This window comes from Solimonas variicoloris DSM 15731, from assembly GCF_000382285.1.
Lineage (GTDB): Bacteria > Pseudomonadota > Gammaproteobacteria > Nevskiales > Nevskiaceae > Solimonas > Solimonas variicoloris.
This window is the reverse complement of record NZ_KB907927.1, coordinates 56823-113949: the sequence shown is the minus strand read 5'-3', so window position 1 is coordinate 113949 and position 57127 is coordinate 56823. Positions and strand designations below refer to the sequence as shown.

Sequence of the window (57127 nt, the reverse complement as noted above, 5' to 3'; positions counted from 1 at the left end):
TCTCTATACCGTCGAAGCCGATTCGGGGGCACGCCAGCCGGACGGCAGCCCCTGGAACGCCACGGCGCTGCGCTCGCTGCAGGACTGGGTGATCAGACCGCAGTTGCTGCAGGTGCCGGGCGTCACCGAAGTCAACAGCATCGGGGGCTACGCCAAGCAGTTCCACGTGCGTCCGGCGCCGGCGCGCCTGCTCGCATATGGCCTGACATTCGAGGAGGTCGCCGACGCGATCGCGCGCAACAACGCCAACCAGGGCGCCGGCTATCTGGAACGCAACGGCGCGCAACTGCTGGTCCGCATCCCCGGCCGGCTCGCCGGTCTCGACGAACTGCGCCGGCTGGTCGTGGCAACGCGTGACGGCCTGCCCATCACTGTCGGCGACATCGCCGAGGTTGCACTGGGCAAAGAGCTGCGCACCGGCGCGGCGACACGCGACGGCCACGAAACCGTACTCGGCACCGCCGTGATGCTGGTCGGCGCCAACAGCCGCAGCGTTGCACACCGCGTCGCCCGGCAGCTCGAAAAAATAAACGGCAGCCTTCCGGACGGTGTGCGGGCGGTCCCCGCTTACGACCGGACGGTACTGGTCGACCGCGCGATCGCTACCGTGCAGAAGAACCTCATCGAAGGCGCGCTGCTGGTGATCGCGGTGCTGTTCGCGCTGCTCGGCAATCTGCGCGCAGCGCTGTTGACGGCCATGGTCATTCCGCTGGCCATGCTGCTGACGATCACCGGAATGGTGCAGACGCGGGTATCGGCGAACCTGATGAGCCTCGGGGCGCTCGATTTCGGGCTCATCGTCGACGGCGCAGTGATCATCGTCGAGAACTGCCTGCGCCGTCTGTCGGAGCGAAGCGACGCCGCACGGCGCAGTCTGGCGGAGCGCCTGGAGACCGTCTACGCGGCGACCGCAGAGGTCGTGCGTCCGAGTCTGTTCGGCGTATTCATCATCACTGCCGTCTACCTGCCGATCTTCGCGCTCGACGGCGTCGAGGGAAAGATGTTTCATCCGATGGCGCAGACCGTGGTTATGGCCCTGCTCGCGGCACTGGCGCTTTCGGTGACGTTCGTGCCGGCCGGCATCGCCCTGCTGTTCCGCGGCCCCATCCGCGAGAAACACAATCCGGTGATCGGCGCCGCGCTGCGCGGCTACGCGCCGCTGCTGCGTCTCGCGCTGCGGGCCCGTGTCGCCTTGCTCACCGGCGCCGTGGTGCTGGTCGTCGCCTGCGGCTGGCTCGCGTCGCGCATGGGCAGCGAGTTCATTCCCAGCCTCAATGAAGGCGACGTCGCTATCCAGGCGCTGCGCATTCCGGCCACAGGGCTTTCCCAGTCCGTGGCCTTCCAGCAGAAGATCGAGCAGCGCCTGCTGCAGTTTCCGGAAGTCACGACTGCATTCGCACGCACCGGCACCGCCGAGGTCGCGACAGATCCGATGCCGCAGAACATTTCCGACGGCTACGTGATGCTCAAGCCGCAGTCGCAATGGCCCGATCCGCGAAAATCGAAAGCGACGCTGGTCGCCGAACTGCAGGCGGCGATCGAGGCGCTGCCGGGCAGCGCCTACGAAGTGAGCCAGCCGATCCAGCTGCGCTTCAACGAGCTGATTTCCGGGGTTCGCTCGGATTTCGCCGTCAAACTCTATGGCGACGACCTGCCGACCCTGCTGCGCCACGGCAACGCGCTGGCGGAAGCACTGCAGGCGGTGCCCGGCGCTGCCGACGTGAAGGTAGAGCAGGTCAGCGGTCTGCCGGTGCTGTCGGTCCTGCCGAGAAGGGAGGCGCTGGCGCGCTACGGCGTCGCCATTGCCGACGTGCAGAATCTGGTCGCCACGGCACTCGGCGGACGCCGCAGCGGTGAGATCTTCGAAGGCGATGCGCGCTACGACATTGTCGTGCGCCTCGGCGACGAGCAACGCAACGACCCGCGCGCGCTCGAACGCCTGCCGGTACCGCTGCCGGGCGGCGGCCACGTGCCGCTAGCCGAACTCGCCGAGCTGCAGATCGCCCCGGGGCCGAACCAGATCAGCCGTGAGGATGGCAAACGCCGCCTCGTCGTCACCGCCAACGTGCGTGGCCGCGATCTCGGCCGCTTCGTCGCCGACGCCCAGGCGGCGATCGCCGGCGTTGCGCTGACCCCCGGCTACTGGCTGGACTACGGCGGCACTTTCGAGCAACTGCAGTCGGCGAGCCGGCGGCTGGCCGTCGTCGTGCCCGCAACACTGCTGCTGATCGTCGGCCTTCTGATTCTCGCCTTCGGCTCGCTGAAGGATGCGCTGCTGATTTTCTCCGGCGTGCCGCTGGCTCTGACCGGCGGCGTTCTGGCGCTGTGGCTGCGCGGCATTCCACTGTCGATCAGCGCCGGGGTCGGCTTCATCGCGCTGTCCGGCGTCGCCGTGCTCAACGGACTGGTCATGGTCAGCTTCATCCGCAGCCTGCGCGCGGACGGTGCGTCGCTCGACGACGCCATCGTCGAAGGTGCGCTGACGCGCCTGCGTCCCGTGCTGATGACGGCACTGGTCGCCAGCCTCGGTTTCGTGCCGATGGCATTCAATACCGGCATCGGCGCCGAGGTGCAGCGCCCGCTGGCGACGGTCGTGATCGGCGGCATCGTCTCGTCGACGATCCTGACGCTGCTGGTATTGCCCGGCCTGTACCGCCTCGCCCACGGCCGCGAGAAGCTCTCATCATGAGCCGCCGGCCAGCCCTTCCACTTCCGCCACTCACCTTATGCCTCCGGAGCTTCGCATGAACGAATCGCCTTCCCCAGCGCCGATCGCGGCGCGCGGCACGGTGCGCCTGCGCATCGCCGGAATGGACTGCGCCGCCGAAGAGTCCGAAATCCGCCGCGCTCTCGAAACCATCGGCGGCATCCGTTCGCTGGGCTTCCAACTCGGCGCGCAGAGCCTGACGATCGATGCCCCACCGGAGGCGATCGACGCGGCGATCGCGGCGATCCGCGCTGCCGGCTTCCGCGCCGAACCGCTGCGCGACGAACCGTCCGCGGAGCCGGCGCCGCGGCGCTTCGGCGGCATCGTGCGCCTGCTGCTGGCACTGGCCCTCGCCGTGCTCGCCGAGCTGATCGCGCTGCTCTTGCCCACTGCCGATGGCGGGCGCTGGGCGGAGATGGCGATTGCCGCGGCCGCGATCGCGCTGTCCGGCTTCGACACCTATCGCAGGGGCCTGAGCGCGCTGCGCCACGGCAAGCTCAACATCACGGCGCTGATGAGCGTCGCCGTCACCGGCGCCTTCCTGATCGGCCAGTGGCCGGAAGCGGCGATGGTGATGGCGCTGTATGCCATCGCCGAGCTGATCGAGGCACGCGCGCTCGATCGCGCGCGCAACGCGATCCGCAGCCTGATGGCACTCGCGCCGAAGGAGGCGCTGGTGCGTCAAGCCGACGGCAGCTGGACGACGATGGCGGTCGACACGGTGCCCTTGCAGGCGCTCGTGCGCATCCGCCCCGGCGCGCGCGTGCCGCTCGACGGCATCGTCACCGCCGGCACGAGCGCCGTCGACCAGGCGCCGATTACCGGCGAGAGTCTTCCGGTAGACAAGAGCGTCGGCGATCCGCTGCTCGCCGGAACCATCAACCAGGAGGGCGAGCTGGAAGCGCGCGTGACCGCAACGGCCGGCGACACGACGCTGGCGCGCATCATCCACGCCGTCGAGCAGGCGCAAGGGGCCCGTGCGCCGACGCAGCGCTTCGTCGATCGCTTCGCTGCCGTCTATACCCCGACCGTCTTCGTGATCGCGCTGCTGGTGGCGGTGGTGACGCCGGTTCTGCTCGGCTGGACCTGGGAACAGGCGCTCTACAAATCGCTGGTCCTGCTGGTGATCGCCTGCCCTTGCGCCTTGGTGATCTCGACCCCGGTGACCGTCGTCAGCGCGCTGACACGCGCCGCCCAGCGCGGAGTCCTGATCAAGGGCGGGACCTATCTTGAGGACGCGCGCCGCCTGCGCGCGATCGCGCTCGACAAGACCGGCACGATCACCGAGGGCAAGCCACGGCTCGTTGATCACACTGCGCTCGCGGAAGCGTCGATGACGTCGCCACTCGAGATCGCCGCCGGGCTCGCGGCGCGATCCGACCATCCTGTCTCGCGCGCGATCGCCGCCGGCCTCGGCGCGGGCGCGACCCCGATCAGCGATTTCCAGGCCCTCGCCGGCCGCGGCGTGCAGGGGCGCGTCGCCGACCGCGTCCACGTGCTCGGCAACCATCGCCTCATCCACGAGCGCGGCCAATGCAGCGCCGAACTCGAGGCCAGCATCGAGCAGCAGCAACAGCTTGGCCGTACCGTCACACTGCTGGCATCCGACGACGCCGTGCAGGCCCTGTTCGCGGTCGCCGACACCACCAAGGACAGCTCCCGCGCGGCGATCGCCGAGCTGCGCGCGCTCGGCGTCACACCGGTGATGCTGACCGGCGACAACGCCGCCACCGGCCGCGTGATCGCCGCACAGGCCGGCATCGACGAGGTGCACGGCGATCTGCTGCCCGAGAACAAGCTGCGCGCCGTCGAGGACCTGCGCGCGCGCTACGGGCCGACGGCGATGGTCGGCGACGGCATCAACGATGCCCCGGCACTGGCCCGCGCCGACATCGGCATCGCGATGGGCGCTGCCGGCACCGACACCGCCGTGGAAACCGCCGACGTCGTCATCATGAACGACGACCTGCGCAGCATCCCGTTCGTGATCCGCCTGTCGCGACGGACCCACGACGTCATGTGGCAGAACATCAGCATCGCGCTCGGGATCAAAGCCGTCTTCCTCATCCTGGCCGTGCTCGGCAAGGCCACGATGTGGATGGCTGTGTTTGCGGACATGGGCGCCAGCCTGCTGGTCGTCGCCAATGGCCTGCGGCTGCTCCGTGCGCCCTAGCCAAGCTGCGCATCGCCTGCGCACGGTGGCCGCAGCGCGGAGCGGAACGGGGGCCCCGTCGTGTTCGCCCGGGGACCGGCAGGCGACTGACGGCACGCCGGAGTTGACCGGCGTCACGGCGCGGCAGTCGGCAAACGCGCCATGGTTCAGATGCGACACGGCCCTGTTCCAGCGGGCAGGTGCGTGGCGATGACGTATGGGGATACGTTCTTCGTCGCGGTTCGGATGCCGGTCTGTGAGGGGGGACACTCATGAGAGACGCCTGGGCTGATCGGGCGAGCGCGGCGGCAATGCCTCCCGCGCATCGCTACGCGTTCTGGGGCGGCTGCGTGCGCCGGGTGCTGCGCTGCTCGTGGGACGAGGCGAATCCCGCCATTCGCGCCGCGCTGCGCTCGCCGGCCGATGTCGCGCGACTGATCCGCGCCTACTGGAAAGACACGCGCGAGGCCGCCACGGTCGGCGAATTCGCGATGATCGACCTCGACGGCGACCAGCAGCTCGAACTGGTCGCGACCGTCGATCGCCGCGGCCGCGGCCTTTGCTCGACGCTGATGGTGATCGCGCGCGCCGGCGACCGTCTCTACCGGACCGAGCTGTCGAGCAACGGTCCGCATCTCGAAGGTCTGCGCCAGCGCATCCTCGTCGACGAAGGCAAGGGCGCCGTGACGCTGAACCTCGCGTGGCGCCTGCCCGGCTGCGGCAGCAACGAGCCGGCCTCGGTCATCACCGTCAGCTACCGCTACGACCATGGCGCGCTGATCCCGCTGCGCGTCAGTTCCGGGCCGCCGCCGGAGCAGGCTTAGGGGCGCTCGACACGCCCCTTGCCACGGCGCCGGGGCCATCGCCCGCAGCGCGGATGCGTGCGCGCTGCGGGCGGCGACGCTATAGTCCGGCCGACCCGTGATTCGCCTGCCGCGCCGAACGCAGCCGCCGTTCGCGAGCGGTCCCGCGCGCCGCCGCCGAAGCCAGACGCCCGCACACCCGATGTCGCCGCTGCCGAGCCCGACCCCGCCGATCCGCACGGTGCAGCGCGCGGTCCGGCCGCGTGCGGCGCGACGATCGCGCACGATCGCCATCCGCCTGCTGATGCTGGCGAGCCTGCTGCTGTGCACCGGCACCGGCCGCGCACTCGATCCGCAGCGCTCGCTGCGCGAGCTTTATCACACCGCCTGGACCGACCGCGACGGAGCCCCCGGCGAAATCTTCACGATGGCGCAGTCCGCCGACGGCTATCTGTGGCTCGGTACGCCGACCGGCCTGTTCCGCTTCGACGGCGTGCAGTTCGAAGCACTGCCGGCGATCACCGCCGCGGCGCTGGCGTCGAACGACATCTACAGTCTGCTGGCGACGCCGGACGGCGGGCTCTGGATCGGGCTCGGCCGCCATGGCGTGGCCCGTCTGAGCGACGGCCGGCTCGACGCCTACGGCGAGGATCAGGGCGTTCCGGACAGCCCGGTCCATGCGATGGCGCGCAGCGCCGACGGCGCCGTCTGGGCCGCCACGGCCCGTGCGCTGTTGCATTTCGACGGCAAGACCTGGACCCGCGTGGCCGGGCTGCCGGCCGGCGGCGTGCAGTCGGTCTATGCCGATCGCAGCGGCCGCGTCTGGACCGCGAGCCAGGATCGCATCTTCATGCGCGTGCCCGGCGCCGAAGGCTTCACGGACACCGGCATCGAGGTCGGCAGCGTCGCACAGTTCGCCGAAGCCGGCGACGGTGCGATCTGGATCGCGGAGACCAGCAACGCGGTGCGGCCGGTCTGGGTGCCGGGCGCCGATCAGCGGCCGCCGCCGACGCAGATTCGCGTCGGCTCCAACGCGCTGGCCTTCGACCGCGATGGCGCGCTGTGGGTGACGACGCTCGGCGACGGCCTGCGCCGCAGCGGCGATCCGGCCGCGATCCGCGGCCGCCGTGTCGCGCAGTTCGGCCGTGAGGTCGAAGCCTACGGCGAGAAGGACGGCCTGAGCGCCGACTTCGCGTATTCGATCGTCGAGGACCGCGAGGGCAATGTCTGGGTCGGCAGCAGTCGCGGCCTCGACCGCTTCCGCGCCGGCGCGATCGTGCCGGTCGCGCTGCCGTCCGGCTATCACGCGCTGCAGCTGGTCGCCGGCGAACGCGCCGGCGTCTGGATCGGCAGCGCCAGCCGGCCGCTGGCGCAGGTCGACGCGCACGGCGCATTCCGCGACACCGGCCAGCCGGTCGGCCTCAACGCCGGCTATCGCGACGCCGACGGCGGTTACTGGTGGAGCGCCGAACCCGACATCGTGCATGTCGACGCACGGGGCGAGACGCGCCTGCGCCTGCCCGAGGCCGCCGCCGCCAGCCGTTTGCAGTGGCTCGCCCGCGACGGTGCCGGCCGGCTCTGGATCGGCACCGCGCGCGCCGGCGTGTTCGTGCGCGAGCACGAGGCCTGGCGCGCGGTCGGCGCCGCCGAGGGCCTGCCGGCGGACAGCGTGCCGGTCGCCTATGCCGACCGCGACGGCCGCGTCTGGCTCGGCTACGGCCGCGACCGCGTCAGCGTCTTCACCGACGCGCGCGGCCGCGCCTACGGTCCGCACGACGGGCTGGCGGTCGGCGACCTGCGCGTGATCGGCGGCGGGCGCCGGATCTGGGTCGGCGGCAGCACGGGCGTCGCGCAATGGACGCCGCAAGGCTTTCGCATGCTGCGCATCGCGCACGGCGCTCCGCGCAATGTCGCCGGGCTGGTCGAAGCCGACGACGGCGCACTGTGGATCGCCGATGCGGACGGCATCGCGCGCGCGGCGGCGGCCGATCTCGAACGCGCCGCGCGCGAGCCGGCCTACGCCGTACCGCTGCGCCGCTTCGATCATCTCGACGGTCTACCCGGCGCGATCCAGCAGGCTTCGATCCACCCGGCCGCGCTGCGCGCCGACGACGGCCGCCTGTGGTTCGCGACGCTCAACGGCCTGGCCTGGCTCGACCCGCGCAACATGCCGCGCAACCCGCTGGCGCCGCAGGTCCTGATCCGCAGGCTGCGCGGCGGCGCGATCGAACACGCGCCGGACGAAGGCTTGCGCCTCGACGCCGGCACGCGCGAACTGCGCATCGACTACACCGCGACCAGCCTCGGCATGCCGGAGCGCGTGCGCTTCCGCTACCGTCTCGACGGCGTCGACGCCGGCTGGCAGGACGCCGGCACGCGCCGCCAGGCCTTCTACACCAACCTCGCGCCCGGTTCGTACCGCTTCCACGTCATCGCCGCCAACGCCGACGGCGTCTGGAGTCCGGCCGGCGCGGCGCTGTCGTTCTCGATCGCGCCGGCGTTCTACCAGACCGCCGGTTTCTATGTGCTCTGCGCGCTGCTCGCCGCGCTCGCGCTGTGGAGCCTGCACCGCCTGCGCCTGCGCCAGATCACCGGCCGCCTCGAACAGCTGCACCAGGAACGGCTGATCGAGCGCGAACGCATCGCCCGCGAGCTGCACGACACGCTGCTGCAGAGCGTGCAGGGCCTGATCCTGCGCTTCCACGCCGCCGTCTCGCGCCTGCCGGCGCAGGACGCGGCGCGCGGCGCGCTGATCGACACGCTGGAACGCGCCAACGACACGCTCGAAGAAGGCCGCGATCAGATACTCAAGCTGCGCGACAGCGGAGAGGCGCAGGACCTCGCCGCGGCGCTCACGGAACTGGCGCACGGTCTGGCGCTGGAAGCGCCGCCGACGGCGGTGCCGCATTTCGAACTGCAGGCCGGCGGCACGCCGCGCGCGCTGCAGCCGCTGGTCTACGAGGAGCTGTTCCGCATCGGCGGCGAGGCGCTGCGCAACGCCTTCCGTCATGCCGGCGCCACGCGCATCGAGCTGCAGCTCGACTACGGCCGCCGCGAGTTGCGCCTCTGCATCCACGACGACGGCTGCGGCATCGATACCGCGGTGCTGCGCGCCGGCCGGCGCGACGGTCATTGGGGTCTGGTCGGCATGCGCGAACGCGCAGCCCGGCTCAAGGCGCGCTGGAAGCTCGAATCCACGGCCGGCGCCGGAACCTGCGTCGAAATCACGCTGCCGGCGTCGCGCGCCTACCGGCGCGGCTGAAGCTTCAGCGCCGCCGTGCGCGCGTCCGCGCGGCGTTCGGGGCCTCGCCGGTCCAGCGCTTGAAGGCGCGGCGGAACTCGCGGCCGTCGCTGAAGCCCAGGGTTTCGCCGATGCGCGCGACCGGCAGCGCCGGATCGCCGAGCAGCGCGGCCGCGTGCTGGGCGCGCAGACGGTTGTGCAGGCTGCGGAAACTCCAGCCGGCGTCGGCCAGACGGCGGCGCAGCGTGCGCTCGGAGACGTTGAGCGCGCGCGCCGCGTCGGCGATGCGCACGCCGCTGCCGAGCCGTTCGCGCAGCCAGAATTCGAGGGCGGTGACGTGATCGTCGGCGTGGCCGCCCTGCCCGCTGCTCTGCTGCGAGCAGAGGCTGAGCGCCGAGGCATGCACGGCGGCATTGGCGGTCGCCGGCCGCGTGTGCAGCGACGCGGCATCGAAGACCGCGCGATTGGCCTTGCAGCCGAAGCGGACCGGACAGTCGAAAGCTTCTTCGTACAGCGCCGCGTAGGCGGGCCGCGGATAGGTGAACTCCATGCGCAGCGGCCGGTAGCCGGTACCGATCAGGCCCTTGGCGACCTGCTGGCAGCAGAGGAACAGTTCCTCGCAGAAGAACGGCAGCAGATCGGGTTCCGGGAAGCGCTCGCTGGCGACCAGCGCGACCTGCGATTCGGCGCCTTCGACGCGCAGGTCCAGGAAGCTGCCGGTGACCGGGTGGTAGCGGGCGGCGACGGCGAGGACTTCGCCCAGCGTCGGCGCCGACATCAAGGCGAGGCCGAGCACGCCGCAGGAGCTGAGCGTCTCGCGCAGGCCGACCTGCAGGCCCAGCGTCGGCTCGCCGGTCGCCGCCAGCGCCCGGCGGATCACGGTCGCGCCCTGGCGGAACGATACGCGCGCGTCCGGCTCGTAGCACTGCTGCGGCTCGATGCCGAGACCGGCGAACCACGGCGCCGGGTCCCAGCGCCGCTGCCGCGCGAGATCGATCATGAACGTCAGAACGTAGGTCGGGATGACCGGCGCCGAATAGCGCGGATCCTGGATGTGCGGGCGTGGCAGCTTGGTCATGGCGCGATTGGCCGGAATGCCCCCCAAGTTTGCCGACTGGAGACCTTTTGCCGCAAGCCGCTTGACAGCGACCATGGCGCATCGGCCGGACGCACCCGGCGCGCGGATTGCCGGCGCGCCGGCCGGCCATCACGCTGCCCCTTGCCGCCAGGAAAACCGCCGTGTCCGATCCGTCGTCGTCCCCCGCCTCTGTCAGCGATCGCAGCGATCGCATCTGCATCATCGGCGCCGGTCCGGCCGGCCTGTCGATCGCCCGCGCGCTCAAGCGCCTCGGCCTGCCGTACGACCAGTACGAACGCCATTCCGACCTCGGCGGCCTCTGGGACCCGAGCAATCCGGGCACGCCGGTGTACCGCAACGCGCACTTCATTTCCTCGCGCAACACCTCCGGCTACTACGACTATCCGATGCCGAAGGAATTTCCGGACTATCCGCACAACCGCGACATCCTCGCGTACACGCAGATGTTCGCGCGCAGCTTCGGCCTGCGCGACGCGATCCGCTTCAACACGCCGGTCGCCAAGGTCGAACAGGACGGCGCGCTGTGGCGCGTGCAGCTCGGCGACGGCCAGGTGCTGCGCTACCGCGCCGTGGTCTGCTGCTCCGGCACCAACTGGGACCCGAACCTGCCGCGCCATCCGGGTGAATTCAGCGGCGAGATCCGTCACTCGGTGACGTACAAGGACCCGGCCGAATTCCGCGGCAAGCGCGTGCTGGTCGTCGGCGCCGGCAACTCGGGCGCCGACATCGCCTGCGATGCGGCCGCCAACGCCGAGCGCGCGTTCATCAGCATGCGCCGCGGCTATCACATCATTCCGAAGCACCTGTTCGGCATGCCGGTCGACGAATTCGCCGAGAAGGGCCCGGCGCTGCCGATGTGGCTGGAGCGCCCGGTGTTCGGTCTGCTGCTGCGCTGGTTCGTCGGCGACACCTCGCGCTGGGGCCTGCCGAAGCCGGACCACAAGCTGTTCGAATCGCACCCGCTGCTCAACACCCAGCTGCTGCACTATCTGCAGCACGGCGACATTCGTGTGAAGGGCGATATCGAACGCTTCGACGGCCAGGACGTGGTCTTCAAGGACGGCTCGCGCGAACCGATCGACCTCGTGCTCTACGCGACCGGCTACAACATGAGCATGCCGTATCTCGCCGCCGACTACTTCGAGTGGCACGGCGGCCGGCCCGAGCTGTACCTGCGCACCTTCAACCGCAAGCACCACAACCTGTTCGCGCTCGGCCTGCTCGAAACCAACAGCAGCGCGTACACCCTGTTCGACCGCATCTCGCACCTGCTCGCCCACTACCTGCTCGACGAAGTCCGCAACCCGCAGCGCGCGGCCGCGTTCGAGCAGCTGATCCGCGACGACCACACCGATCTCGGCGGCGGCCTGAAGTTCGTCAACAGCAACCGCCATCAGGGCTACATCGAGATTCACGCCTTCCGCAAGCATCTCGAAAAAGTGCGCAAGCAGATCGGCTGGGAACCGCTCGCACCGGGCTACTTCAAGCCGATCGAAGTCGCGCCCGCGCAGCTCGCGCCGCCGGCGGTGACGCCATGAGCGCGCGCCTGGACGGCAAGGTCGCGGTCGTCACCGGCGCCGCCGGCGCGATCGGCCGCGAAGTCGCGCTGCGCCTCGACGCACTCGGCGCGACGCTGCTGCTCGTCGACCTGCGCGAGGAGCCGCTGCGCGCGTTCGCGGCGACGCTGCAGCGGCCGGCGCTGTGCGTCGCCGCCGACCTCAGCGCCGCCGACGCGCCGGCGCGCATCGTCGCAGCGCTGCAGGCCGCGCACGGCCGCTGCGACCTGCTCGTCAACAACGCCGGCATCGTCGTGCCCGAGCCGTTCGAGAGCGCGCCCGCCGAGCGCTTCGAGCGCGAGGTGCGCATCAACCTGTTCGGGCCGATGTTCCTGACCCACGCGCTGTATCCGCTGCTGCAGCAGACGCGCGGCCAGGTCATCAGCGTGGTCTCGCTCGGCGGCCAGCTGCCGCTGAAGGAATGCCCCGGCTACTGCGCGTCGAAGTTCGGCCTGCGCGGCCTGATGCTGGCGCTGGCGCTGCGCGAGAAGACCACCGGCGTGGCGATCAGCATCGTCAATCCGTCCGGCGTCGACACGCCGATGATCGAGCACGAGGCGCTGCACGGCGGTTCGGCGCTGAACTTCCTGAGCCCGCCGCTGGCGCCCGGGCTGATCGGCGACGCGGTGATCCGGCAGATCGAGCAGCGCCGCATCGAAACCGACGTGCCGCGCGGCGACGGCTGGCTGATCCGCTTCGTGATGCTGTTCCCGGGGCTTTACGCGCGCGTGCTGCCCTGGCTCGAGGCCTCGGGCGAGAAAGGCCGGCGCCGCTATCTGCGCGCCAAGGGCCTGAGCCTGCCCGACGGCGGCGGTCCGCGGTCGCACTAGCACATCGCCCGGCGCCGCCGCTGCCGATGGAAGATTTCGATGGCGCCGGCGACGGCCCGATGCCGACCGATCAGGCCGGCGGCTGGGTCGGCGCGAGCGAGGCAGCGATCACGGCCGGTCTGAGCGACGGCCGTGTCTCGATCGGCCGCGTCGCCGCCGAACTCGGCCTTTCGGAACGCACGCTGCAGCGCCGCCTCGGACACAGCGAACGCCGCTACACGGACATGCTCGACGCGCTGCGCCAGGCCCAGGCCGAGCAGCTGCTGCGCGATCCGCGGCTGTCGCTGGTCGAGATCGCACTGAGCCTCGGCTACAGCGAGCACTCGGCGTTCACGCGCGCATTCAAGCGCTGGACGGCGTTGACGCCGCAGGCCTATCGCCACCGTCTGCGCGGCTTCGGACCGGCCGCGGCCGCAGGCGACTGAAGGCCCGGCCGGGGCGCGGCCGGCGGCCCTTGATGAGTGTCAACGCGCGCGCCGCGCGGCCATGGCCCAATATCGGCCATCGCCCGCGCCGAAGTCCCGCCAGGACCCTCATGGATCGCAAGACCCAGCTCAACCTCGCCTACCTGCTCATCGCCGTGTTCGGCGTGCTCATGCTGCAGTCGCTGTTCTCGACGATGACGCGGGTCGAAGCGGTGCCGTACAGCGAGTTCCAGCAGCGGCTCAAGAACGGCGAGATCAGCGAAGTCGAAATCTCCGAGGACGCCGTCAAGGGCACGCTGAAGAATCCGCAGCCGGGCAAGACCCAGTACCTGCTGGCCAATCGCGTCGCGCCGGAGCTGATCGCCGAACTCGACGCTGCCGGCGTCAAGTATTACCAGGTGCACGAGAGCGGCCTGCTGCGCACGCTGGCGTCCTGGGTGATCCCGCTGCTGCTGTTCTACGCGGTGTGGATGTTCGCGTTCCGCAAGATGGCCGACAAACAGGGCATGGGCGGACTGCTGTCGATCGGCAAGAGCCGCGCCAAGGTCTTCGTCGAGACGGACACCAAGGTCACCTTCGCCGACGTCGCCGGCGTCGACGAGGCCAAGGCCGAGCTGCAGGAGATCGTCAATTTCCTCAAGGACCCGCAGGGCTACGGCCGCCTCGGCGCGCGCTTGCCGAAGGGCATCCTGCTGGTCGGTCCGCCGGGCACCGGCAAGACCCTGCTGGCGCGCGCCGTCGCCGGCGAGGCCGGCGTGCCGTTCTTCTCGATCAGCGGCTCGGAGTTCGTCGAGATGTTCGTCGGCGTCGGCGCCGCGCGGGTCCGCGACCTGTTCGAGCACGCGCGCGAAAAGGCACCGGCGATCATCTTCATCGACGAGCTCGACGCGCTCGGCCGCGCGCGCGGCGCCACGCCCTGGGGCGGCCACGACGAAAAGGAACAGACGCTCAACCAGCTGCTCTCGGAAATGGACGGCTTCGATCCGCGCCAGGGCCTGGTCCTGCTCGCCGCCACCAACCGCCCCGAGATCCTCGACCCGGCGCTGCTGCGCGCCGGCCGCTTCGACCGCCAGGTGCTGGTCGACCGCCCCGACAAGCGCGGCCGCCTGCAGATCCTGAAGGTGCATATCGGCAAGGTGAAGCTCGCCGAAGGCGTCGATCTCGGCGAGATCGCGGCAATGACGCCCGGCTTCTCCGGCGCCGATCTCGCCAACCTCGTCAACGAGGCCGCGCTGCTGGCGACGCGGCGCGGCGCCGACACCGTGACGACGCAGGATTTCGGCAACGCCGTCGAACGCATCGTCGCCGGCCTCGAAAAGAAGAACCGCCTGCTCAATCCGAAGGAACGCCGCGTCGTCGCCTATCACGAGCTCGGCCACGCCTTCGTCGCCATGAGCCTGTCGGGGACCGATCCGGTGCACAAGGTCTCGATCATCCCGCGCGGCATCGGCGCGCTCGGCTACACGATCCAGCGTCCGACCGACGACCGTTATCTGATGTCGCGCGTCGAGCTGGAAAACAAGATGGCGGTGCTGCTCGGCGGCCGCGCGTCGGAGGCCTGCGTGTTCGGCGAGATTTCGACCGGCGCCGCCGACGATCTGGTCAAGGCCACCGACATCGCGCGCAGCATGGTGACCCGCTACGGCATGACCCCGGAACTCGGCCAGGTCGCCTACGAGAACGGCAACCATCCGTTTCTCGATACGCCGGAAATGCGCGATCCGGAGCGCCGCTACAGCGAGGACACGGCGCGCAAGATCGACCAGGCCGTGCAGGCGCTGGTCGACGGCGCCTACCAGCGCGCGCTGACGCTGTTGCGCAGCGAGCGTGCGGCGCTCGACCGCGCCGCCGAGGCGCTGCTCGCCAAGGAAACGCTGCTCGAAGCCGAACTGGCCACCTATCTGCACGGCGGCGACGCGGCGGCGCCGAGCAGCGCGGCCGCGCCGGCGCCGGCTTCGCCGCCGGCCGGAGCTTGAGCCGGCCGGCGCTCGGCGTCCGGCCGCTCGCGATTCGGCGCCTCAGGCCTCGCCGCGGCCGCTGCGGCGGGTGCCCTGCTCCATCACGTTCTGCACTTCGAGTTCCAGCCACAGCATCGTGTGTGCCCGCGCCCGGCTGATCTCGGCGTGGAACGACTCCGCCGGCGGATACAGCAGCTCGCGCCGCTGCTGCGCCGCGCTGGCCGTACGGCCGGGCTGGCGATTCGGTCTTCCGCGCATCTTCGTCCCCTTCAGCCCGCCGCGCCGAGCGGCGCGAGTTCGGCATGGCACGCTTCGGTGGCACGCGACGGCAGCGCCGCGCGGCGGCTGAACGCGGCCAGCGTCGCCAGCGCGTCGCGCGCCGTGCGCAGATAGAACGACTGCAGGTGGAAGACGTGCCAGCGCGCCTCGTGGATTTCGAGCGTGCAGCGCACGCCGCACTGCGCCGCGCGCGCGGCCAGACGCAGCGAATCGGACAGCAGGATCTCCTGACTGCCGGCCTGCACCAGCATCGGCGGCAGGCCGGCGAGATCCTGCTCCAGCAGCGTGCTGCCGGCGCCGGCCGGCGCGCGATACCAGTACAGGCCCTGCTGCAGCCAGCCGAGACGGATCATCGGATCGTCGCCGCGACGGGTACGCAGCGTCTCGCCGCCGAGCCGTGCGTCGGTGACCGGCGAGATCAGCGCCAGCGCGGCCGGCTTCTGGCCGGCGCGAACCAGACGCAGCGCCAGTTCGAGCGCCAGCGCGCCGCCGGCCGAATCGCCGGCGATGACGATCTGGTCGGCGCGCAGGCCCTGCGCGAGCATCGCCCGGAAGCAGGACTGCGCGTCGTCGAGCGCGGCCGGATAGCGATGCTCCGGCGCGAGCCGGTAATCGGGCACCCACACCGGCAGACCGGCGCCGGCGGCCAGATGCGTGGTGACGCCGCGATGCGTGGCCGGACTGCCCAAGCAGAACGCGCCGCCGTGCAGATAGAGGATCGCCGCGCCGCCGCGACTCTGCGCCGGCTCGACGATCTCGACGTCGCGGCCGGCGACCGCGGTGCGGCGCGTGCGCACGCCGCCGCGGCCCGGCATCAGCCGCGCCAGCGTCGCGACCACCGCGCGCTCGAAGCCGGCCGGAAACGGCGGGCCGATCAGCGGCCGGAACATGCCGCGCAGGATCGCCCGCATCAGCACCGCGCTGGCGCGCTCGACGCGATCGGCCGGCGCCGCGATGCGCTCGATGCGCGTGCCCTCGCCGTCCTGCTCGACGCGGCTGAAGCGATAGGCCTGCAGGCTGCTGAAGCGGGTCAGCGCGCGATAGCTGAGCGTGAAGCCGGGCCAGTTGGTGCTGTTGTGGCCGTTGGCGTCGACGTACCAGCTCTTGCAGCCGTTCCAGACCGTGCCGCCGAGGCGCTGCTGCACCTGCGTGTTGAAGGCGCGGTAGCGGTCCGCCTTGACCTCGATCGCGGCGGCGCCGCTGCGCCGCAGCTGCGTCAGGCAACGCATGACGTGCGCGATCTGGCTCTCCAGCATGTAGACGATCGAGTTGTGGCCGAGATTGGTGTTCGGCCCGTAGAGCATGAAGAAGTTCGGGAAGCCCGGCACCGTCATGCCCAGATAGGCGGCGGCGCCCTGCGCCCAGGCGTCGTTGAGGTCGCGGCCGTCGCGGCCGGTGATGCGCATCGGCGACAGGAACTCGGTCGCCGCGAAGCCGGTGCCGTAGACGATCGCGTCGACCTCGTGCACGCGGCCGTCGGCAGTCTCGATGCCCTCGGGCACGACGCGGCGGATCGCGTCGGTGACCAGCTCGACATTCGGCCGCGCGATCGCGGCGAGGTATTCGCTGCTCAGCAGCACGCGCTTGCAGCCGACCGGATAATCCGGCACCAGTTTGGCGCGCAGCGCCGGATCGGCCACCTGCTGCGCCAGCAGCTTGCGGAACGGGCGCTCGACCGCCGGCTTCATCAGCCACTTGAAGCGCGTGAACGCCAGCGCGCGCGCTTCGTACTGCAGATAAATGCGCAGGCGATGCAGTCGCGCGCGCAGCGGCCAGCGCGAGAAGGCCTGCTGCTCGGATGCCCGGTACGGGCGATCCGGACGCGCCATCATCCACGCCGGCGAACGCTGGAACACCGACAGGCGCTGCACTTTCGGCGCGATCGCCGGCACGAACTGGATCGCCGAGGCGCCGGTGCCGATCACCGCGACGCGCTGGCCTTCGAGCGCATACGAAGCGTCCCACTGCGCCGAATGGAAGCTGCGGCCGCGGAAATCGGCGAGGCCCGGCAGCTTCGGCAGCGCCGGGCGGCTGAGCTGGCCGACGCCGCTGACCAGCAGCCGCGCCTGCAGCGTCGCGCCGCCGCGCAGCATCACCGTCCACAGCGCATGCACCTCGTCGTAGCGCGCGCCCTCGACCTCGCTGCCGAAGCGGATGTGCGGCAGCAGCTGGTACTGGCGCGCGCAGTGCTGCAGATAGGCGGCGATCTCGGGCTGGCGTGCGAACACGTGCGACCAGCGCGGATTCGGTTCGAACGAGAACGAGTACAGGTGCGAGGGCACGTCGCAGGCGGCGCCCGGATAATGGTTGTCGCGCCAGACGCCGCCGACGTCTCCGGCCTTCTCGAGGATCACGAAGTCCTCGACCCCGGCGCGACGCAGCGCCACGCCCATGCCGATGCCGGCGAAGCCGGCACCGATCACGATCGCGCTCAGCGGCGCGGCGCAACCCGGGTTGCGGCCGGCGTCAGCCATGGAGCGCTCCGGCATGTCGGCAAAAGTCTGCGGCGCGCGCACAGGTGGCCGGCGCAAGGGTCTGGCAAAGATACGGCATGGCTCCTCCGGCGGGCCCGTGGAGCCCGCGATGTTGTGCCGGAAGTGTGCGCGGCCCGCGCCGCGCCCGGCCATGCCGGGACGGGACAACTATTTTATGATTCGGGCCAAATGATGGCCCGCCAACCCTAATCGGAAGCCTCTGCCGAGAACCGCTCGATGAGCGTCTGGGACTTCAAGCGCAGTACCGCCAGCGTGCAGCTGCTCGTCGCGTTCGGCCGCGAGCGCGGCCACGCCGAGGCCGAGCTGCTGCGCGGCAGCGGCCTGTCGCCGGCCCAGCTCGCCGACCCGAACGTCGAGATCGCCGCGGTGCGCGAGTTGCGCGTGATTGCCAACCTGCTGCGCCTCAGCGGCGACGCCCCCGGCCTCGGTCTCAGCGCCGGCCTGCGCTATCACTTCACCGCCTACGGCTTCTGGGGCTACGGCCTGGTCAGCAGCGCCACCGCCGCCGATGCGCTGCGTTTGGCGCTGCGCTTCCTCCCGCTGACCTATGCGTTCACGCAGATCTCGTTCCACGAGCAGCAGGGCCTGGGCATCCTGCGCTTCGACGCGCCGGACTGCGCCGAGAATCTCAAGCGCTTCGTCGTCGAGCGCGACGTCGCCGCCGCGGCGACGCTGCTGCACGAGCTGGCCGGCCCGTCGTTCACGCTGCGCCGCATGGCCTTGCGCGAGGCGCCGCCGCGCGCGGGCACGGCACGCGAAGCGTCGATGCGTCTGTTCGGGATCGAGCCGGTCTACGGCGCCGCCAGCAATCATCTCGCCTTCGACCGCGCCGACCTGGCGCGGCCGCTGCCCGGCGCCAATCCGGTCACCGCGGCGATGTGCGAGCAGCTGTGCAGCGAGCTCGTGCAGCGGCGCCGCGCCGCGATCAGCACCGCCGAAGCGGTGCGCCTGTATCTGCAGGCACCGGCCACGCGTCTGCCCGACCTCGACGGCATGGCGCGCCAGCTCAACGTCAGCACGCGGACGCTCAAGCGGCGCCTGCACAGCGAGGGCACGTCGTTCCGCCTGCTGCTGGAGGATTGCCGGCGCGCACTCGCCGACGAGTTGCTGCGCGATCGCCGGCTGCGTCTCGGCGCCGTCGCCGAACGGCTCGGCTTCGCCGATCTGTCGAGCTTCTCGCAGGCCTACAAGCGCTGGCATGGCGTGCCGCCGTCGACGCGGCGCGCGACCGCAGCGGCGCGGCGCCCCGCGCGCTGATACCAGGGCTCGTTGAGGCGAATCGCGTCAACAGGCCCTAGTCCGGGCGCGGGGCAGCGCCCAATACCTGCAGCAGCGCATCGAGCAGCGGCCGCTGGCTCGCCAGCAGTTTGCGTCGTGCCGCGTCCAGACCGAACCAGCCGGCACGGTCGACTTCCGGAAAGCGGCGGCGCTGCCCGGAACGCGGCGGCCATTCCAGCTCGAAGTGATTGCTGACGATCGCGCCGGCGTCGACCCCGGCTTCGACCGCCCAGGCCAGCACGCGCTTGCCGCCGGCCTGCCGCAGCGGCGGCAGCGCGCGGAACTCGCCGTCGATCGCCTGCCCGGTCTCCTCGACAAATTCGCGTCGCGCCGCATCGAGCGCGATTTCATCCGGGCCGGCTTCGCCCTTGCAGATCGACCAGGCACCGTCGTCGCGCCGCGCCCAGAACGGGCCGCCCGGATGGACGAGGAAGACCTCCAGCCCGGCCTCGCCATGCCGATACGGCAGCAGACCGGCGCTGAACGGCGCCGGCCGCCGCGCCGCCGCACGCTCGTTCAGGAGGCCGCCTTGATCGGGATCTTCTTCTCGCGCTTGGCTTCGGCCGATTTCGGCAGATTGAGCGTCAGCACCCCGTTCTTGAAGCGGGCTTCGATCTTGTCGGCATCGACGCCGTCGGGCAGCCGGAACGCGCGCTCGAAATAGCCGTAGCGGCGCTCGGAGACATGGAGCCGCTTCTTGGTGTTCTCGCTCTCTTCCTTCTTCTCGCCGGTGATCGTCAGCAGGCCGTTGGCGACCTGGACGTCGACATTCTTCTCATCCATGCCCGGCAGCTCGACGGTGATCTCGTAGTTGCCGTCGTGCTCGACGATCTCCGAGGCCGGCGTCGCCGCCGTCAGCCAGTCGCGGCGCCAGAACGGCTCGGACTCGAAGGCGTTGCGACGGAACGGCGAATGGCGGTCGAAGTCGTCGAACAGGCGATCGACCTCGCGGCGCAGGCTTTCGAACGGATGCCAGTCGCGCGGCTTCTCGGCCGTCGCCATCGCCTGCTGCTTCTGCGGCGCCGCGGCCGGCGCCGTGGAACGCTGATCAGCCATGGAAATTCTCCTGCTCGGGTCGGGGGCTTTCGACGCTATGCCGCCGCTGCCCGACCCGCCTTGACCTGCATCAAAGCCCGGCGGGGCTGCCCGCATCAGCCGCAGACGCGATTGCGGCCGAGCGACTTGGCTTCGTAGAGGCGCCAGTCGGCTTTCTCGACGAGCGCCTCGATCGTGTCGCGCTCGCCGGGGACCAGGGTCGCCACGCCGAGGCTGACCGTCAGCACCTGCGCCGGCGTGTGCGGATGGGCGATCGCCGCCGCCTCGACTTCGCGGCGCAGGTACTCGGCGGTGCGCAGCGCCTCGTCGCGGGCAGTGCCCGGCAGCAGGCACGCGAACTCCTCGCCGCCGTAGCGCGCCAGCAGATCCTGCGGCCGGCGCAGCGCAGCGCCCAGCGCGGCGGCAACCGCGCGCAGGCAATGATCGCCATAGGTGTGCCCATGCAGATCGTTGCACGACTTGAAGCGATCGATATCGATCAGCACCAGACTCAGTGGCTGGCACGTGCGCCGTGCGACGCGACCTTCGAAATGCAGCAGCTGATCGAAATAGCGGCGGTTGAGGACGCCGGTCAGCGCATCTTCATAGGCCATCGCGCGCAGGCGATCCGCCTGCGCCTTGAGCTGCAAGTGTCGGGCGACGCGCGCGCGCACCGCTTCGTAACGGATCGGCTTGCGGATGAAGTCGATCGCCCCCGCCGCCAGGCCGGCCGCCTCGGATGCCGGCGAGTCGTGGCTGGTCACGAAGATCACCGGAATCGACGCGGTTGCCGGATTGGCCTTCAGGCGGCGACAGGTCTGCAGGCCATCCAGGCCCGGCATCTCGATGTCGAGCAGCAGCAGATCCGGCGCCTCGCGCAGGCACAGCTCGAGGGCCTGCTCGCCGTCGCCGGCCAGCAGTATTTCGTACTCGTCGCCGAGCATCTGTTCGAGAAGATGACGGTTCGCCGGATCGTCATCGACGATCAGCACGCGCGGACGCAAGGTCATGGCACTACCGATCCGGCGCGGCCGGCAGCAGGAAGTGGAAGCGGCTGCCTTGCCCCTCGTTGGCGTCGACCCAGATCCGTCCGCCGTGCTGTTCGACGATGCGCTTGCACAGCGCCAGCCCCAGCCCGGTGCCGGGATAGCGGTCCTGCGGATGCAGCCGCGCGAACAGCTCGAAGATCTTCTCGCGCCTATTCTCCGGAATGCCGATGCCGTTGTCGCTGATCGCGAAGTGCCAGTGCGCGCCTTCGCGCTGCGCCGCGACCCGCACTTCGGGCGCGACGCCCGTGGCGTGGAACTTCAGGCCGTTGCAGACGATGTTCTGGAACAGCTGCAGCAGTTCGGCGCGGTTGCCGCGGACGCGCGGCAACGCGGTGTCGACACGGACCTGCGCGGCGCCGGCCGCCAGCATCGTGTCGAGGGCCTGCACGAGTTCGGCGGTGTCGACGGCGGCGTCGCGCGGCACGTCGGCGCCGGCCTTGGCCAGCGCCAGCAGCTCGACGATGAGCTGGCGCATGCGCACGCTGCAGTCCTCGATGAAGGACAGCGACTTCAGCGCTTCCGGCGTCACCGCCTCGCCGAGCTGACGGCGCAGCAGCTGCGAGAACTCGATGATCGAATGCAGCGGTGCCTGCAGATCGTGCGACGCGACGTAGGCGAACTGCACGAAGTCCTCGCGCCCCTGCGGCGGCGGCTCGGGGCTCGCCTGGCCGCCATCGTCGGCGCGGATGAGCAGATACGAAGCGCTGCGCTGCCCGCTCTCGACCACCGGCCATGCCAGCACGCTCGCGTCGCGCCGCGCAGCCGGGCCACCCTCGATCGGCCGCGAGGGCGCACTGATCCGCAGCGGTCGCGGATTCTCGATCACGTCCGCGAGCGCCGCGGTGATGCGCTCGCGCTCGTCCGGCGCGAGCGCGCCGCACGACCACGCGTCGACGAAGGCCTGGCCCTGGATGTCAGCGGTCGCGCGGGCGGCGACGCGCGCGTAAGCCGCGTTGACGAAGCGCACGCGCAGCTGCCGGTCGAGCAGCGCGCACGGCGCGTAGTCGCGTGCGCAGAAGCTGTGCAGGCCGATGCTGACGACATCGCCGAACGACGGGTCGGATGCACCGCGCGCCGCCGGCGCGCACGCCTCGAGCCCGCGCAGCGTGCGCTCCAGCTCCTCGGCGTTGACCGGCTTGTACAGGATGCGGGCCCCGGCGGCCCGCGCCGCCCGCACCGGCAAGGCGTCCGGATCGAAGGCGGTGACGGCGACGACGCCGATCGGCCTGGCGGCGCCGGCGAGTGTCGCGGCCAGCTGCGCACCGTCGATGTCCGGCATGTGCAGATCGGTGACGACGCAGCACGGCGACTCGCCGTCGATCGCGGCGAGACAGTCGACCGCCGAAGCGAAGGCGCGCGTCCGCCAGCCCAGCGCGGTGACGAGGAATTCGAGGCCGCTGCGTGCGGCCGGATCGTCGTCGACCACGTACACCGTCCGCGCGCCGGTCCGGCCGCCCGGGCGGCGGCACGTAGCGCTCGCCGCGACGGCTGACGGTTGGTCCGCACCGGCGCGCGCGCGGTCGTTTCCCGCGGCGATGGAATCGTCCGGCGGTGCTGGCGGCCCGCCGCGTTGCCGGCGGCTGCTGTCCCATTGCCCTGGGTTCGCGTCGTTACACGAATACGCCGCCCCGGCCATGGCTCGTTCAACACGAAAGTCCATGAGCCCCCCTGCTGACCGGACTTCGGTAACGCGGAAACCTTGGATCGCCCCCATCCAGGTTTTCCGTACGCTAGCGCACCCATAGGGCACATCTCGCATCGCTTGCCGCCGGCCGGCATCGCGAGACCGACCGACGGCAAGCGGCGGTGCCCGCCGACGTAGCTTGCGCGGCCGCCTCAAGACGATCAATGCCTCGGAGGCACGCCGGCGCGGGCTGCGGCAACGCTAGTCGCGGGCCGCATCGCTCTGCCCTGCGCCACGCTTGCGCGCGCGCTTGCGCGCGTACAGCGCGGCGTCGGCGGCCTCGACCAGCAGGTCCGGCGTCTCGCCGGCGGCCGGGATCCGGCACGCGCAGCCGGCGCTGACACTCATCGGCAACGGCGTGCCGTCGCAGCGCACGGCTTGCGCGGTCGAAGCGACACGCGCCTCCAGCTCGTTCGCGATCGCCTGCGCGCCGTCGCCGGGCGTCTCGGGCAGCAGGATCACGAACTCGTCGCCGCCGAAGCGACCGACGAAATCGCCCGGGCGCTGCGCGAGCTGCTCGGCGATCCGCGCGACCCGCCGCAGGACGGCGTCGCCGATGCCGTGCCCGTAACGATCGTTGTAGGACTTGAAGTCATCGACGTCGAAGAACAGCAGCGACAGCGGTGCGTGCGCACGCTGGGCCCGTTGCCACTCGCGCTGCAGCGCCGCCTCGAAGCCGCGGCGGTTGCCGACCCCGGTCAGGCCGTCCATCAGCGCCAGCTGCTCGAGCTGGCGCGTGCGCCGCCGCAGCTGCACCTGCGTACGCAGGCGCGCACGCACGATCGGCAGCGAGAACGGCTTGGTGATGTAATCGACGGCCCCCAGTTCGAGCCCGCGGGTCTCGGCCACCTGCGAACCCTCGGCGGTGACGAACAGCACCGGAATGTCCTGCGTCTGCGCGCGCGCCTTGAGGCGCCGGCAGACCTCGTAGCCGTCCATGCCCGGCATCATGATGTCGAGCAGAATCGCGTCCGGCAGCGTCTCGTCGTCGATCAGCGCCAATGCGCGTGCACCGCCGGTCGCGACCATGATGTCGTAATCGTCGGCCAGCGCCTCGCTGAGCAGGCGCAGATTGGCCGGCGTGTCGTCGACGATCAGGACCAGCGGACGCTCGGCGGCATCAGCGCTCACGGCAACTCCTCCAGCAGCGCCTCGAGCCCGGCTTGCGCCTGGTCGTAGTCGAACGACTCGAGCGCGCGCGCGAGCGTCTCCGCCGCCGGCTGCAGGGCCGTGCCCGCGCAGGCCTCGAGCACCGCACCGATCCGTACCGCCGGCACCGCGCGATGGCGGCGCAAACGCTCGCCGATCTCCGCCAGCAGCGCCGGCAGCGCCGCCGTCATGTGCGCCGCTGCTGGCGTACCGTCGGGCGTCGGCAAGGCCTGCCGGATGGCGGCGCAGACCGTGCGCATGCGCGCCGCGAAGCCGTCGAGCTCGGCCGCGCTGAGTGCGCTCGCGCGCGTCTCCAGATCGGCGGCGGCGTCGGCGAGGCCCTGGGCGCCGACCGCCGCCGCGCTGCCGCGCAGGCTGTGCAGCTGGCCAACCAGGGCCGCGGGGTCCTGGCGCGCGAACGCACCGTGCAGCGCGGCGATGGCCGCCTCGCCATCGGCCGCGAAGCGGCGCAGCAGCTGTGCGTAGAGAACGCGATCGCCGCCCAGACGGGCGAGCGCGGCGACATGATCGACGCAGGCGGGCGATGGCTCCGGGTCGCGCGCCGGGCTCCCGGCTCCGGCCTGCGCCTGCGGCATCGCCACGCGCTCGGGAATCCAGCGGCGCAGCACTTCGGCCAGCGCGACCAGTTCGATCGGCTTGGCCAGATGATCGTCCATGCCGGCGGCGCGGGCCGCGTCGCGATCCTCGTCGAGCGCCGCCGCGGTCATCGCCACGATCGGCATTCGCGCCCCGCATTCGCGGGCGCGAATGCGCCGGCACGCCTCGAGGCCGTCCATCTGCGGCATCTGCACATCCATCAGCACCAGATCGTAGGCCTGCGCCGCGGTACGCGCCACGGCTTCGACGCCGTTGCCGGCGATGTCGGCCGTGAAGCCGAGACGCCGCAGCAGTTCGTCGGCGACCTGCTGATTGATCGGGTTGTCCTCGACCAGCAGGATGCGCGCGCCGGAACGACCGGCGAGCCGCTCGCGCAGGGCCTGCGCGGCCGACTGCGGCGCGCTGCGCAGCGGCCACAGCCGGTCTTCGAGACCGGCGAGCGCGTTGAACAGCCGCGACGGCGTCACCGGCTTGCTCAGTTTCGCCACCGTGCCGTCGAGCGCGGCGCTGGTCTCCGCGTCGGACGCCATCAGCAGCAGGCGCAGCGGCGGCAGCACGCCGGCGTCGATGGTGTGCTGCAGCTTCACGACCAGCTCGCTGCCGTCGATGTCCGGCAGGCGCCCGTCGATCAGCGCCAGATTGAACGGCCGGCCGCTGCCGGCGGCGGCGTCGAAGGCGCGCCAGGCTTCGTCGGCGGACGCCGCGGTGGCGGCCTCGATGCCCCAGCCGGACAGCAGCTCGGCGAGGATCTTGCGGGACGTCGGATGATCGTCGATCACCAGCGCGCGCGCGCCGGAGAAGCGCGCTTCGCGCGACGGGGCGGCGGGCGCCGCCGGCAAGGGCACGACGAAGCTGAAGCGGCTGCCGTGGCCGAGCTCGCTGCGGACCTCGAAGCGTCCGCGCATCATCTCGACCAGACCCTTGCTGATCGCCAGTCCGAGGCCGCTGCCGCCGTAGCGGCGCGTCGTCGAGCTGTCGCCCTGCGAGAACGCCTCGAACAGCTGCGCCTGCTGCTCGGCGCTCATGCCGATGCCGGTGTCCTCGACCGAGAAGCGCAGTTCTGCGCCCGGGCCGGACGGTGCGACCCGTTCGACCGCGACGCGGATCTCGCCGTGCTCCGTGAACTTCAGCGCATTGCCGACCAGGTTGTTGAGGATCTGCGTCAGACGCAGGGCGTCGCCGCGCAGCATGCGCGGCACACCCTCGCCGACCTGCACCGTCAGCTCGATGCCCTTGGCCTCGGCCGACAGGGAGAACAGGTCCAGCACGCTTTCGAGCAGATGGTCGAGTGCGAACGGCGCATCCTCGAGCGCGAGGCGGCCGGCCTCGATCTTCGAGTAGTCGAGGATGTCGTTGAGGATGTTCAGCAGCGCCGTCGAGGCGCCGCGGATCTTGCGCAGATAATCCTGCTGGCGCGCGTCGAGCGTGGTTTCGTCGAGCAGTTGCAGCAGGCCGAGCACGGCATTGAGCGGGGTGCGGATCTCGTGGCTCATCGTCGCCACGAAGCGGCTCTTGGCCTGGGTCGCGGCCTCGGCCTGGCGGCTGCGCTCGGTCAGCGCGTCGTTGGCGCGCTCGAGCGCGAGCTGCGCCTTCTTCAGCTCGGTGACGTCGGTGACCAGCACGTAGAAGCCCCGCACGTGGTCGCCGTCGACGTCCGGAATGTAGTGGGCCCAGGTGTAGCCCACCGACCCGTCGCTGCGCACCAGCGTGCGCTCGAAGCGCTGCACTTCGCCGGCCAGCGCCGCGCGCACGTAGGGTTCGTTGGCGCGGAACAGTTTCTCGCCGAGCAGATCCTGGATGCGCACGCCGATCAGTTCCTCCGGCTGGCGGCCGAACCACAGGCGGTACGCCGCGTTCGCGAAGCGGCAGCGCAGCTCCGCATCCCAGTAACCGATCATGCCCGGCAAGGCGTCGGTGATGGTGCGCAGGAAGCGTTCGCGGTCGAGCAGCGCCTGTGCCGCCTGCTTGCGTTCGGTGATGTCGTGCACCTGGGCAATGAAGTAGCGCGGCACGCCGTCCGGGCCGTCGACCTTCGAAGCGGCGAGCATGGCCCAGATCACCGCGCCGTCCTTGCGCATGTAGCGCTTCTCGAGGTGGTAGTTCTGGCGCTTGCCGCGCACCAGTTCATCGAGCAGCGCGAGGTCGGCACCGAGATCGTCCGGGTGCGTGATGTCCCCGAAGGTGCGCTGCTGCAGCTCCGCTTCGCTGTAACCGAGCAGCTGGCACAGCGACGGGTTGACCTGCATGAAATGGCCGTCGAGGCCGACCAGCGCCAGACCGATCGCCGCCGCCTCGTAGGTCGAACGAAAGCGAGTCTCGCTCTCCTGCAGGCGATCGCGCGCCTGCTGCAGCGCGCCGTTGGCTTCGCGCAGCTCGCGCGTGCGCTGTCCGACCAGTTCCTCGAGACGCTGCTGGTGCACCGCCAGCTCGGCGGCGATGCGCTGCTTCTCGGTGATGTCGATGACACTGATGAAGACCGTGCGCGGCCCCGATCCGGGCGACGGGAACGCCATCGCCAGCAGCACGTCGATCGGCCGCCCGTCGACAGTGCTGACGCGCATTTCGGTCGAGAACACGGCCTTGCCGGCCGCCATCGCGCCGACCTCGGCGATGAAGCCCTGCATCATGCCGGGCCCGGAGAACACCTTCTCGAGCGAGCGCAGCATGGTGGCCTTGTCGGGCGCGCCGAACATTTCGGGCGTGCGCTCGTTGACGTCGAGCACCTTGACGCCCTGCAGCATCGCCAGCGCATGTTCCGGATGGGCGCGCAGATGGGCGGCGATATCGGTCACGCCCTCGGCCCTCAACGCCGCGATCCGCGCGGCGACCTCGGACCAGTCCTCCTCCCAGATCGACACCGGGGTGGCATCGTAGATCGTGCGGAAACGGCGCTCGCTGTCGCGCAGTGCGCGCTCCGAGCGCTTCAAGGCGTCGATGTCGGTGCTCGATCCGTACCATTTGACGATGCGCTCCTGCGCGTCGAGCAGCGGCAGGGCCCGCGTCTTGAACCAGCGATAGACACCATCGTGGCGGCGCAGGCGGAACTCGATGTCGAGCGCCGCGTGCGCGATCAGGGCCGCGTTCCAGGCCCCCTGCAGCGCGGCGCGATCGTCCGGATGCACCTGCGCCTGCCAGCCCTGTCCCAGTTGCGGTTCCAGCGCCACGCCCGTGTAGTCGAGCCATTGTCGGCTCAGATAGTCGCAGGCACCGCTCGCGTCGCAGGTCCAGACCAGCAGCGGCATCGACTCGGCCAGCGTCCGCCATTCGCGGCTGCTGCGCTCGGCGGCCTCGCGCGAGCGCTCCTGCTCGCGGCGCAGCGAGGATTCCGCATCGAGGCGCTGGGCCTCGCTGCGCCGCAGGACGCGTTCGGCCTCCGCCTCCGCCCGCAACGCGCCTGCGCGCAGTTCCGCGTGCTCGCGGGTGACGTCGGTGCGCACCAGGCGCCGGCCGAGCGCCGCGAAGCCGAGGAAAACCAGCATCGCGGCGGCAGCCAGCAGCGGCACATTCTTGCGCCGCAGCGCCGCCAGTTCCGGAGCCGGGTTGTGCATCAGCAGCACGACCGTCGGCACGTCGCCCGTCGCCGCTTCGCCGGTGAGCGTGCCGAACGAGGCGGTCGCCCAGGTCCACAGGCCGTCGCGGCGCTGCAGCTGTCCCGCCGGCTGCGCGCGTATCGCCATCCACAAATCCGGATCGCGCCGGCCGAGGCCGTCGTCTCGGCCGAACATGAAGCCCCAGGATCGCGCCGGATCCGGATGCCACAGCCACTGACCGTCCGCATTGAGGACCTGCACCTCGCCCGGGACGCCGCGCAGCATGCGGTCCAGGCGCTCGAGCAGCTCGGCGGCGAGGTAGTTCACGACGACGATGCCGCGGCGGCGACCGTTGCGGTCGAAGACGGCGCTGACGATGCGGATCGTCGGCTTGTACGGCAACTGGACGCGGCCGTTTTCGACGTTCAGGTCGAGCGGCGATTCGTAGATCGCGCCGCGCGGCAGACGCATGCCTTCGTTGAAGTAGTAGCGCGACGACTTGTCCTGCAACTGCTCGCGGGCCACCAGGACCCCGGACGCGCCGTCCTTCTCGGCGCGGATCCGCTCGCGTCCGTGCTCGTCGATCCAGCGGACCTGATCGTAACGTCCGCTCCAGCCGAGCAGCTCGATGAACAGCTGGCCCAGGCGGGCTTCGGCGCCGGGGGCGTCGTCGAGTACGCCCGAGGCGCTCACGTATTCGCCGAGCAGATGGGCGGCCTCGGCCGGCCCCTGCAGACGCGCGCGCGGCACCGCGGTCGCCGATTTGACCTGCAGCATCACCCGCTCGCGCAGCAGCTGCTCGCGCGCGCGCGCGTCCGCGGCGGCCAGCAGCGCCGTCCCGAGCGCCAGCAGGATCGCCATCGGCAGCACCGTCAGCAGAATGCGACGGCGCGGCACGCGCAGCTGCGGATTCGAATCGTTGCTCATGGGCCGCCGCACGCTAGCAAGGCCGGCCCCGGTGTCGGCGAACGCCCGCCGGCCGGTAGCGCGCGACCGATGGAGCGCAGCACCCTGCCGGCCCGAGCGTGAGATCAGGCCGCGTCATCATTGCGCGCGCGCCTGGCTCTGGGCGCACCCTGCGCGCCGCGGCGTGGCGATCGCGATCGCGATCGGCATCGTCGTCGCGGACGCGACGGCAGCATGGCAGACGACCGCGGTCGGGCGGACGCATGCGGTCTGTCCGGAATTCCATATTGCAGCCTTTCTCCGACGCGAACGTCCGCTTCCTCGTAAGGCGGCGATGATCGGCTGCAGACCACGTGCGGGCATTGACGCCCATCAAGCGGCTTCGCGCCCGGACGGCAACGCCTTGACCGCGGTCAAGGCAGGCCCCTTGCGGGCCCGAAAGACTGTCACCACGGCGCAAAGCTCTAGGCCGAACCTGTTCCTCGCCACTCCCGGACGCGAACCGACGATGAATACCCCACTTCAAGCCTTGCCTGCTCCGCGCGTCGCGTCGCGATCCGCCCGCCGCCCGCCGGCGCTGACGATCGCCACATCATCCGCCGGCCCGGCCGCGGTCGGCGAAGCCGCGCTCGATCGACGCTACATCCGTCTGCTGCTCGAAAACTTCTGCGGGGAAACGGATGGCTACCGCCGCTGCGGCCTGATGCGGGCGGCGATTGACCTCTACGATCAGCTTACCGACCGCGCGGGCGCGCACCTGTCGCCGCCGCCCGCACAGGCCGCGGCGATCGACGATCTGATCGATCTGCTCGAATGCACGCCGCCGGCCGGGCGTCTCTACTACTCGCGCGGGCTCGACCTCATTCGCTCGCTGCGCACCGAGCTCGACCGGCAGGACGCGCTCGCCGGCAATGAAGCGCCGCTTGCCGACGACGACGCCCGCCATGCGATGCGGGGCCGGACGATGGCGCGCGCCCAGATGCTGCTCGCGCCGGTCAGCGCCGCCGCCTGAATCGCCGGCGATGGCATGCGCCGCGCGAGCGTTCAGCGCGGCGCGGCGCGTGAGCGGCGCGACGGCGACGGCACGCCGGCCACCGCGCGATGGCAGAAATCGACGATCGCGGCGACCAGCTTGCGGTCGTCGACGCGTCGCGTGGTCGGCGCGACCGGGCGAACCAGCGCCTCGGTGAAGGCGCCGACGATGCAGGCCGCGGCGACCTCGACCGATTGCTTCGGGAACTCGCCGCTCGCCACGCCCTCGCTGAGCACGGTCTTGAAGACGTCGCTGAATTCCTGCCGGCAGAGGATACGGGCCGCCTCCACTTCCGGATCGGCCGGCTCGGCGATGAATGCGTAAGCCAGGTGCGGCCCTTCGAGCGCGCGCTTGGCGAACGACTCGACCGCCGCGCACAGCCGCGCGCTGGCCGTGCCCGGGCGCGCGATCAGCTCGCGCAGGAGCGCGCATTCGCGGCGCACCGCATCGGTCAGCACCTCCACGAAAAGGTCCGCCTTCGACGGGAAATAGCGATAGATCGCGCCGGTCGAAAGTCCGGCCGCGGCGGCGACGGCGGTGATCGAGGCTTCGCGGAAGCCGCCGCGCGCGATCAGGCCGCGGGCGGCCAGGACGATGCGCTGCCGGTTGTCGGCGAGGCGCTCCTGCATCAGGGTCGAACGCTGGTAAGCCATGGTCGGGACAGTGTTCTGGCGTCGATGAAGTGAATCTACTTTAAATTTGTGAAGCTCGCTTCACTTTTTTTCGGAGCGCGCGTAGCATGCGCTGGCCCGCGGCGGAGAATCCACCGGGCGATCGATCGCCGCGACGCCGGCGCCCAATGACGACAGGACGGCCGGCAAGGCCGCGGAGCACGAACGCCATGCGCTTCAAGAGCCTCAACTTCGACCTCGGCCGGGACATCGACGAACTGCGCGACATGACCTGGCGCTTCGCGTCCAAGGAGATCGCCCCGCTCGCCGACGCCGCCGACCGCGACAATGCCTTCCCCAATGCGCTGTGGCCGAAGTTCGGCGAGCTCGGCCTGCTCGGCCTGACCGTCGAGGAGGAATACGGCGGCACGCCGCTCGGCTATCTGGCGCACGTGGTGGCGATGGAGGAAATCTCGCGCGCCTGTTCGGCGATCGGCCTTTCGTACGGCGCGCACTCGAATCTGTGCATCAACCAGCTGCGCAAGAACGGCAGCGAGGCGCAGAAGAAGAAGTATCTGCCCAAGCTGGTCAGCGGCGCGCATATCGGCGCGCTGGCGATGTCCGAGCCGGGCGCCGGCTCCGACGTGGTCAGCATGAAGCTGCGTGCCGACAAGCAGGGCGATCGCTACGTGCTCAACGGCAACAAGATGTGGATCACCAACGGCCCGGATGCCGACACACTGGTGGTCTATGCCAAGACCGACCTCAACGCCGGGCCGCGCGGCATCACCGCCTTCATCATCGAGAAGGGCTTCAAGGGCTTCTCGACGGCGCAGAAGCTCGACAAGCTCGGCATGCGCGGAAGTAACACCTGCGAGCTGGTGTTCCAGGATTGCGAGGTTCCCGAGGACAACGTGCTCGGCGTCGTCGGCCGCGGTGTCAACGTGCTGATGTCGGGCCTCGATTACGAACGCGTCGTGCTGTCCGGCGGTCCGCTCGGCATCATGGCCGCCTGCCTCGACGTGGTTGTGCCGTACGTGCACGAGCGCAAGCAGTTCGGCCAGAGCATCGGCGAGTTCCAGCTGATGCAGGCCAAGCTCGCCGACATGTACGTCGCGCTCAACGCCTGCCGTGCCTACGTCTATGCCGTCGCTCGCGCCTGCGATCGCGGCGAGACCACGCGCAAGGATGCTGCGGGCGCCATCCTCTACTGCGCCGAAAAGGCGACCTGGATGGCCGGCCAGGCGATCCAGACGCTCGGCGGCAACGGCTACATCAACGAGTTCCCGACCGGGAGGCTGTGGCGCGACGCCAAGCTCTACGAGATCGGCGCCGGCACCTCGGAAATCCGCCGCATGCTGATCGGCCGCGAACTGTTCAACGAGAGCAAGTGAGCGGCGCGCGCCGCCGCGACGCCGCGCCTGCCCGCCCGATGGCAGCGGACAGCGGCGCCCGGCGCGGACCGCACCCCGCATTCACCTCCAGAGGAATCCCGTGAGCGTCATCGCCTCGAAGATCCGCACCGGCAGCGATGAGTTCGCCGCCAACGCCGCGCAGATGCGCGGCCTCGTCGACGAGCTGCGCGCGAGCACCGCGCAGGCCGCGCTCGGCGGCTCGGAAGCCGCGCGCGCCAAGCACACGGCGCGCGGCAAGCTGCTCGTGCGCGAGCGCATCGACGGCCTGCTCGATCCGGGCGCGCCGTTCCTGGAACTGTCGCCGCTCGCCGCACACGGCATGTACCAGGGCGAGGTGCCGTGCGGCGGCATTGTCGCCGGCATCGGCAGCATCCAGGGCCGCGAATGCGTGATCGTGGCCAACGATGCCACCGTCAAAGGCGGCACCTACTACCCGATCACCGTCAAGAAGCATCTGCGCGCGCAGGAAGTGGCGCGCGAGAACCACCTGCCCTGCGTCTACCTCGTCGACTCCGGCGGCGCCTTCCTGCCGATGCAGGACGATGTCTTTCCGGACAAGGAGCACTTCGGCCGCATCTTCTACAACCAGGCCAATCTGTCGGCGCTCGGCATTCCGCAGATCGCCTGCGTGATGGGCTCGTGCACCGCCGGCGGCGCCTACGTGCCGGCGATGAGCGACGAGACGGTGATCGTGCGCAACCAGGGCACGATCTTCCTCGGCGGCCCGCCGCTGGTGAAGGCGGCGACCGGCGAGGTCGTCAGTGCCGAGGATCTCGGCGGCGCCGACGTGCATACGCGCGTCTCCGGCGTCGCCGATCACTACGCCGAGAACGATCACCACGCGCTGGCGTTGGTGCGGCGCATCGTCTCGAACCTCAACCTGCGCAAGCAGCCCGGGGTCGACCTGCAGTCGCCGGAAGCGCCGCGCTACGATCCGCAGGAAATCTACGGCGTGATCCCGACCGACACGCGCAAGCCCTACGACGTGCGCGAAGTGATCGCACGTCTGGTCGACGGCTCGCGGCTCGACGAGTTCAAGGCGCGCTACGGTGCAACGCTGGTCACCGGCTTCGCGCACATCCACGGCTACCCGGTCGGCATCGTCGCCAACAACGGCATCCTGTTCTCGGAGTCGGCGCAGAAAGGCGCGCACTTCATCGAGCTGTGCGCGCAGCGCGGCATTCCGCTGCTGTTCCTGCAGAACATCTCGGGCTTCATGGTCGGCCGCAAGTACGAGAACGGCGGCATCGCCAAGGACGGCGCCAAGATGGTGACGGCGGTGGCGACCGCGCAGGTGCCGAAGTTCACCGTGCTGATCGGCGGCTCGTTCGGGGCCGGCAACTACGGCATGTGCGGCCGCGCCTATTCGCCGCGCTTCCTGTGGACCTGGCCGAACTCGCGCATCTCGGTGATGGGCGGCGAGCAGGCGGCGAGCGTGCTCGCGACCGTCCGCCGCGACGGTCTGGAAGCGCAGGGCAAGACCTGGAGCGCCGAGGACGAAGAGAAGTTCAAGGCACCGACGCGCGCTCAGTTCGAGGCGCAGGGCAGCCCGTACTACGCCAGCGCGCGACTGTGGGACGACGGCATCGTCGATCCGGCGCAGACCCGGCGCATGCTGGCGCTGGGCCTGTCGGCGGCGCTCAACGCGCCGATTCCGTCGACGCGCTTCGGCGTGTTCCGGATGTGATGCGATGAGCCGACTCGACATCGTTCGCGACGGTGCCGTCGCCACCGTCTGGCTCACCCGCCCGGACGTGCACAACGCCTTCGACGAACACCTCATCGCCGAACTGAGCGCTGCGCTGCGCGCGCTCGACGCCGACGATGCCGTGCGCGCCGTCGTGCTCGCCGGCCGCGGCAAGAGCTTCTGCGCCGGCGGCGACCTCGACTGGATGCGGCGCATGGCCGGTTACGGCGACGACGAGAACCGCCGTGACGCGGCCGGGCTCGCCGAGATGCTGCGCACGCTGGCGACGCTCGGCAAGCCGACCATCGCGCGCGTGCACGGCGCGGCGCTGGCCGGCGGCACCGGCCTGGTCGCCGCCTGCGACATCGCCGTGGCGACGCCGAACGCCAGCTTCGGCACGACCGAAGTCCGCCTCGGCCTGATTCCGGCGACGATCAGTCCGTACCTGATCCGTGCGATCGGCGCGCGCGCCGCGCAGCGCTACTTCCTCACCGCCGAGCGCTTAGGCGCCGCCGAGGCGCTGCGCCTGGGCCTGGTGCATGAAGTCGTCGACGCCGACGCGCTCGACGCGCGCATCGCCGCGCTGCTCGAATGTCTGCTCGCCGGCGGTCCGCAGGCGCTCGCCGCCGCCAAGCGCCTGATCGCCGAGGTCGTCGACCGCCCGATCGACGCCGCGCTGATCGCCCGTACCACCGAAGGCATCGCCGCCGCGCGCGGCAGCGCCGAGGCGCGCGAAGGCATCGCCGCCTTCTTCGACAAGCGCCGTCCGGCCTGGGGAGGCTGAATGTTCACCAAGATCCTGATCGCGAACCGTGGCGAGATCGCCTGCCGCGTCATCGCCACCTGCCGGCGGCTCGGCATCCGCACGGTCGCCGTCTATTCCGAAGCCGACGCCGGCGCGCGCCACGTGCGTCTCGCCGACGAGGCCTGGTGCATCGGTCCGGCCGCCTCGCGCGACAGCTATCTGCGCGGCGGCCACATCATCGAAGCGGCGCTGCGCAGCGGCGCGCAGGCCGTGCATCCAGGCTATGGCTTTCTGTCCGAGAACGAGGGCTTCGCCGAGGCCTGCGCCGCCGCCGGCCTGGTCTTCATCGGCCCGCCGGTCGCAGCGATACGCGCGATGGGCTCGAAGTCCGCCGCCAAGGCGCTGATGGAAAGAGCCGGCGTGCCGCTGGTGCCGGGTTATCACGGCGCCGAGCAGGCGCCCGCCTTCCTGCGCGCGCAGGCCGACCGCATCGGCTATCCGGTGCTGATCAAGGCTTCGGCCGGCGGCGGCGGCAAGGGCATGCGCGTCGTCGAGCGCAGCGAGGATTTCGCCGCGGCGCTCGCCTCGTGCCAGCGCGAGGCGGCGGCTTCGTTCGGCGACGAGCGCGTGCTCATCGAGAAATACCTGCAGCGCCCGCGCCACATCGAGATCCAGGTCTTCGGCGACACGCACGGCAACGTCATCCACCTGCACGAGCGCGACTGCTCGGCGCAGCGCCGTCACCAGAAAGTCGTCGAGGAAGCGCCGGCGCCGCACATGAGCGCGGAGCGCCGCGCGGCGATGGGCCGCGCCGCCTGCGAGGCCGCGCGCGCGGTCGGCTACGTCGGCGCCGGCACCGTCGAATTCATCGCCGGCGAGAGCGGCGACGATTTCTACTTCATGGAAATGAACACGCGCCTGCAGGTCGAGCATCCGGTCACCGAGATGATCACCGGACTCGATCTGGTCGAATGGCAGCTGCGCGTCGCCGCCGGCGAGCCGCTGCCGCTCGCGCAGTCGCAAATTCCGCTGCACGGCCATGCGCTCGAGGTGCGCGTCTACGCCGAGGAACCCGAGAAAGGCTTCCTGCCGTCGATCGGCCGGCTCGCGCACTACGCGCCGCCGCCGGCATCGGCGCATGTGCGCGTCGACACCGGCGTCGAACAGGGCGACGCGATCACGCCGCATTACGATCCGATGATCGCCAAGCTGATCGTCTGGGACAGCACGCGCGAGCGCGCGATCGAACGCATGCTGCTGGCCCTCGCCGAGTTCCGTATCGTCGGCGTCGGTCACAACCTGGCGTTCCTGTCGCGCCTCGTCGGCCACCCGGCATTCCGCGCCGGCGAGGTCGACACCGGCCTGATCGGCCGCGACGGCGAGCGCCTGCTGCAGGCCGGCGGCGAAGCGCCGTTCGAAGCGTTCGAGGCGGCCGCGCTGTGGCTCGCCCTCGACGCCGCCGGACAGCAGCGCCGCCGCGCGGCCGCGAGCGCCGATCCGCATTCGCCGTGGGCGATCGCCGACGGCTGGCGCCTCAACGGTGCGCAGACGCGTCGGCTCGCGTTCCGCGCCGGCGAACACGAACGCACGCTGACGCTGGGCCACGCGGCCGGCGGCCTGTCGATCGACGGCGCCGCCGTGCACGTCGACGCGCACGAGGGTTCGCGTCTCGACTACCGCGCCGGCGCGCGCAAGGTCAGCGCCGTGCTGGTGCCGCACGGCGAGCAGCTGCACGTGTTCGCCGGTGGCCGGCACAGCGTGCTGACCTATCTGGACCCGCAGGCGCACGTCGGCGAGGATGCCGGGGACGAGGGAGGACTGGTCGCGCCGATGCCGGGCAAGATCGTCGCGCTGCTCGCCGAAATCGGCGCCGAGGTCGACAAGGGCGCGCCGCTGCTGATGATGGAGGCGATGAAGATGGAGCACACGCTGTGCGCGCCGGCGCGCGGCAAGGTCCGCGCCTTTCATTGCCGTGCCGGCGAGCAGGTCGGCGACGGCGCCGAGCTGATCGATTTCGAGGTGAGCGCATGAAGTCCGCCGGGAGCCTGTCATGAGCGCCATCGGTGCCCTGCCCGCGCGCGTCAAGCTGGTCGAGGTCGGCGCCCGCGACGGTCTGCAGAACGAAGCGGTCGCGGTGCCGACCGCGACCAAGCTGGCGCTGATCGCGGCGCTCGCCGACGCCGGCCTGCGCCACATCGAGGCGACTGCGTTCGTCTCGCCGAAGTGGGTGCCGCAGATGGCCGATCACGACGCCGTGATGCGCGGCGTGCCGCGTCGGCCCGAGGTGCGCTATTCGGCGCTGACGCCCAATCTCAAGGGCTTCGAGGCGGCGCTGGCCGCCGGCGCGCAGGAAGTCGCCGTGTTCGGCGCCGCGTCCGAGGCGTTCTCGCAGAAGAACATCAACTGCTCGATCGCCGAAAGCCTGCGCCGCTTCGAGGACGTCATGCAGGCCGCCAGGACGGCCGGCGTCCCGGTGCGCGGCTACGTCTCCTGCGTGCTCGGCTGCCCCTATCAGGGCGCGGTCGAGCCGGCGGCGGTCGCCGAGGTCGCCGGCACGCTGTACGACATGGGCTGCCACGAGATTTCGCTCGGCGACACCATCGGCGTCGGCACGCCGCTGGCGACGCAGCGCATGCTGGGCGCGGTAATGCGCCGCGTGCCGGTCGAACGCATTGCCGGCCATTTCCACGACACCTACGGGCAGGCGCTCGCCAACGTGCTCGCCGCGCTGCAGAGCGGCGTCGCCGTGTTCGACAGCTCGGTCGCCGGTCTCGGCGGCTGCCCGTACGCGGCCGGCGCGTCGGGCAACGTCGCCAGCGAGGATCTGGTCTATCTGCTGCACGGTCTCGGCATCGAGACCGGCATCGATCTCGACGCGCTGGCGCGGGCCGGCGACGACATCTGTGCGGCGCTGGGCCGGCCGACGCGTTCGCGCGTCGCCCAGGCACTGGCGGGAAAAAGGAGAAACGGATGAACAAGCTGTATCCGGATGCGAAAAGCGCGCTCGACGGTCTGCTGCGCGACGGCATGACGCTGGCGGTCGGCGGCTTCGGCCTCTGTGGCATTCCCGAGGCGCTGATCGACGCGCTGCGCGACAGCGGCTGCCGCGAGCTGACGGTGATCTCGAACAACGCCGGCGTCGACGGCTTCGGCCTCGGCCGCCTGCTCGACACGCGGCAGATCCGCAAGATGATTTCCTCGTACGTCGGCGAGAACAAGGAATTCGAGCGCCAGTTCCTCGCCGGCGAGCTCGAACTCGAGTTCACGCCGCAGGGCACGCTCGCCGAGAAGCTGCGCGCCGGCGGCGCCGGCATCCCGGCGTTCTACACCAAGACCGGCTACGGCACGATCGTCGCGGACGGCAAGGAAACGCGGCAGTTCCCGAACGCCAGCGGCGAACCCGAGTGGTACGTGATGGAAAAGAGCCTGCGCGCCGATCTGTCGCTGGTGAAGGCCTGGAAGGCCGACAAGGCCGGCAACCTCGTCTACCGCAAGACCGCGCGCAACTTCAATCCGCTGTGCGCGACGGCGAGCAAGCTGTGCGTCGCCGAGGTCGAGGAGATCGTCGAGACCGGCGAACTGGACCCGGACCACATCCACACGCCGGGCATTTACGTGAAGCGCCTGGTGCTCAACGCGCACCCCGAAAAGCGTATCGAGAAGCGCACCGTGAGGGAGAGCTGAAGATGGCCTGGACGCATGAGCAGATGGCGCAGCGCGCCGCGCGCGAGCTGCAGGACGGTTTCTACGTCAACCTCGGCATCGGCCTGCCGACGCTGGTCGCCAACTACATCCCGGCCGGCATGGACGTCTGGCTGCAGTCGGAGAACGGCCTGCTCGGCATCGGCCCGTTCCCGCGCGACGCCGAAGTCGACGCCGACCTCATCAACGCCGGCAAGCAGACCATCACCACGCTGCCCGGCAGCGCGTTCTTCAACAGCGCCGATTCGTTCGCGATGATCCGCGGCGGCCACATCAACCTGTCGATCCTCGGCGCGATGCAGGTCTCCGAGCGCGGCGACCTCGCCAACTGGATGATCCCCGGCAAGATGGTCAAGGGCATGGGCGGCGCGATGGACCTGGTTGCCGGCGTCGAGCGCGTGGTCGTGCTGATGGAGCACACGGCCAAGGGCGGCACGCACAAGATCCTGCCGCGCTGCGACCTGCCGCTGACCGGCGTCGGCGTCGTCGACCGCATCATCAGCGACCTCGGCGTGCTCGACGTGACGGCCTCGGGCCTGCGCCTCGTCGAACTCGCCGACGGCGTCGAGCTCGACGCGCTGCGCGCCGCGACCGGCTGCCCGGTCGCCGCCGACTAGGACCGGCGGCGCCGGCCGCTGCCCTCCACCCTCGCTCCGGCGCCTGCTTCCCGCAGCCCCCGGGGCGAGGGTTTTTTGCGTTCTGCCTCACGCAATAATTTGTTTCCCGACAAGCCGTTGCGCTGAAACTCCGGGCTTGTGGCCGACGCCGTGTCGATCTGCCGGGCGCTCGTTCGACGTCTCCGTGTGAAGCGCAATCCCGCGCTTCGCGATCATCGGCCCGGCCGGGCCGCATGGGAGACGAGTCATGCGCTTCATGGTGATGATCAAGGCGAACGCCGACAGCGAGGCCGGCGTGCTGCCGGACCAGCGCCTGCTGGCCGAGATGGGCCGCTACAACGAGGAACTGGTGCGCGCCGGCGTGCTGCTCGCCGGCGAAGGCCTGCATCCGAGCGCGCGCGGCGCGCGCGTGCACTTCGCAGGCACGCAGCGCACGGTGACGCGCGGTCCGTTCGCGCGGCCCGACGATCTCATCGCCGGCTTCTGGCTGATCCAGGCACCCTCGCTGTCCGAGGCGATCGAGTGGGTGCGGCGCTGCCCCAATTCCGGCAACGGCGACAGCGACATCGAAATCCGCCAGGTATTCGAGGCCGAGGACTTCGGCGCCGAGTTCACGGCCGAGCTGCGCGCGCAGGAAGCGCGGCAGCGCCATGAAACGGAAACGCGCGCGACGGCGCACCACTGAAGGAGAACGACATGAAAATCCAGCCCTATCTGACGTTCGACGGCCGCTGCGAAGAAGCGATCGAGTTCTACCGCCGCGCGGTCGGCGCCGAAACCACGGTCCTGCTGCGCTTCAAGGATCAGCCGGAAGCGGCGCAGGGCATGCCGCCGGCACTGCACGACAAGATCATGCACTGCAGCCTGCGCATCGGCCAGACCGAAGTGATGGCCACCGACGGCCACTGCCGCGGCACGCCGCAGTTCGCCGGCATCTCGCTGGCGCTCAGCGTGCCCGATGCGAGCGCCGCGCTGCGCGTGTTCGCGGCGCTGTCCGACGGCGGCCGCGTCGTGCAGGCGCTGACCAAGACCTTTTTCTCGCCGAGCTTCGGCGTGCTCGCCGACCGCTTCGGCGTCGAATGGATGATCGTCGCCGCCCCCTGAGCGAGCGTCCTGCCACCCCCGGAGTTCTCATGTTCAAACGCCTGCTCGCCGGACTCGCGCTCGCCGTAGTGGCGGTCCTCGTCTACGCCGCGACCCGCCCGGATCATTTCCGCGTCGAACGTTCGATCCGCATTGCCGCGCCGCCCGAGGCGATCTATGCGCTGATCGCCGACTTCCACCGCTGGCCGGCGTGGTCGCCGTACGAGCGCAAGGATCCGCGCATGCAGCGCGAATACCGCGGCGCCGACGCCGGACTTGGTGCGATCTACGCCTGGAACGGCAACGGCGAGGTCGGCGCCGGCAGCCTGGAGATCAGCGAGGCCGCCGCCCCCGGGCGGCTGGTCATGCAGCTGCGCTTCGAGCGTCCGCTGCAGACGCACAACGTCGCCGAGTTCACGCTGCAGCCGCAGGACGGCATGACGCAGGTGCGCTGGGCGATGTCCGGTCCGGCGCCGTACCTGTCGAAGCTGATCGGCGTGTTCGTCGACATGGATCGCATGATCGGCCGCGACTTCGAGGCCGGACTGGCGGCACTCAAGACCGCTGCCGAACGCTAGGCACCGGCACGACGGGCTGCGCGCGTGCGCCAGAACTCCTACCTCGATCGACTCCTTCCACGACACTGCCGAGATACGACCATGCGTTTCATGATGCTGATGATTCCCAAGGGTTACGAAACCGCCGCGGCCGACGCGATGCCGAGCGCCGAGGCCGTCGCCGCGATGATGAAATACAACGAAGACCTGCAGAAGGCGGGCGTGCTGCTGGCGCTCGACGGCCTGCACCCGCCGGCGAGCGGCGCGCGCGTGTCGTTCAGGGGCGGCACGCCGACCGTCACCGACGGGCCGTTCGCCGAGGCCAAGGAGGTGGTCGGCGGCTACTGGATGATTCGCGTCAACTCGCGCGAGGAAGCGATCGCCTGGGCCTGCCGCTGCCCGGCAGGCGAGAACGAGGTCATCGAAGTCCGGCGCGTGCAGGAGATGGAGGACTTCCCCGACGACATCCAGCAGATCGTCGCCGGTTTTCCGGAACTCGGCACGGCGGCGCGCGCCTGAACGCCGTCGCAAACAGAAGCTCCTCGATGAGCCGGCTGCGCGTTTCATCGTTCTCGTTGTCGGTCGACGGCTACGCCGCCGGTCCCGAGCAGAGTCTCGAACATCCGCTCGGCATCGGCGGTATGGCCTTGCACGACTGGGGGCTGTCGACCGCGACGTTCAAGGCCCTGTTCGGCGACACCGGCGGCACGACCGGCATCGACGACGACTATGCGGCGCGCGGCTTTCGCAACGTCGGCGCCTGGATCCTCGGCCGCAACATGTTCGGGCCGCAGCGCGGGCCATGGCCCGACGAAAGCTGGCGCGGCTGGTGGGGAGAGACGCCGCCGTACCACGTCCCGGTGTTCGTGCTCACGCATCATGCGCGGCCGACGCTGACGATGGACGGCGGCACGCGCTTTCATTTCGTCACCGGCGGCATCGACGCCGCGCTCGCCCAGGCGCGCGCCGCCGCGGCCGGCCGCGACGTGCGCATCGGCGGCGGCGCCGCGACCGTGCGCCAGTACCTGCGCGCCGGCCTGATCGACGAAATGCACCTGGCGCTCGCACCGGTACTGCTCGGCCGCGGCGAGCGCCTGTTCGACGGACTCGACGCCGTCGCGCTCGGCTACCGTGTCGTCGAGCACGTCGCCGGCGAGCACGCCACGCACATCGTGCTGCGCCGCGGCTGAAGTGCGGCGGCCTGCACCGGCGCCGCGGCCGCGGCGCTTGCCGGCGGCGCGCGGCGATGTTCAGATCATCGCCGTGAGCCCGAGTCCGCAAAACGCTGATCCGCGCGGCGAGATCCATCGCACCATCGACGCCGTCTGGCGTATCGAATCGGCGAAGATCATCGCCGCGTTGACGCGCCTGCTGCACGACGTCGGCAGCGCCGAGGAAGTGGCGCAGGACGCACTGGTCGCCGCGCTCGAACAGTGGCCGCGCGAGGGCCTGCCGGAACGGCCGGGGGCCTGGCTGATGGCGGCCGCCAAGCACCGCGCGATCGACGCCTTGCGCCGCCGTGCGCTGCTCGCACACAAGCACGAGGAACTGGGTCGCGAGCTCGACGCGCAGCAGGAAGAGGCCGCCGCCGCGCTCGCTGCGCGCATCGACCGCGAGCTCGACGAGCCGGTCGACGACGACCTGCTGCGCCTGATGTTCATCGCCTGCCATCCGCTCCTGTCGCCGGAAGCGCGCGCGGCGCTGACGCTGCGCCTGCTCGGCGGTCTGACCACCGACGAGATCGCCCGCGCCTATCTGGTCCCGGAACCGACCGTCGCGCAGCGCATCGTGCGCGCCAAGCGCGCGCTCGCCGAGGCCGGCGTGCCGTTCGAACTGCCGCAGGGGCCGGAACTCGGCCAGCGCCTGGCGTCGGTACTTGAAGTCGTCTACCTCATCTTCAACGAAGGCTACTCGGCGACGGCCGGCGACGACTGGCTGCGCCCGGCGCTGTGCGACGAGGCGCTGCGGCTTGGCCGCATCCTGGCGGAACTCGCGCCGCGGGAGCCCGAAGTCCACGGTCTGATCGCGCTGCTCGAAATCCAGGCCTCGCGCGCCCATGCCCGCGTCGGTCCGTCCGGGGAACCGGTGCTGCTGCTCGAACAGAACCGGGCGCGCTGGGATCCCTTGCTGATCCGCCGCGGCCTGGCCGCGCTGCAGCGCGCGCAGGCCCTCGGCAAAGCCCCCGGCCCTTATGTCCTGCAGGCGGCGATCGCTGCCTGCCATGCCTGCGCGCTGCGCGCCGAGGAGACCGACTGGGCGCGGATCGCCACGCTCTACGCGACGCTGGCCGAGGTCCAGCCCTCGCCCGTCGTCGAACTCAACCGCGCCGTCGCCGAAGCGATGGCGCACGGTCCGGCCGTCGGTCTGGCGCGGGTCGACCGCCTGCGGCGCGCGCCGGCGCTGCGCCAGTACCACCTGCTGCCGAGCGTGCGCGGCGACCTGCTCGCCCGCCTCGGCCGGCACGACGAGGCGCGCCGCGAGTTCGAGCGCGCCGCCGCGCTGACGCGCAACGAGCGCGAACGGCGGCTGCTGCTGGAACGGGCCGCCCGGTGCGGCCGCAACGCCAGCGACTGAGACGGCACACGTGCGGCGGGCCGGATCATCCGCTTGTCGGCACCCTCGGGCGCCGGGAAACGGCGCTGCCAAGCTGTTTTTTGAAGAATTTACCGAGCAGGAGCAGCGTTCCGGGCCGATCTCGCATCATCGTTCAGGGCATGCACAATGCATGCTGGCACACGCGATTGACCCCCGCCTTGATAGCAGTGTATAACGCCCCACTTTGCGTTGGACCGGTACTTTGCGTTCCAGGGTCGGGACATGAAAGCCAAGAAAACTTCCGCAAAAAAGGCTGCCACCACGAAGGCGGCCAAAGCTGCTCCGAAAAAGACGGCTGCAGCGCCGAAATCCGTGCCGAAGAGCGCGGGTCCGTTGAAGAAAGCCAAGAGCGCGCCTCAAGCCAAAGCGGCCGCCAAGACCCGCGTGCCGGCCAAGTCCGGCGCCGCGGGCCCTAGCCCGAAAAAGATTGTCGTCACCTCTGCAGCTGGAAACGTGAAAGTGCAAGAAAAGAGCAAGTCCCCCGCGAAGGCCGCGCCGGCCAAAACCAGCGCCTCGAAAGTCGCCACCGCCGCCAAGGTCGTCCGCGCGCCGCAGAAAATCGCGCCGCGTGCCCCCGGCGCGCTGCTCAGCGAAGACGACATCCGCGCGATGTCCGACGACGAATACATGAACGACGCCCAGCTCGAGTTCTTCCGCCAGCGTCTGATTCACATGCGCGAGGAAGTCCTGCAGCGCGAGGTGGACGTCAAGGAGCGCCTGCACGAACGCGAGATGTTCGCCGATCCGGCCGACCGCGCGACCGCCGAGGAAGAGCACTGGCTCGACCTGCGCCTGCGCGAGCGTGAATCGCTGCTGCTGAAGAAGATCGACGACGCGCTGCGCCGCATCGAGGCCAAGGAATACGGCTACTGCGAGAAGACCGGCGATCCGATCGGCATCCCGCGCCTGCTGGCACGTCCGACCGCGACCGTCTGCGTCGACGTCAAGGGCCAGGACGAGCGCGTCGAAGCCCAGTTCCGCGATCGCTGATACGCACTATCGCAACGCAAAAAGACCCGCGAACTTCGCGGGTCTTTTCGTTTGTGGCGGCCCGGACTGGCCATGCCGCCGCGGTGCCCGCGTCGCCCTATTTCGGGCGGCCGGTGCGGAACAGTCCGACCATCACGCCGGCGATGCGGAACGCCGGCAGCTCCTGCGCCGCCTCGTCCTTCGCCAGATCGATCTCGATCGGCGCGTAACGCGGGTTCTCGGCGATCAGGCTGACCTGCCGGCCGCGCCGGCGGTAGCGCTTGAGGGTGATGCTCTCGTAGCCGGTGCGGCGGTCGAGCAGGCAGGCGGCGATGATGTCGCCGTTCGCCGCCTCCGACTGGTGATGAATGCCGACCAGATCGCCGTCGAGGATGCCGGCGTCGACCATCGAATCACCGCTGACGCGATGCAGAAAATCGGCGCGGGGCCGGAACAGGTCGGGATCGATGCGCAGCCATTCCTGCGCGTTTTCCGGCGCCGTCAGCGGCGCACCGGCGGCGATGTTGCCGAACAGCGGCAACTCGAACTGGCGCGGACCGGACGCATCCTTGAGCACGCGGATGCCGCGCGCATCGTTCGGCGAGAGTTCGATCTCGCCCTTGCGCGCCAGGGCCAGCAAGTGCTCGCGCGCCGCGTTGCGGTTGAAGCCGAAGCGCTCCGCGACGTCGCCGTGCGACGGCGGGAAGCCGCGCTCGCGGATCCATTCCTGGATGAACGTGAGGATCTCGAACTGCCGGGTCGTCAGGGCCATGGTCGCTTGCAATCCCTTTGGGTTTTGGATACTGTGCATTTGCACAGCACTGAGCGAGTGAACAGTATATGAGCCACGCCCTGACCGCAAGCCCGAAGACCGCGCACGCCGATCCCAAGCCCGCCCGCCGGCGCGGCGGCCGCTCCAAGCCGATGGCCGTGGACACGCGCCCGTATGCACGCGTCCGCCGCCGCGAATCGGTCGCCGCGACGGCTGCCCAGGTCGGTGCGGACTGGCGCGACGGGCTGATCCCGTTCGGTGTCGTCGCCAGCCTCGGCTTCATCGCGGTCTATCACCACGCCGTGCTGATCGAGACGATCGGCGCGCTGTTCTAAGACGCACCGCTCCGGCAATCCCCCGGCTTTCCCAGGTCTGCGCGACCTGATCCTCCCTCCTCTCGGGTCGCGCAAGCAAAGGGGCCGCCTTCTCGCGAAGGCGGCCCCTTTTTTACGGCCCGCATCGCGCCATGCGGCGTTTGCCGCACAGCGCAGCGAGGTTCGGCACGGCGATGCCGGCCGCTCCCGCGCGGGCCGGCCTTTGCCGCGTTGAACAACGGCGCACGAGAAAGGCCATGCCTGCGCGATGAAGTGGCGCGGCGGCACGCCTTTTGATTATCAGTGCGCGAACCCCGTGCCTGGACGGCGAACGAAATGCGGAACGATGCGATGCAGCGGAGCACGGCCTTGGCGACGCTCACCGTCCGTGCCCGGCCTCGCCACGAGCGCGCGGGCTCATGATCCGCGCCAGCAGAACGGATCGCCGCCGGATGGCCGCCTTCGGCGGGGCGGCGATGGCGGGCCCCAGTGCCCCCGGACGGATGCGGATGAACAGCGCAAGGCGCCGGGCATGACCCGCGCCGAAGGCGTCCGCCATCAGCGCGCCAGCGGTCGCGCGCAGCTGTCGTTCCGCCGCGACGAGCGCGGCCGCTCGGTGCTCGGCGATCTGTACCAGCAGGCGCCGTGCCGCGTGCTGTTCCCGCAGGTCGAGGCCGGCGAACCGCCGCAGGCCGTGCTGCTGACGACCACCGGCGGACTCACCGGCGGCGACGAAGTGCGTTTCTCGATCGAGGTCGGCGCCGGCGCCAGTGCCACCGTCACCACGCAGGCCGCCGAGAAGCTGTACCGCGCGCTGCCGACCGACGCCGATACCCGCATCGAGTTCAGCGTCCGCGCCGCGCGCGACAGCTGGCTCGAATGCCTGGCCCAGGAAACGATCCTGTTCGACCAGGCCCGTCTGCGGCGTCGCTTCGACGTCGAACTCGAGGCCGGCGCGCGCCTGCTCGCCGTCGAAAGCCTGGTGTTCGGCCGCACGGCGATGAACGAACGCTTCCGCCAGGGCCGCGTGCACGATGCCTGGCGCGTGCGCCGCGACGGCCGCCTGATCTGGGCCGACGCCTGGCATCTGGACGGCGATATCGAGGCCTTGCGTGCCGCACCGTTCGGATTTGGCACGGCTGTCGCTAGTGCGACGGTGCTCTACGTCGGCGACGAGGTGCCGCGCCTGCTCGGCGAAGTGCGCCGCGTGCTCGACGGCGATCGCCACGGCGGCGCCAGCGGCTTCGAGCATTTCCTGCTCGTGCGCCTGCTCGACGACGACGCAGCGCGCCTGCGCACGCGACTGATGCACGTCGCCGCCACGCTGCGCGCGGCCGCGGCCGGCCTGCCGCCGCGCCTGCCACGCGTCTGGACCTGCTGAGAACGAACGTGAACCTGACTCCCCGAGAAAAAGACAAGCTGCTGATCGCGATGGCCGCGATGGTCGCGCGCCGCCGCCTCGAACGCGGCGTCAAGCTCAATCATCCCGAAGCGATCGCGCTGATCACCGACGCCGTCGTCGAAGGCGCCCGCGACGGCCGCAGCGTCGCCGAGCTGATGCAGGCCGGCGCGCAGGTCCTGAGCCGCGCGCAGGTGATGGACGGCATCGCCGAAATGATTGCGGAAATCCAGATCGAAGCGACCTTCCCCGACGGCACCAAGCTCGTCACCGTGCACCAACCGATCCGCTGAGGCCGCGCCCATGATCCCCGGAGAAATCATCACCGCCGACGGCGACATCGTGCTCAACGCCGATCGCCCGGGCCTGCGCCTGACGGTCGCCAACACCGGCGACCGGCCGATCCAGGTCGGCAGCCACTACCACTTCTACGAGGTCAATCCGGCGCTCGCCTTCGACCGCGCCCGGGCGCGCGGCATGCGCCTCGACATCGCCTCCGGCACGGCGACGCGCTTCGAACCCGGCCAGTCGCGCGAGGTCCAGCTCGTGCCTTATGTTGGTGCGCGGATCGTGCACGGTTTCCGCGCCGAGGTGATGGGCGCGCTCGATACGGAGCCGCAGGCATGAGCACCACGATCAGCCGCCGCGCCTATGCCGGCATGTACGGCCCGACCGTCGGCGACCGCATCCGTCTCGCCGATACCCATCTTTTCATCCGCGTCGACGAGGACCGCACGGTCTACGGCGAGGAAGTGAAGTTCGGCGGCGGCAAGGTGATCCGCGACGGCATGGGCCAGTCGCAGGCCAGCCGTGCCGACGGCGCCGTCGACACCGTCATCACCAACGCCGTGATCCTCGATCACTGGGGCGTCATCAAGGCCGACATCGCGATCCGCGACGGGCGCATCGTGCGCCTCGGCAAGGCCGGCAACCCGGACGTGCAGCCGGGCGTCGACATCGTCATCGGTCCCGGCACCGAGGTGATCGCCGCCGAGGGCAAGATCGTCACCGCCGGCGCGATCGACGCGCACATCCACTTCATCTGCCCGCAGCAGATCGAGGAAGCGCTCAACGCCGGCGTGACGACCATGCTCGGCGGCGGCACCGGCCCGGCGCACGGCACGCTGGCGACGACCTGCACGCCCGGCCCCTGGCACCTGGCGCGCATGCTGCAGGCCGCCGAAGCGTTTCCGATGAACCTCGGCTTCTTCGGCAAGGGCAACGCCAGTCAGCCGGCGGCGCTCGAGGAAATGGTGCTGGCCGGCGCCTGCGGTCTCAAGCTGCACGAGGACTGGGGCACGACGCCGGCGGCGATCGACTGCTGCATGCGCGTCGCCGACCAGCTCGACGTGCAGGTCACGCTGCATACCGACACGCTCAACGAATCCGGCTTCGTCGAATCGACGATCGCCGCGTTCAAGGGCCGCACCATCCACGCCTTCCACACCGAAGGCGCCGGCGGCGGCCACGCGCCGGACATCATCCGCGTCTGCGGCCTGCCCAACGTGCTGCCGTCGAGCACCAATCCGACGCGCCCGTACACCGTCAACACGATCGACGAACACCTCGACATGCTGATGGTCTGCCACCACCTCGACCCGCGCATCGCCGAGGACGTGGCCTTCGCCGAAAGCCGCATCCGCAAGGAAACGATTGCCGCCGAGGACATCCTGCACGATCTCGGCGCGTTCTCGATGATGAGCTCGGACAGCCAGGCCATGGGCCGCGTCGGCGAAACGATCATTCGCTGCTGGCAGACCGCCGACAAGATGAAACAGCAGCGCGGCGCGCTCGGCCCCGACGACGGCCTCGCCGACAATTTCCGCGCACGCCGCTACATCGCCAAGTACACGATCAATCCGGCGATCGCGCACGGCATCGCCGAACACGTCGGCTCGGTCGAGCCGGGCAAGCTCGCCGATCTGGTGCTGTGGTCGCCGGCCTTCTTCGGCGTCAAGCCGGATCTGGTGCTCAAGGGCGGCATGATCGCGACCGCACCGATGGGCGATCCGAACGCCAGCATCCCGACGCCGCAGCCGGTGCACTACCGGCCGATGTTCGGCGCCTACGGCCGCGCCCGCATCGAGACCTCGCTGCTGTTCGTCAGCGGTGCCTTCGCCGCCGGCGGCGGTGCCGCGCAGCTCGGCCTGTCGCGCCCGCTCGCCGCAGTGAAGAACACGCGCGGCGGCATCGGCAAGCGCAGCATGGTGCTCAACGACGCGATGCCGCACATCGAGGTCAATCCGGAGACCTACGAAGTGCGTGCCGACGGCGAGCTGCTGCGCTGCGAGCCGGCCGCGGTGCTGCCGATGGCACAGCGCTATTTCCTGTTCTGAGGGCGCGCCGATGTCCGATGCCGATCTGCCGGTGCCGCGCGCCCGCGAGATCCTGCCAGCCGGCAGCTGGTCGGACGCGCCGGCCGATCGCGTCGCGCTCGACTACGACGCGCGCCATCGGCGCCGCTTCCGCTATGTCGCCGACGGCGGCACCGCGTTCCTGCTCGACCTGCCGCGCGCCACGCTGCTCAACGACGGCGACGGTCTGCTGCTCGACGACGGTCGCATCGTCGAGATCCGCGCCGCCGACGAAGCGCTCGTCGAAGTGCGCGCCGCGAATCCGGCGGCCCTGGTGCGCCTGGCCTGGCACATCGGCAACCGCCATCTGCCGGCGCAGCTGTCGGCGGACGCGATCCTGATCCGCGACGATCACGTCATCGTCGCCATGCTGCACGGTCTCGGCGCGACGACGCGCGCGCTGCGCGCGCCGTTCACGCCGGAGAACGGCGCCTACGCCGGCGGCCACGGTGGGCACGCGCACGGCCACGGGCACGAAGCGGCCGCCCATGCCTACGTCTTCGTCGGCGGCCATGGGCACTGAGGACGCGCTCTACCGGCTGCTGGTCTGGACCTCGCCGAGCTATCCGACCGGCGCCTTCAGCTACAGCCACGGCCTCGAATGGGCGGTCGAGGCCGGCGAGGTCAGCGATGTCGCCGGCCTCGTCGCCTACGTCGAAGCCGCGCTGCGCCGCGGCGGCGGCTGGATCGACGCGGTGCTGTTCGCCCACGCCTGGCGCAGCGCGCACGACGAAGAGGCGTTCGACGCGATCGCCGAGCTCGCGGCGGCGTTCCGCGGCAGCGCCGAAACCGCGCTCGAGAGTCGCCAGCAAGGCCATTCGTTCCTGCAGGTCACGCGCCAGGCCTGGCCGCATCCGTGGCTCGACGCCTATGCGCAGCGCCAGCACGGCCGGCCGCTCGCCCATGCCACGGTGATGGCGCTGGCCTGCGCCGCGCACGGCATCGCGCTGGCACCGTCGCTGCACGCTTATCTGCACGCGTTCGCCGCCAATCTGGTCTCGGCTGGCGTGCGTCTGGTGCCGCTCGGCCAGACCGACGGCCAGCGCGCGACGGCGCGCCTGGCCGCCGTCGTCGGCGAAGTGTGCGATGCCGCACAGGCCTGCCCGCTCGACGAGCTCGGCAGCGCTGCACCACGGCTCGAACTTTGCTCGTTCCATCACGAAACCCAATACACGAGGTTGTTCCGCTCATGAATCTCTCGATGCTCAGTCCCGGCAACGCGGCGCCCACCGGCCCGCTGCGCGTCGGCATCGGCGGGCCGGTCGGTTCCGGCAAGACGGCGCTCACCGAGCGCCTCTGCAAACTGCTGCGCGACGCCTACGACGTGGCCGCCATCACCAACGACATCTACACCAAGGAAGACGCCGAGTTCCTGACCCGCGCCGGCGCGCTGACGCCCGACCGCATCATGGGCGTCGAGACCGGCGGCTGCCCGCACACGGCGATTCGCGAGGACGCCAGCATCAACCTGGTCGCGGTCGACGCGATGAACGAACGCTTCCCGTCGCTGGATTTGCTGTTCATCGAGAGCGGCGGCGACAACCTGTCGGCGACCTTCAGCCCGGAGCTCGCCGACATCACGATCTACGTCATCGACGTCTCGGCCGGCGACAAGATCCCGCGCAAGGGCGGCCCCGGCATCACGCGCTCGGACCTGCTGGTCATCAACAAGATCGATCTGGCACCGCTGGTCGGCGCCTCGCTCGACGTCATGGAGCGCGATTCGCGGCGGATGCGCGGCGCGCGGCCGTTCCTGTTCAGCAACCTGAAGAAGAACCAGGGTCTGCACGACATCGCCCATTTCATCATCGACGCCGGCGGGCTCGAACGCCGCGCGCTGCCGGAGACCGTCTGATGCACCGTCACGCTGCCAAGTCACTCGCCACGCTCGGCCTGCTCGCCCCGGCCGCCGCGTTCGCACATCCCGGCCATGCCGGCGACGCCGGGCTCGCGGCCGGTCTGCTGCATCCGCTGCTCGGTCTCGACCACCTCGCGGCGATGCTGATGATCGGCGTCTGGGCCGCGCAGCTCGGCGGTCACGGCCGCTGGCTGGTGCCGGCCGCGTTCGTCGCGCTCAGCGGCACCGGCAGCGCACTCGCCGTCGCCGGCTGGGCGCCGCCGGCGATCGAAAGCGGCATCGCCGCCTCGCTGCTGGTGCTCGGCCTGCTGGTCGCGCTCGCCGGTCGCCTGCCCACGGCCGCGGCGGCGACGCTGAGCGGCGCGTTCGCGTGCTTCCACGGTGCCGCGCACGGCAGCGAGATGCCCGGCACGGCGCTGCCGCTCGCCTACGTCGCCGGCCTGCTGCTGGCGAGCGCAGTCCTGCATGGCGTCGGCTATCTCGTCGCTGCGCGCTACGCCCGGCCGGCACTGACGCGCGCCGCCGGCGCCGCCGCCGCGGCCGGCGGCCTGCTGCTGGCGCTGGGCGGAGGACTTGCGGCGTGAGGTGAACGCAGCCCCGCGCGAGCGCGCCGAGCTCAAGGCGCAGCGTCAGCGGCGGCGCGATGCCAACCCCAACGCCAACGCATCGTCTGCGAGTCGCGCCGGGACAGGTGCATGCGCCGCCGCAGCGCCGAGCCCCGTCGCGTCACCTCGAAAGTCGGCTCGGCATCGCCAGGATCGAGAGAAGAATGGAGATCGACAGAACCGGCAGCGCGATACGGTGCCGGTCGTCGTCGACGCGGCGGACTCGCTCGACCACGCCGGCGTCACTGCACTGCTCGCGAGCGACGGCGAGCGTGCGCCGGGCCACGTGGAGCTGATCGCGCCGGAGCCGATTCCACCGACGGCGTGACGCCGGGCATGGACGCTTTCGCAGCGAGCTCGTCGGCCTCAGTCGGCGCACGGTGAACAAGCATCTCGGACAGATCCTCGAGCAGCTCGGCGTCGACAACCGCGCCGCGGTGGCCGCCAAGGCCGTGCGCGCGCTCGCGGCGTAGCCGTGCGGCGCGGCGTCATGCGGTTGACGCTCGCCTTCGTTATGTAGAACCATACATAACGTTCCACCGGTTGCCGCCATGCCCCGTTGCCTTGCCCGCGCGCTCGCCGCGCTGTTGCTGTCCGTCGTTGCCGCGAACGCACAGGCCGAGGCGCTGCGCGTCTACGCCGCCGCCAGCCTCACCGACGCGATCGGCGAGCTCGCCCGGCGCTACGACGGCGCGAGCGTCAAGCCGGTGTTCGCCGCCTCGTCGACGCTGGCCAAGCAGATCGAGGCCGGCGCGCCGGCCGACGTCTTCATCTCCGCCGACCGCAAGTGGATGGACTACCTGGTCGAGCGCGGCCGCGTCGCCCGCGACGCGCCGTTCGATCTGCTCGGCAACGCGCTGGTGCTGATCGCACCACGCGGACGCGGCTTCGCCGTGCGTTTCGAGCCGGGCTTCGCCTTCGCCGACGCCTTCAAGGGCCGGCTCTGCACCGGCGAGCCCGGCGTCGTGCCGGTCGGCATCTACGCGCAGGACGCGCTGAGCCGGCTCGGCTGGTGGGACGCCATCCGGCCGCGCCTCGTCGGCACCGACGACGTGCGCGCCGCGCTCGCCTTCGTCGCCCGCGGCGAATGCCCGGCCGGCATCGTCTACCGCAGCGACGCCGCGATCAGTCCGGACGTCGAAATCATCGGCGCCTTCCCCGAGGCCACGCACGCGCCGGTCGTCTATCCGGCCGCCGCCGTCGGCAGCGCCGCGCCGGCGGCGCGCGCCTTCCTCGACTACCTGCGCACCCCGGCGGCGGCCGAAGTGTTCGCCCGCTACGGCTTCACAACACTGCGCGCGCCGTGACCCCGGAACCCGCAGCGCGCGCGGCGCCGGCGCCATGCCGATGCTGAACGCCGACGAGCTGACCGCGCTGTGGCTCTCGGCGAAGATCGCACTGTGCTGCATGCTCGTCAGCCTGCCGCTCGGCATCGCCGTCGCCTGGCTGCTGGCGCGGCGCCGCTTCCGCGGCAAGCTGCTGGTCGAGACGCTGGTGCAGTTGCCGATGGTGTTGCCGCCGGTCGTGCCCGGCTATCTGCTGCTGCTGCTGTTCGGCACGCAGGGCGCCTTCGGCGGCTGGCTGTCGCGGCATTTCGGCCTCGAGTTCGCGTTCAACTGGAAAGGCGCGGTGCTGGCGTCGGCGACGATGGCTTTCCCGCTGATGGTGCAGCCGGTGCGCCTGGCCTTCCAGATGATCGACAGTCGCCTCGAACAGGCGGCGGCCACGCTCGGCGCCGGCCCCTGGCGCGTGTTCGCGACGATCAGCCTGCCGCTGGCGCTGCCCGGCATCTTCGCCGGCGCGCTGCTGTGCTTCTCGCGTGCGCTCGGCGAGTTCGGCGCGACGATGGCCTTCGTCGGCAACATTCCCGGCGAGACGCGCACCGTGCCGCTGGCGATCTACTCCTACCTGCACGTGCCCGGCGGCGAAGCCGGCGCGGCGCGGCTCGCCGCGCTGTCGATCGCCCTTGCCTTCGTCGCCCTGTTCTCCAGCCACCTGCTGACACGCTACAGCGAGCGGCGCCTCGGATCGCGGCATCGTGCTGACGCTTGACTGCCGCTACCGCCGCGGCGCGTTCACCCTGGACGCGCGCGCCACGCTGTCGGCGCCGGTCACCGGCATCTGCGGTCCGTCCGGCGCCGGCAAGAGCACGCTGCTGGCGCTGATCGCCGGCCTGCTGCGCCCGCAGGACGGCACGGTCGCCTTCGACGGCGAGATCCTGGCCGACGCCGCGCGCGGCCTGTTCGTGCCGGCGCACCGCCGCCACTTCGGACTCGTGTTCCAGGACGGCCAGCTGTTCCCGCATCTGTCGGTGCGCGCCAATCTGCTCTACGGCATGCAGGGCCTGCCGCCGGCGCAGCGCCGCTTCGAGCTGGCCAGCGTGCTGGAACTGCTGGAAATCGGGCCACTGCTCGAACGCCGGCCGGGCCAGCTGTCCGGCGGCGAGCGCCAGCGCGTCGCGCTCGGCCGCGCGCTGCTCTATGCGCCGCGCCTGCTGCTGCTCGACGAGCCGCTCGCCGCGCTCGACACGCGGCTCAAGGCGCAGATCCTGCCGTTCCTCGCGCGCATCCGCGACGAGACCCGCATCCCGATGCTGTACGTGACGCACGCGCGCGAGGAAGTCGCTGCGCTCGGCGGCGTCATCGTCGAGATCGAGGCCGGCCGCCTGCCGGCGGCCGCGTAGAAGCGCCGGCCGGAACTACGGCGCGACCGCGAGAATCACGCTCGAGGACTTGAACAGCGCCAGCGCCGGCGTGCCGACGGCGAGGCCGAGCGCCTCGGCGCTGCCGTTGGTGATGATCGCGGCGACCGTGTTGCCGCCGGCGAGCGCGATCAGCACTTCGCTGTTGACCGCGCCCTTGTGCACGGCCTCGATCGTGCCGCGTAGCTGGTTGCGCGCCGACAGCCGCAGCGGCGCGCCGTCGTCGACCGCGACGATCACCGAGGAAGCCTTGACCAGCGCCACCGCCTCGGCGCCGCGCTTCAGGCCCAGCGCCTCGCTGCTCTCGCGCGTCACCGTCGCCACCAGGGTCTCGCCGCCCGACAGGCGCAGCTCGATCTCGTCGTTGACCACGCCGCGCGTGCGCTTGGTGACGCGGCCCGCGAACTGATTGCGCGCGCTCGTCTGCATCGCCAGCCTCCCCAGCACGCGCCAGTCGTCGCCGTCCTGCGCGCCCGTCTCGTTCAAGGATTCGATGAAGCGGCGGTGCTGCGCCTCCATGCGCCGGAAGCTCTGCACCAGCTCCTGGCCGCGCTCGGTCAGCCGCGTGCCACCGCCGCCGCGTCCGCCCGCACTGCGCTCGACCAGCGGCCGGTCGGCGAGATTGTTCATCGCCGCGATCGCATCCCAGGCGGCCTTGTAGCTCAGGCCGACCGCCTTGGCCGCGGCCGTGATCGAACCGGTCTCGCCGATGCGCTCGAGCAGCGCGATGCGCGTACCGTTGGCGGCCAGGCCGGCGCCGAACTGCAGGCCGGGTTCGGCCTGAAACGTCGGAGCACTGCGTCGTTTCGTCATCGTTCACGCCTCCTCGTCGCGGCTGCGCGCGACGGCGGCGAGCCGCCAGCGGTCGCCGTCACGGCAGCGGCAGCCACTGCACGATCGCGCCGGCGTCGAGCGCCCGGCCGGCCGGCACGCGGGCCAGCGCGCCGGCGGCGGCGAGATTGCTGAGCATGTGCGAGGCCTGGCGGCCGAGGCGTTCGAGCACGAGGCAACCGTCGGCGTCGACGCGCACGGCCATGCGCAGCAGCTGCTCGCGGGCGTCGGCGCGCACCGCCGCGGCGAGCCGGCCGGCGCGCCAGGCCGGCGCCGGCGCGGCAGCGGCTTCGAGCTGCGCGAGCAGCGCGGCGACGTGCACGTACAGACCGATCAGCACCGCGCCCGGATTGCCCGGCAGGCCGAGGATCAGACGGCGCGCGTCGCCGTCGTCGCGCACGCCGAAGTACAGCGGCTTGCCCGGCTTCTGCGCGACCTGCCAGAACACCTCGCGCACACCGAGCGCGGCGGCGACCGGCCGCACCAGATCGTGATCGCCGACCGAGACGCCGCCGGTGCTCAGCACCAGATCGCTGTCGGCGAGCGCATCGGCCAGCGCCCGGCTCAGCTGCGCGCGCTCGTCCGGCACGTAGATGGTGCGCGGCGGCTCGTAGCCGTGTTCGGCGAACCAGCTGCGCAGCAGCGGGCCGTTGGCATCGTAGACGCCGGCCTCGCCGGGCGCCGACGCGGCCACCTCGTCGCCGGTAACGAGCAGGCTGACGCGCGGCGCGCGCACCACGCGCACGGCATCGACGCCGGCCATCGCCAGCGCCGCGATCAGTCCGGCATGCAGGCGCTGGCCGGCCGCGGCCAGCTCGGCACCCGCGCGCAGTTCCTCGCCGCGCTCGCGCACGTCGGTGCCGGGCGCCAGCGCCTCGCGCAGCAGCGCGGCGGCCCCGTCGCGCTCGACGATTTCCTGGCGCGCGACCGTGTCGGCGCCGGCCGGCAGGCGGCCGCCGGTGAAGATGCGCATCGCCTGGCCCGGCGGCAGCGCGTCCTGCGGCGCCACGCCGGCGCGCACCTCGCCGCACAGCGGCAGCCGCCGCGGCGCGCCGGGCGCGGCGCCGACGAGGTCCGCAGCGCGCAGCGCGTAGCCATCGACAGCGCTCTGCGTGTACATCGGCAGATCGACGCGCGCGGCGACCGGCGCGGCGAGCACGCGGCCCAGGGCCTCGCCGAGCGGCCGCGTCTCCGCCGCCAGCGGCCGCACCTCGCGGTGGTAGGCGGCGAGCGCGTCGTCGAGCGCCAGCAGCGCGCCGTGGCCGCAGCGGTCGTCGTGGCTCACGGCCGGCTCACTGGTAGCCGCCGGCGTGCGGCACGTCGCGCCGCACTTCGAAGATGTGCACGAGCGACGGCAGGATCGCCGCCAGCGATTCGCTGGCGCCGCCGCGGCTGCCCGGCAGCGTCAGCAGCAGCGTGTCGCCGGAAAAGCCGGCGATGCCGCGCGACAGCGCCGCGTACGGCGTGCGGCGCTGGCCGAAGGCGCGCGCCGCCTCCATCAGGCCCGGCAGCTCGCGGTCGATCAGCGGCCGCAGCGTATCGACGCTGATGTCGCGGCGGCCGATGCCGGTGCCGCCGACGGTGACGATCAGCGCGTACTCGGCGCGCAGCTGCTGCACGGTGTCGAGCAGCAGCACCGGCTCGTCGGGCAGCACCGCGTAATGAATCGGCGCGAAGCCGGCGGCGGCAAGCTCGGCCTCCACTGCGCGGCCGGCGGTGTCCGGCTTGCGGCCGGCGGCGACCGTGTCCGACAGCACCAGCACCGCGGCGGCGACCGGCGCCGGCAGCCGGCGCTTGTAATGCGACTTGCCGCCGCGCTTCTCGTCGAGCCGGCATTCGCGGATCACCAGCTCGGCCGGCTCGCAGTACGGCTTGAGCATGTCGTAGATCGTCAGCGCGGCGAGGCTGGCCGCGGTCAGCGCCTCCATCTCGACGCCGGTCGGGCCGATGGTCTCGACCTTGGCGATGATCTTCACGCGATCCTCGCCGAGCTCGAAGTCGACGTCGGCGCGATGGATCGGCAGCGGATGGCAGAGCGGGATCAGTTCGTCGGTGCGCTTGGCGGCGAGAATGCCGGCGACGCGCGCCGTCTTCAGCGGATCGCCCTTCTCGGTGTCGCCGCTGCGCAGGCGCTCGATGCAATGCGGCGGCGCCAGCAGCTCGGCCGAGGCGCGCGCGCGGCGCAGCGACTCCGGCTTCATGCCCACGTCTTTCATGGACGGCTTCTCCTCGGGCCGCGGCGCTCAGCCGTGGCGGTGCTCATGAGCTTCCTGATGGTGATGCGCGTGTGCGTGCGGATGCGGCGCCGCCTCGGCCTCGGCGTCGGGACGGATGCAGCAGCCCTCGACGAAGGCGCTGCTGCCGTCGGCGTAGAACTCTTCCTTCCAGATCGGCACCTCGTGCTTGGTGCGGTCGACCGCCTCCTTGCACGCGGCGAAGGCCTCGGCACGATGCGGCGCGCGCGCCACGCAGTAGATTGCGACCT

The 57127-nt window shown here is 70.9% G+C and carries 52 protein-coding genes (2 of these 52 only partly in view); 37 read left to right on the top strand and 15 right to left on the bottom strand.

Annotated elements, in window-relative coordinates; genetic code table 11:
* The 4 genes from H149_RS0105205 to H149_RS19765 form a co-directional block, all read left to right on the top strand.
* On the top strand, positions 1 to 2689 hold the 3' portion of the coding sequence (locus tag H149_RS0105205) for an efflux RND transporter permease subunit (RefSeq protein ID WP_020648683.1). Its footprint begins 419 nt before the window's first position; the window shows 2689 of its 3108 coding nt (coding positions 420–3108); its start codon lies off the left edge, out of view; it ends in the stop codon at positions 2687 to 2689.
* Positions 2690 to 2744: 55 nt separating this feature from the next.
* Entirely contained in the window at positions 2745 to 4880 is a 2136-nt protein-coding gene (locus tag H149_RS0105200) for a heavy metal translocating P-type ATPase (protein ID WP_020648682.1), read from the top strand.
* 290 nt (positions 4881 to 5170) lie between these two features.
* A complete protein-coding gene (locus tag H149_RS0105195) occupies positions 5171 to 5683 on the top strand; it encodes a hypothetical protein (protein ID WP_020648681.1) in 513 nt (170 codons plus the stop codon).
* Positions 5684 to 5864: 181 nt separating this feature from the next.
* Positions 5865 to 8924 (top strand): sensor histidine kinase, encoded by a 3060-nt coding sequence (locus tag H149_RS19765; protein WP_020648680.1) that lies wholly within the window; start codon positions 5865 to 5867, stop codon positions 8922 to 8924.
* Between the two features lie 4 nt (positions 8925 to 8928).
* Here H149_RS19765 and H149_RS0105185 read toward each other — a convergent pair whose 3' ends face one another.
* A complete protein-coding gene (locus tag H149_RS0105185) occupies positions 8929 to 9981 on the bottom strand; it encodes an AraC family transcriptional regulator (protein WP_020648679.1) in 1053 nt (350 codons plus the stop codon).
* A 161-nt stretch (positions 9982 to 10142) separates the two neighbouring features.
* Here H149_RS0105185 and H149_RS0105180 point away from each other — a divergent pair, with 161 nt between their 5' ends.
* The 4 genes from H149_RS0105180 (at position 10143) to ftsH (ending at position 14789) form a co-directional block, all read left to right on the top strand.
* Positions 10143 to 11540 (top strand): flavin-containing monooxygenase, encoded by a 1398-nt coding sequence (locus H149_RS0105180; protein ID WP_020648678.1) that lies wholly within the window; start codon positions 10143 to 10145, stop codon positions 11538 to 11540.
* The gene (locus H149_RS0105175; protein WP_020648677.1) at positions 11537 to 12388 is read left to right on the top strand and encodes an SDR family NAD(P)-dependent oxidoreductase; all 852 of its coding nucleotides are present in this window, start codon (positions 11537 to 11539) and stop codon (positions 12386 to 12388) included. Before H149_RS0105180 ends, H149_RS0105175 begins: the two co-directional genes overlap by 4 nt.
* Before the next feature lie 26 nt (positions 12389 to 12414).
* Positions 12415 to 12813 carry a helix-turn-helix transcriptional regulator gene (locus H149_RS0105170; RefSeq protein ID WP_020648676.1) on the top strand — a complete coding sequence of 133 codons (399 nt, stop codon included), beginning with the start codon at positions 12415 to 12417 and terminating at the stop codon, positions 12811 to 12813.
* A gap of 110 nt (positions 12814 to 12923) precedes the next feature.
* Positions 12924 to 14789 carry an ATP-dependent zinc metalloprotease FtsH gene (gene ftsH, locus H149_RS0105165; protein WP_020648675.1) on the top strand — a complete coding sequence of 622 codons (1866 nt, stop codon included), beginning with the start codon at positions 12924 to 12926 and terminating at the stop codon, positions 14787 to 14789.
* Between the two features lie 42 nt (positions 14790 to 14831).
* On the opposite strand, the gene H149_RS0105160 is transcribed toward ftsH, so the two are convergent.
* Positions 14832 to 15029: a hypothetical protein gene (locus tag H149_RS0105160; protein ID WP_020648674.1), complete on the bottom strand. Its 198-nt coding sequence runs from the start codon at positions 15027 to 15029 to the stop codon at positions 14832 to 14834.
* A gap of 11 nt (positions 15030 to 15040) precedes the next feature.
* Positions 15041 to 17524 carry a flavin-containing monooxygenase gene (locus tag H149_RS0105155; protein WP_051101807.1) on the bottom strand — a complete coding sequence of 828 codons (2484 nt, stop codon included), beginning with the start codon at positions 17522 to 17524 and terminating at the stop codon, positions 15041 to 15043.
* 237 nt (positions 17525 to 17761) lie between these two features.
* Here H149_RS0105155 and H149_RS0105150 point away from each other — a divergent pair, with 237 nt between their 5' ends.
* A complete protein-coding gene (locus H149_RS0105150; RefSeq protein WP_020648672.1) occupies positions 17762 to 18802 on the top strand; it encodes an AraC family transcriptional regulator in 1041 nt (346 codons plus the stop codon).
* A gap of 37 nt (positions 18803 to 18839) precedes the next feature.
* Here H149_RS0105150 and H149_RS0105145 read toward each other — a convergent pair whose 3' ends face one another.
* The 6 genes from H149_RS0105145 to H149_RS21980 all read right to left on the bottom strand — a co-directional run bounded on the left by H149_RS0105145 (position 18840) and on the right by H149_RS21980 (position 28815).
* Positions 18840 to 19265: an NUDIX hydrolase gene (locus H149_RS0105145; RefSeq protein WP_281167567.1), complete on the bottom strand. Its 426-nt coding sequence runs from the start codon at positions 19263 to 19265 to the stop codon at positions 18840 to 18842.
* Positions 19266 to 19339: 74 nt separating this feature from the next.
* Positions 19340 to 19879, bottom strand: a complete 540-nt coding sequence (locus tag H149_RS0105140) for an Hsp20/alpha crystallin family protein (RefSeq protein WP_020648670.1) — start codon at positions 19877 to 19879, stop codon at positions 19340 to 19342.
* Positions 19880 to 19974: 95 nt separating this feature from the next.
* Positions 19975 to 20868, bottom strand: coding sequence for a diguanylate cyclase (locus tag H149_RS0105135; RefSeq protein ID WP_020648669.1), 894 nt, complete (start codon positions 20866 to 20868; stop codon positions 19975 to 19977).
* A gap of 4 nt (positions 20869 to 20872) precedes the next feature.
* The gene (locus H149_RS21985; protein ID WP_020648668.1) at positions 20873 to 22339 is read right to left on the bottom strand and encodes an ATP-binding protein; all 1467 of its coding nucleotides are present in this window, start codon (positions 22337 to 22339) and stop codon (positions 20873 to 20875) included.
* A 453-nt stretch (positions 22340 to 22792) separates the two neighbouring features.
* Positions 22793 to 23722: a GGDEF domain-containing protein gene (locus H149_RS0105125; RefSeq protein WP_020648667.1), complete on the bottom strand. Its 930-nt coding sequence runs from the start codon at positions 23720 to 23722 to the stop codon at positions 22793 to 22795.
* Positions 23719 to 28815: a PAS domain S-box protein gene (locus H149_RS21980; protein WP_020648666.1), complete on the bottom strand. Its 5097-nt coding sequence runs from the start codon at positions 28813 to 28815 to the stop codon at positions 23719 to 23721. The genes H149_RS0105125 and H149_RS21980 overlap by 4 nt, the downstream gene beginning before the upstream one ends.
* A gap of 163 nt (positions 28816 to 28978) precedes the next feature.
* On the opposite strand from H149_RS21980, the gene H149_RS23075 reads away from it, so the two are divergent.
* Positions 28979 to 29806 carry a hypothetical protein gene (locus H149_RS23075; RefSeq protein WP_154654647.1) on the top strand — a complete coding sequence of 276 codons (828 nt, stop codon included), beginning with the start codon at positions 28979 to 28981 and terminating at the stop codon, positions 29804 to 29806.
* Between the two features lie 32 nt (positions 29807 to 29838).
* Here the strand turns inward: H149_RS23075 and H149_RS0105110 are convergent, their stop codons facing one another.
* Positions 29839 to 30480, bottom strand: a complete 642-nt coding sequence (locus H149_RS0105110) for a TetR/AcrR family transcriptional regulator (protein ID WP_020648664.1) — start codon at positions 30478 to 30480, stop codon at positions 29839 to 29841.
* A 188-nt stretch (positions 30481 to 30668) separates the two neighbouring features.
* Between H149_RS0105110 and H149_RS0105105 the strand changes: the two genes are divergently transcribed.
* From H149_RS0105105 to dksA, 14 genes are all read left to right on the top strand, one after another.
* Complete coding sequence (locus H149_RS0105105; protein ID WP_020648663.1) at positions 30669 to 31832, top strand: isovaleryl-CoA dehydrogenase; 1164 nt, start codon at positions 30669 to 30671, stop codon at positions 31830 to 31832.
* Between the two features lie 100 nt (positions 31833 to 31932).
* Positions 31933 to 33540, top strand: a complete 1608-nt coding sequence (locus tag H149_RS0105100) for a carboxyl transferase domain-containing protein (RefSeq protein WP_020648662.1) — start codon at positions 31933 to 31935, stop codon at positions 33538 to 33540.
* 4 nt (positions 33541 to 33544) lie between these two features.
* A complete protein-coding gene (locus H149_RS0105095; protein ID WP_020648661.1) occupies positions 33545 to 34324 on the top strand; it encodes an enoyl-CoA hydratase/isomerase family protein in 780 nt (259 codons plus the stop codon).
* Entirely contained in the window at positions 34325 to 36316 is a 1992-nt protein-coding gene (locus H149_RS0105090; RefSeq protein WP_020648660.1) for an acetyl/propionyl/methylcrotonyl-CoA carboxylase subunit alpha, read from the top strand.
* Between the two features lie 19 nt (positions 36317 to 36335).
* Entirely contained in the window at positions 36336 to 37259 is a 924-nt protein-coding gene (locus tag H149_RS0105085) for a hydroxymethylglutaryl-CoA lyase (protein ID WP_020648659.1), read from the top strand.
* Positions 37256 to 37969: a CoA transferase subunit A gene (locus H149_RS0105080; RefSeq protein WP_020648658.1), complete on the top strand. Its 714-nt coding sequence runs from the start codon at positions 37256 to 37258 to the stop codon at positions 37967 to 37969. Before H149_RS0105085 ends, H149_RS0105080 begins: the two co-directional genes overlap by 4 nt.
* A 2-nt stretch (positions 37970 to 37971) precedes the next feature.
* Positions 37972 to 38604 (top strand): 3-oxoacid CoA-transferase subunit B, encoded by a 633-nt coding sequence (locus tag H149_RS0105075; RefSeq protein WP_020648657.1) that lies wholly within the window; start codon positions 37972 to 37974, stop codon positions 38602 to 38604.
* A gap of 247 nt (positions 38605 to 38851) precedes the next feature.
* Positions 38852 to 39289 (top strand): YciI family protein, encoded by a 438-nt coding sequence (locus H149_RS0105070; protein WP_020648656.1) that lies wholly within the window; start codon positions 38852 to 38854, stop codon positions 39287 to 39289.
* 11 nt (positions 39290 to 39300) lie between these two features.
* Positions 39301 to 39708, top strand: coding sequence for a VOC family protein (locus tag H149_RS0105065; protein WP_020648655.1), 408 nt, complete (start codon positions 39301 to 39303; stop codon positions 39706 to 39708).
* A gap of 29 nt (positions 39709 to 39737) precedes the next feature.
* Complete coding sequence (locus H149_RS0105060) at positions 39738 to 40265, top strand: SRPBCC family protein (protein ID WP_020648654.1); 528 nt, start codon at positions 39738 to 39740, stop codon at positions 40263 to 40265.
* Positions 40266 to 40346: 81 nt separating this feature from the next.
* Positions 40347 to 40763, top strand: a complete 417-nt coding sequence (locus H149_RS0105055) for a YciI family protein (RefSeq protein WP_020648653.1) — start codon at positions 40347 to 40349, stop codon at positions 40761 to 40763.
* 26 nt (positions 40764 to 40789) lie between these two features.
* A complete protein-coding gene (locus tag H149_RS0105050) occupies positions 40790 to 41434 on the top strand; it encodes a dihydrofolate reductase family protein (protein WP_026352873.1) in 645 nt (214 codons plus the stop codon).
* Between the two features lie 73 nt (positions 41435 to 41507).
* A complete protein-coding gene (locus H149_RS0105045) occupies positions 41508 to 42818 on the top strand; it encodes an RNA polymerase sigma factor (protein WP_211213539.1) in 1311 nt (436 codons plus the stop codon).
* Positions 42819 to 43061: 243 nt separating this feature from the next.
* Positions 43062 to 43829: an RNA polymerase-binding protein DksA gene (dksA, locus tag H149_RS0105040; RefSeq protein WP_154654646.1), complete on the top strand. Its 768-nt coding sequence runs from the start codon at positions 43062 to 43064 to the stop codon at positions 43827 to 43829.
* 97 nt (positions 43830 to 43926) lie between these two features.
* On the opposite strand, the gene lexA is transcribed toward dksA, so the two are convergent.
* Positions 43927 to 44580, bottom strand: coding sequence for a transcriptional repressor LexA (gene lexA, locus H149_RS0105035; protein ID WP_020648649.1), 654 nt, complete (start codon positions 44578 to 44580; stop codon positions 43927 to 43929).
* Positions 44581 to 44648: 68 nt separating this feature from the next.
* Here lexA and H149_RS0105030 point away from each other — a divergent pair, with 68 nt between their 5' ends.
* From H149_RS0105030 to H149_RS0104965, 13 genes are all read left to right on the top strand, one after another.
* On the top strand, positions 44649 to 44915 hold the full coding sequence (locus H149_RS0105030; protein ID WP_020648648.1) for a hypothetical protein: 267 nt from the start codon (positions 44649 to 44651) through the stop codon (positions 44913 to 44915).
* Positions 44916 to 45426: 511 nt separating this feature from the next.
* Complete coding sequence (locus tag H149_RS0105025) at positions 45427 to 46275, top strand: urease accessory protein UreD (RefSeq protein WP_020648647.1); 849 nt, start codon at positions 45427 to 45429, stop codon at positions 46273 to 46275.
* A gap of 8 nt (positions 46276 to 46283) precedes the next feature.
* The gene (locus H149_RS0105020) at positions 46284 to 46586 is read left to right on the top strand and encodes an urease subunit gamma (RefSeq protein ID WP_026352870.1); all 303 of its coding nucleotides are present in this window, start codon (positions 46284 to 46286) and stop codon (positions 46584 to 46586) included.
* A 10-nt stretch (positions 46587 to 46596) separates the two neighbouring features.
* Positions 46597 to 46920 (top strand): urease subunit beta, encoded by a 324-nt coding sequence (locus H149_RS0105015; protein ID WP_020648645.1) that lies wholly within the window; start codon positions 46597 to 46599, stop codon positions 46918 to 46920.
* Positions 46917 to 48629 carry an urease subunit alpha gene (gene ureC / locus H149_RS0105010; RefSeq protein ID WP_020648644.1) on the top strand — a complete coding sequence of 571 codons (1713 nt, stop codon included), beginning with the start codon at positions 46917 to 46919 and terminating at the stop codon, positions 48627 to 48629. Before H149_RS0105015 ends, ureC begins: the two co-directional genes overlap by 4 nt.
* 10 nt (positions 48630 to 48639) lie before the next feature.
* A complete protein-coding gene (gene ureE / locus H149_RS0105005; RefSeq protein ID WP_020648643.1) occupies positions 48640 to 49170 on the top strand; it encodes an urease accessory protein UreE in 531 nt (176 codons plus the stop codon).
* Complete coding sequence (locus H149_RS0105000; protein ID WP_020648642.1) at positions 49160 to 49840, top strand: urease accessory protein UreF; 681 nt, start codon at positions 49160 to 49162, stop codon at positions 49838 to 49840. Before ureE ends, H149_RS0105000 begins: the two co-directional genes overlap by 11 nt.
* Complete coding sequence (gene ureG / locus H149_RS0104995; RefSeq protein WP_020648641.1) at positions 49837 to 50502, top strand: urease accessory protein UreG; 666 nt, start codon at positions 49837 to 49839, stop codon at positions 50500 to 50502. Before H149_RS0105000 ends, ureG begins: the two co-directional genes overlap by 4 nt.
* Positions 50502 to 51089 carry a HupE/UreJ family protein gene (locus H149_RS0104990; protein WP_020648640.1) on the top strand — a complete coding sequence of 196 codons (588 nt, stop codon included), beginning with the start codon at positions 50502 to 50504 and terminating at the stop codon, positions 51087 to 51089. The genes ureG and H149_RS0104990 overlap by 1 nt, the downstream gene beginning before the upstream one ends.
* A 1-nt stretch (position 51090) precedes the next feature.
* Complete coding sequence (locus H149_RS23070; RefSeq protein ID WP_154654645.1) at positions 51091 to 51438, top strand: hypothetical protein; 348 nt, start codon at positions 51091 to 51093, stop codon at positions 51436 to 51438.
* Positions 51439 to 51661: 223 nt separating this feature from the next.
* On the top strand, positions 51662 to 52417 hold the full coding sequence (gene modA, locus H149_RS0104975) for a molybdate ABC transporter substrate-binding protein (RefSeq protein ID WP_026352868.1): 756 nt from the start codon (positions 51662 to 51664) through the stop codon (positions 52415 to 52417).
* Positions 52418 to 52457: 40 nt separating this feature from the next.
* Positions 52458 to 53162, top strand: coding sequence for a molybdate ABC transporter permease subunit (gene modB / locus H149_RS0104970; RefSeq protein WP_026352867.1), 705 nt, complete (start codon positions 52458 to 52460; stop codon positions 53160 to 53162).
* Entirely contained in the window at positions 53149 to 53793 is a 645-nt protein-coding gene (locus H149_RS0104965) for an ATP-binding cassette domain-containing protein (RefSeq protein ID WP_020648635.1), read from the top strand. The genes modB and H149_RS0104965 overlap by 14 nt, the downstream gene beginning before the upstream one ends.
* Before the next feature lie 15 nt (positions 53794 to 53808).
* Here the strand turns inward: H149_RS0104965 and H149_RS0104960 are convergent, their stop codons facing one another.
* The 4 genes in view from H149_RS0104960 to H149_RS0104945 are tightly spaced (at most 58 nt apart) and all read right to left on the bottom strand, a layout consistent with a single transcriptional unit that may run on beyond the window.
* Positions 53809 to 54624 carry a TOBE domain-containing protein gene (locus H149_RS0104960; protein WP_020648634.1) on the bottom strand — a complete coding sequence of 272 codons (816 nt, stop codon included), beginning with the start codon at positions 54622 to 54624 and terminating at the stop codon, positions 53809 to 53811.
* 58 nt (positions 54625 to 54682) lie between these two features.
* Positions 54683 to 55927 carry a molybdopterin molybdotransferase MoeA gene (locus tag H149_RS0104955; protein WP_020648633.1) on the bottom strand — a complete coding sequence of 415 codons (1245 nt, stop codon included), beginning with the start codon at positions 55925 to 55927 and terminating at the stop codon, positions 54683 to 54685.
* 7 nt (positions 55928 to 55934) lie between these two features.
* The gene (gene moaCB, locus H149_RS0104950) at positions 55935 to 56858 is read right to left on the bottom strand and encodes a bifunctional molybdenum cofactor biosynthesis protein MoaC/MoaB (RefSeq protein WP_026352866.1); all 924 of its coding nucleotides are present in this window, start codon (positions 56856 to 56858) and stop codon (positions 55935 to 55937) included.
* Positions 56859 to 56885: 27 nt separating this feature from the next.
* Positions 56886 to 57127: the final stretch of a molybdenum cofactor biosynthesis protein MoaE gene (locus H149_RS0104945; protein WP_020648631.1), read on the bottom strand. 277 nt of this gene lie beyond the right edge of the window; the window shows 242 of its 519 coding nt (coding positions 278–519); its start codon lies off the right edge, out of view; the stop codon is at positions 56886 to 56888.

Excerpts from the sequence above, each read along its gene's own strand:
- H149_RS0105200 (WP_020648682.1), top strand. The coding sequence starts at position 2,745 with ATGAACGAATCGCCTTCCCCAGCGCCGATCGCGGCGCGCGGCACGGTG.
- H149_RS0105195 (WP_020648681.1), top strand. The coding sequence starts at position 5,171 with ATGCCTCCCGCGCATCGCTACGCGTTCTGGGGCGGCTGCGTGCGCCGG.
- H149_RS19765 (WP_020648680.1), top strand. The coding sequence starts at position 5,865 with ATGTCGCCGCTGCCGAGCCCGACCCCGCCGATCCGCACGGTGCAGCGC.
- H149_RS0105185 (WP_020648679.1), bottom strand. The coding sequence starts at position 9,981 with ATGACCAAGCTGCCACGCCCGCACATCCAGGATCCGCGCTATTCGGCG.
- H149_RS0105175 (WP_020648677.1), top strand. The coding sequence starts at position 11,537 with ATGAGCGCGCGCCTGGACGGCAAGGTCGCGGTCGTCACCGGCGCCGCC.
- H149_RS0105170 (WP_020648676.1), top strand. The coding sequence starts at position 12,415 with ATGGAAGATTTCGATGGCGCCGGCGACGGCCCGATGCCGACCGATCAG.
- ftsH (WP_020648675.1), top strand. The coding sequence starts at position 12,924 with ATGGATCGCAAGACCCAGCTCAACCTCGCCTACCTGCTCATCGCCGTG.
- H149_RS0105160 (WP_020648674.1), bottom strand. The coding sequence starts at position 15,029 with ATGCGCGGAAGACCGAATCGCCAGCCCGGCCGTACGGCCAGCGCGGCG.
- H149_RS0105155 (WP_051101807.1), bottom strand. The coding sequence starts at position 17,524 with ATGGCTGACGCCGGCCGCAACCCGGGTTGCGCCGCGCCGCTGAGCGCG.
- H149_RS0105150 (WP_020648672.1), top strand. The coding sequence starts at position 17,762 with ATGAGCGTCTGGGACTTCAAGCGCAGTACCGCCAGCGTGCAGCTGCTC.
- H149_RS0105140 (WP_020648670.1), bottom strand. The coding sequence starts at position 19,879 with ATGGCTGATCAGCGTTCCACGGCGCCGGCCGCGGCGCCGCAGAAGCAG.
- H149_RS0105135 (WP_020648669.1), bottom strand. The coding sequence starts at position 20,868 with ATGACCTTGCGTCCGCGCGTGCTGATCGTCGATGACGATCCGGCGAAC.
- H149_RS21980 (WP_020648666.1), bottom strand. The coding sequence starts at position 28,815 with ATGAGCAACGATTCGAATCCGCAGCTGCGCGTGCCGCGCCGTCGCATT.
- H149_RS0105110 (WP_020648664.1), bottom strand. The coding sequence starts at position 30,480 with ATGGCTTACCAGCGTTCGACCCTGATGCAGGAGCGCCTCGCCGACAAC.
- H149_RS0105105 (WP_020648663.1), top strand. The coding sequence starts at position 30,669 with ATGCGCTTCAAGAGCCTCAACTTCGACCTCGGCCGGGACATCGACGAA.
- H149_RS0105095 (WP_020648661.1), top strand. The coding sequence starts at position 33,545 with ATGAGCCGACTCGACATCGTTCGCGACGGTGCCGTCGCCACCGTCTGG.
- H149_RS0105090 (WP_020648660.1), top strand. The coding sequence starts at position 34,325 with ATGTTCACCAAGATCCTGATCGCGAACCGTGGCGAGATCGCCTGCCGC.
- H149_RS0105085 (WP_020648659.1), top strand. The coding sequence starts at position 36,336 with ATGAGCGCCATCGGTGCCCTGCCCGCGCGCGTCAAGCTGGTCGAGGTC.
- H149_RS0105080 (WP_020648658.1), top strand. The coding sequence starts at position 37,256 with ATGAACAAGCTGTATCCGGATGCGAAAAGCGCGCTCGACGGTCTGCTG.
- H149_RS0105075 (WP_020648657.1), top strand. The coding sequence starts at position 37,972 with ATGGCCTGGACGCATGAGCAGATGGCGCAGCGCGCCGCGCGCGAGCTG.
- H149_RS0105070 (WP_020648656.1), top strand. The coding sequence starts at position 38,852 with ATGCGCTTCATGGTGATGATCAAGGCGAACGCCGACAGCGAGGCCGGC.
- H149_RS0105065 (WP_020648655.1), top strand. The coding sequence starts at position 39,301 with ATGAAAATCCAGCCCTATCTGACGTTCGACGGCCGCTGCGAAGAAGCG.
- H149_RS0105060 (WP_020648654.1), top strand. The coding sequence starts at position 39,738 with ATGTTCAAACGCCTGCTCGCCGGACTCGCGCTCGCCGTAGTGGCGGTC.
- H149_RS0105055 (WP_020648653.1), top strand. The coding sequence starts at position 40,347 with ATGCGTTTCATGATGCTGATGATTCCCAAGGGTTACGAAACCGCCGCG.
- H149_RS0105050 (WP_026352873.1), top strand. The coding sequence starts at position 40,790 with ATGAGCCGGCTGCGCGTTTCATCGTTCTCGTTGTCGGTCGACGGCTAC.
- dksA (WP_154654646.1), top strand. The coding sequence starts at position 43,062 with ATGAAAGCCAAGAAAACTTCCGCAAAAAAGGCTGCCACCACGAAGGCG.
- lexA (WP_020648649.1), bottom strand. The coding sequence starts at position 44,580 with ATGGCCCTGACGACCCGGCAGTTCGAGATCCTCACGTTCATCCAGGAA.
- H149_RS0105030 (WP_020648648.1), top strand. The coding sequence starts at position 44,649 with ATGAGCCACGCCCTGACCGCAAGCCCGAAGACCGCGCACGCCGATCCC.
- H149_RS0105025 (WP_020648647.1), top strand. The coding sequence starts at position 45,427 with ATGACCCGCGCCGAAGGCGTCCGCCATCAGCGCGCCAGCGGTCGCGCG.
- H149_RS0105015 (WP_020648645.1), top strand. The coding sequence starts at position 46,597 with ATGATCCCCGGAGAAATCATCACCGCCGACGGCGACATCGTGCTCAAC.
- ureC (WP_020648644.1), top strand. The coding sequence starts at position 46,917 with ATGAGCACCACGATCAGCCGCCGCGCCTATGCCGGCATGTACGGCCCG.
- ureE (WP_020648643.1), top strand. The coding sequence starts at position 48,640 with ATGTCCGATGCCGATCTGCCGGTGCCGCGCGCCCGCGAGATCCTGCCA.
- H149_RS0105000 (WP_020648642.1), top strand. The coding sequence starts at position 49,160 with ATGGGCACTGAGGACGCGCTCTACCGGCTGCTGGTCTGGACCTCGCCG.
- ureG (WP_020648641.1), top strand. The coding sequence starts at position 49,837 with ATGAATCTCTCGATGCTCAGTCCCGGCAACGCGGCGCCCACCGGCCCG.
- H149_RS0104990 (WP_020648640.1), top strand. The coding sequence starts at position 50,502 with ATGCACCGTCACGCTGCCAAGTCACTCGCCACGCTCGGCCTGCTCGCC.
- modA (WP_026352868.1), top strand. The coding sequence starts at position 51,662 with ATGCCCCGTTGCCTTGCCCGCGCGCTCGCCGCGCTGTTGCTGTCCGTC.
- modB (WP_026352867.1), top strand. The coding sequence starts at position 52,458 with ATGCTGAACGCCGACGAGCTGACCGCGCTGTGGCTCTCGGCGAAGATC.
- H149_RS0104960 (WP_020648634.1), bottom strand. The coding sequence starts at position 54,624 with ATGACGAAACGACGCAGTGCTCCGACGTTTCAGGCCGAACCCGGCCTG.
- moaCB (WP_026352866.1), bottom strand. The coding sequence starts at position 56,858 with ATGAAAGACGTGGGCATGAAGCCGGAGTCGCTGCGCCGCGCGCGCGCC.